We start from the raw sequence: 57671 nt of genomic DNA, 5'->3' as shown, positions 1-57671 counted from the left end.
GCGAGGACGCGACCGACTCCGTGGTGACCAACGCGATCCAGGTGGACGCGGCGATCAACCCGGGCAACTCCGGCGGCCCGCTGTTCAACGCGAGCGGGCAGGTCATCGGCGTCAACTCGTCCATCGCGACGCTGTCGAGCGCCGCGAGCGGGCAGTCCGGCTCGATCGGCCTGGGCTTCGCCATCCCGGTGAACCTTGCCAAGAACATCAGCAGCCAGCTCATCGAGAACGGCTCGGCGCAGCACGCCTTCCTGGGCGTCACGATGTCGGACGGCACCGCGACCGCCGACGGCGTCACGCGCCGCGGGGCGCAGGTGCAGGACGTCACGTCCGGCTCGCCGGCCGCCGAGGCGGGCCTGCGGTCCGGCGACGTCATCGTGGCGATCGACGACGAGCCGGTGAACGGCGCCGAGTCGCTCACCGCGTTCGTCCGGGAGCGCACCGCCGGCCAGGAGTCCACGCTGACCGTGGTGCGCGGCGGCTCCGCGGAGCAGGTGACGGTCACCTTCGCCGTCCGCGAGGAGACCAGCAGCGGCTCCGGCCAGGGCAGCGGCGACCAGGGGAGCGGCCAGCAGGCGCCGCAGCCCGGCTCCGGCGAGGGCGGGTCGAGCGACGGCTCCGGCAGCTCCGGCTCGGACGACTCGCTGTGGGAGTGGCTCTTCGGCGGCAACGGCTGACGGCAGCGGCTGACGGCGGTGGCCTGACGGCGGCCTGACGCGAGCGGGTTCGGGCCCTCGATCCGGGTGGCGCCGCGCCGCCGCGTCGACGTCACCGGGTCGGCGATGTCCTCCAGCGACCTGCGCTCGGCGTCGATGCCGAGGAACCAGGCCACGAGGCCGCCGACCAGCATGATGCCGGCCCCGAGGAAGTACCCGAAGGTGAGCGGCCCCCGCGCGTCGCCCTCGCCGACGAGCGAGGCGTACAGCGCCGCCGCGACCGCGCCGGAGAGCTGGGCGATGCAGAAGAACAGCGCGATCGCCTGGCCGCGCAGCTCGAGGGGGAAGATCTCGCTCACCGTGAGGTAGGCGGACGAGGCCCCCGCGGAGGCGAAGAAGAAGCAGACGCACCACAGGACCGTCTGGGTGACCGCGGTGAGCAGCCCCATGCTGAACAGCACGGCGGCGACCGCCAGCACGACCGCGGCGAGGCTGTAGGTCAGCAGGATCATCCGCCGCCGCCCCCACGTGTCGAACAGGTGGCCGAGCGCCAGCGGGCCGATGAGGTTCCCCAGGGCGAACGGGATGAAGTACAGCGGCACGCTGCCGTGCGGGACGTCGAAGAAGTTGTGCAGCACGAGCGCGTAGGTGAAGAAGATCGCGTTGTAGAGGAACGACTGGGTGATCATCAGCGTCGCCCCGAGCACGGCGCGCTTCGGGTACTCGCGGAAGATGATCCTGGCGACGCGCAGGATCGGGATCGACTTCTCGGCGACGACCTCGATCGCCTTGCCGTCGTCGACGGGCGCGAGCTTCCCGCCCTGGGCCTCGATGGTCCGCTCGATCTCGTCGACGGTCGCCTCGGCTTGGGTCGCGTGGCCGTGGGTGAGCTGCCAGCGCGGGCTCTCGGGGATGTGCCGGCGGATGTAGATGATGATCAGGCCGAGCACCGGGCCGAGGAAGAACGCGATGCGCCAGCCCCAGAAGATCGGGACCAGGTCCGGGTTGAGCAGCACGAGGGCGCCGAGCGAGCCGATGAGGGCGCCGCCCCAGTACGTGCCGTTGACCGCGATGTCGACCCGGCCGCGGTAGCGGGCGGGGATGAGCTCGTCGATCGCGGAGTTGATGGCGCTGTACTCGCCGCCGATGCCCATGCCGGCGATGAACCGGAAGACCAGGAACGACTCGAGGTTCCAGGACAGCCCGGCCAGGCCGCTGCCGGCCAGGTAGATCACCAGGGTCAGGATGAACAGCCTGCGGCGCCCGAGCCGGTCGGTGAGGCGGCCGAAGACGAGGGCGCCGACCACCTGGCCGACCAGGTACACGGAGGCCAGCAGCCCGACCTGGGCCGGCGAGATGCCGAGGCCGCTGCCCTCCTCGGTGAGGATCGAGCCGACGTCGGCGACGAGCTGGACCTCCAGCCCGTCGAGGATCCACGAGACGCCCAGCCCGACGACGACCATCCAGTGGAACTTCGTCCACGGCAGCCGGTCCAGCCGGGCGGGGATGAGACTGCGGACGGGCTGCTGCCGCTCCTCGACCGCGGTGGGTGAGCCTTCCATCGACCCTCCAGGTGCTCGACATTGAGGCGTCGAGGCTGTCGGGGGACGGACCAGGGGCTCCCCGGGCAGCCCGACCGAGACGGACGGTAAGCACGGTGCCCACCACCGGCAACAGATGCCGCGGGACACGGCGGCCCTGCGCGGATGCGCGACCGCGGGACGCCCGGGACGCCCGGGTGCGGGCGCCCGGGCTCAGCCCTCGGCGCCGAGCGCGAACCGCATCGGCACGAGCTTGGCCTCGGACTCCGCGAGCTCGGCCGCCGGGTCGGAGGCGGCGACGATCCCGCAGCCCGCGAACAGCCGCACCCGCCGCGGGTCGGCCGGGTCGACCTCGGCCGAGCGCAGGGCGATGCCCCACTCGCCGTCGCCGTCGGCGCCGGTCCAGCCGACCGGCCCGGCGTAGCGGGCGCGGTCCATGCCCTCGAGGTCGCGGATGAGGTCGCGCGCCGCGGTGGTGGGCGTGCCGCACACGGCGGCCGACGGGTGCAGCGCCGCGGCCAGCGCGAGCGACGACGGGGCGCGCCCGTCGCCGTCGCGGTCGAGCACGCCGGTGACGTCGCTGGCCAGGTGCATGACGTTCGGCAGGTGCAGCACGAACGGCTGCTCGGGCACGTTCATCGACGTGCAGAACGGCTCCAGCGCGCGGGCCACGGAGACGACGGCGTGCTCGTGCTCCTCGAGGTCCTTGGACGAGCGGGCCAGGTGCGCCGCGCGCAGCAGCGCGTCGTCGTCGGACATGCCCGGCTCGCGCCGGATCGTGCCCGCCAGCACGCGCGAGGCGACCAGGCCCTTCTCGCTGCGCACCAGCAGCTCCGGGGTGGCGCCGACCATGCCGGCGACGGAGAACGTCCAGGTGGCCTCGTAGCCCGCGGCGAGGCGGCGCAGCAGCCAGCGCGGGTCCACCGGGCGCTCGGCGGTGGCCACGACGTCGCGCGCGAGCACCACCTTCTCCAGGCCGCCGTCCTGGATGCGGCCCACGGCGGCGGCGACCACCTGCTTCCACTCGCCGCCGGGCACGGCGCCGTCGTCGACCGTGACGGCGCCCGGCGCCGCCACGGGCGTGCGGGCGTCGTCGGCGAGCAGCGCGGCCACGCCGGTGCTGCTGGCGGCCGCGACGGAGATGTCGGGCGCGGCGGAGATCGTGGTCAGCCAGCACCGCCCGCCGCGGCGGCCGACCACCACGCGGGGCACGACCAGCACGCCTCCGGCGGCCGACGCGTCGTCGAACGCGAACGAGCCGAACGCCACGGGCCCGGTGCCGGGCAGGCGCACGGCGTCGCGCACGACGGCGCGCTCGAGCACCCCCTGCCACGCCGCCTCGGCGTCGGCGAAGCGTGCGGCGCCGGCGGTCTCCACGCGCAGCGCCTCGCCCCAGCCGACGATCCCGTCGCCCCGGCGCACCCAGGCCAGCGGCCGGTCGTCCGGCAGCAGGTCCACCAGGGCCGTGAGGTCGTCGGGCAGGGCGTCGATCGCCGTGGTCCGCACCACCAGCTGCGGCTCAGGGGCCGCGTCGGGGCGGCCGCCGAGGCCCGGGCGGCCGGCGATCGGGGTGGCGTCGTGGCCGGTGGGGCGCTCGGCCGAGGGGGTGGCGGACATCGCCGACCAGCGTACGCCGGGGCACGCCCACGACCCCGGCCGAGCGGGTGTCTCGTGCGTTACTCCCGCGCGGCTCCCGTGCGGCCCGGCCTGGCCCGGCGCGTGGGAGCATGAGCACCATGCCGCGCGCCACCCTGGAGAAGAACCCCGCCGAGGTCGCCTCGATGTTCGACGGGATCGCCCGCCGCTACGACCTCGTCAACGACCTCGTCTCGCTCGGGCAGGACCGCCGCTGGCGGCGCCTGGTCCGCGAGGCCGTCGGCGCGCGGCCCGGCGACAAGGTGCTCGACCTGGCCGCCGGCACCGGGACGTCGTCGGAGCCGTTCGCGGACGACGGTGCGCTCGTCGTGCCGTCCGACATCTCGCTCGGCATGCTGTCGGTGGGCAAGCAGCGCCGCCCCGACCTGCCGTTCGTGGCCGGCGACGCCACGGCCCTGCCCTTCGCCGACGGCGCGTTCGACGCGGTCACGATCAGCTTCGGCCTGCGCAACGTGGTGGACACCGACGCCGCCCTGCGGGAGATGCTGCGCGTGGTGCGCCCGGGCGGCCGGCTGGTGGTGTGCGAGTTCTCCACGCCCACCTGGGGGCCGTTCCGCACCGTGTACATGGAGTACCTCATGCGGGCGCTGCCCGTGGTCGCGGGCGCCGTGACGCGGGACAAGGGCTCGTACGAGTACCTCGCCGAGTCCATCCGCTCGTGGCCCGACCAGGCCGGGCTCGGCCGGCTCATGCGCCAGGCCGGCTGGGAGCGGGTGGCCTACCGCAACCTATCCGGCGGCATCGTCGCGCTGCACCGGGCCCACAAGCCCGCCGCCTGAGCCCTCCCAGACCTGTCAGCACGAGCGCACGCCATGGCCTGCGCTCGCACTGACAGGACCCGACGCCCCGCGACGTGTCAGTACCAGCGCAGGCTCGAGCATGCGCCGGTACTGACACGGGCCCGACGGCGGCGGGCGCGAGCGGCCGGTGTCGGCAACGGCACACCGCCGACACGCCGGGGGAGCGCCCGCCGCGCGGTCCTGATCGGCGAGGATCGGTGCCCGGGCGCCCACGGCGGGCGCCGCTCCCGGCGAGGAAGGCGCGCCTTGCTACACATCCGGGCGCCGTTGTGGCTAAGGTGACAGCGGAGTTGTGATCGGGTTCACAAGGACCACTCGATCCGGGTGTGGCGACGGCGCCGCGGCCGGGAGGGTGAGAGCGAGGTGAGCACGTGCGAGCAGACCGCCGCGACGACGCGGACGTGATCGTGGTGGGCGCCGGGCCCGCCGGGTCCTCCGCGGCGCACTGGTGCGCCTCCGCGGGGCTCGACGTGCTCCTGCTGGAGAAGGCCGCGTTCCCCCGCGACAAGGTGTGCGGCGACGGCCTCACGCCGCGCGCCGTGGCCGAGCTGGCCCGGCTGGGCCTCCACCTGGACCCCGAGGACGGGTGGATCCGGAACCACGGGCTGCGCGTCGTCGCCGGCGGGCGCTCCTGGGAGGTGCCGTGGCCGGACGTCACCGCCTACCCCGGCTACGGGCTGGCGCGCTCGCGCATGACGCTCGACCACCGGCTCGCCCAGCACGCGCAGGCCAGCGGCGCCAAGCTCCTCGAGCGCACGCGGGTCACCGGCCCGCTGCTCGACGAGCGCACCGGGCGCGTGGTGGGCGTGCGGGCGCAGGACGCCGACCGGCGCGAGGTGACCTACCGCGCCCCCGTCGTCGTCGCGGCCGACGGCGTCTCCTCGCGGTTCGCGACCGCCCTCGGCATCGCGCGGCGCGACGACCGCCCCATCGGCACGGCGGTGCGGACCTACTTCCGCACCGCGACGCCGTCGGGCACCACGGTGCGGCACGAGGACGCGTGGATGGAGTCGCACCTCGAGCTGTGGGACGGCGAGCCGGGCCGGTCGGCCCTCATGCCCGGCTACGGCTGGATCTTCGCCCTCGGCGACGGCACGGCCAACGTGGGTCTCGGCTCCGTGAGCTCCACCCCCGCGCGGCAGTCCGCGGCCGGGCACGACTACCGGTCGATGCTCGCGCGGTGGATCGCCAACGCCCCCGAGGAGTGGGGCTTCACGCCGGAGAACCAGGTGGGCCCCGTGCGCGGCGCGGCCCTGCCGATGGGCTTCAACCGGTCCCCGCTGTACCGCGACGGCGCGCTGCTCGTGGGGGACGCCGCCGGCATGGTCAGCCCGTTCAACGGAGAGGGCATCGCCTACGCGCTGCAGGCGGGGCGCGTCGCGGCCGACGCGATCGCGCAGGCCCGGGCGCGCACCACCGACGCCGGGCGGGAGCGCACGCTCGGCACCTACGCCGACCGCATGCGCGCGGAGCTGGGGGGCTACTACACGCTGGGCCGGGCGTTCGTCCGGGTCATCGAGCACCCGGCCGTCATCCGGCTCGGCATCCGCTACGGGCTGCCGACGCCGGTCGTGATGAAGCTGGCCGTCAAGCTGCTCAGCGACAGCTACGAGCCGCGCGGCGGGGACTGGTCCGACAGGGTGATCGCGGCGCTGACCCGGGTGGTGCCGGCGGCGTAGCCGGCGCCACCGGGCGGACCGCGGGGATCGAGCACGAGGGAGTGATCGAGAGATGAAGCGGCTGCGGGAGGGACGATGAGCGACCCCTTCGTCCCGGTGCTGGTGCTGATGGCCGTGGCCGCCGTGCTCGCGCTCGGCGGCGTGGCGACGTCCGCGGTGGTCGGGCCCAGGCGCTACAACCGGGCCAAGCTCGAGGCGTACGAGTGCGGCATCCAGCCGACGCCGCACGCCGTGGGCGGCGGCCGGCTGCCCATCAAGTACTACCTCGTGGCGATGACGTTCATCGTCTTCGACATCGAGGTGGTGTTCCTCTACCCGTGGGCGATCAGCTTCGCCTGGCTCGCGGGGTTCGGGCTGGTGGCGATGCTCGTCTTCCTGGCCCTCATCACCGTGCCGTTCCTCTACGAGTGGCGACGCGGCGGTTTCGACTGGGTGTAGCCCCGCGATCGGGGAGCGGTTCGGCAAGGGCGCCGGCACGGCCGGCGTCAGGGGTCCCCGGGCACGGGGACGGTTCCCGGAGGAGGGGACATGGGGCTGGAAGAGGCGGCGCCCTCGGGCTTCCTGCTGACGACGGTCGAGGACGTGGCGGGCTACCTGCGCAAGGCGTCGCTGTGGCCGGTGACGTTCGGGCTGGCGTGCTGCGCCATCGAGATGATGGCGGCCGGGGCGTCGCGGTTCGACCTGTCGCGGTTCGGCATGGAGGTGTTCCGCGCCTCGCCGCGGCAGGCCGACCTCATGATCGTGGCCGGGCGGGTGAGCCAGAAGATGGCCCCGGTCGTGCGGCAGGTCTACGACCAGATGACCGAGCCCAAGTGGGTGCTGTCGATGGGCGTGTGCGCCTCCAGCGGCGGCATGTTCAACAACTACGCGATCGTGCAGGGCGTCGACCACGTCGTGCCGGTGGACATCTACCTGCCGGGCTGCCCGCCGCGCCCGGAGATGCTCATCAACGCGATCCTCGCCCTCCACCAGCGGATCCAGGAGGCCCCGCTCGGCGTGAACCGGCGCGAGGCGGCCCGCGCGGCCGAGGCGGCCGCCCTGGAGGCGACGCCGACCTTCGAGCTGAAGGGCCTGCTGCGGTGAGCGGCGACCGGCCGGTGCCGCAGCCCGACGAGGTGCAGGGGCCGCGCCAGGGCGAGCTGGTCGGTGGGAGCGGCCCGGGGGCCGGCACGGGCTCCCTGCCGCAGCCCGAGCTGGTCGACGTGCGCCGCGGGCTGTTCGGCGCGCGCGGCAGCGGCGACACCTCCGGCTACGGCGGGCTGGTCCAGCCGGTCGCGATGCCGGGCGCCGCCGAGCGCCCGTACGGCGGGTGGTTCGACGAGGCGGTGGACGTGCTCGCCGAGGTGCTCGCGGACCGCGGCGTCGCGTTCGACGACGCCGTGGAGCGCGTCGTCGTCGACCCGCCCGGCGCGCGCGCCGAGCTGACCCTGTGGGTGGCACGGGCGCACCTGGTGACGGTGTGCCGCATCCTGCGCGACGACCCGGACCTGCGGTTCGAGCTGTCGCTCGGCGTCTCGGGCGTGCACTACCCGCACGACGCCGGCCGCGAGCTGCACGCCGTCTACCACCTCACCTCCGTGACGCACTCGCGCCGGCTGCGGCTCGAGGTGGCCTGCCCGGACGCCGACCCGCACGTGCCGTCGACGACGCCGGTGTACCCCGCCAACGACTGGCACGAGCGCGAGACGTTCGACTTCTTCGGGATCGTCTTCGACGGCCACCCGGGGCTGGCGCGCATCGAGATGCCGGACGACTGGCCCGGCCACCCGCAGCGCAAGGACTACCCGCTCGGCGGCATCCCCGTGGAGTACAAGGGCGCCACGGTGCCGCCGCCGGACACCAGGAGGCAGTACTCATGAGCGCACCAGCGGGGTACCGCGCCACGCCGCCGCCCGTCGACGACCTGGGCGGCGGGATGCCGGTGTTCGAGGCCTCGGGCGGCGACTGGGACGAGATCGCCCGCGAGGTGGTGGGCGAGGAGCGGATCGTCGTCAACATGGGCCCCCAGCACCCGTCGACCCACGGCGTGCTGCGGCTGATGCTCGAGATCGACGGCGAGACCGTCACGGAGGCCCGCTGCGGCGTCGGCTACCTGCACACGGGCATCGAGAAGAACATGGAGTACCGCACCTGGACGCAGGGCACCACGTTCTGCACCCGGATGGACTACCTGGCCCCGTTCTTCCAGGAGACTGCGTTCTGCCTGGCCACCGAGAAGCTGCTGGGCATCACCGACGACGTGCCGGAGCGGGCCTCCGTCGTCCGGGTGCTGATGATGGAGCTCAACCGGGTCGCCTCCCACCTGGTGTGCCTCGGCACCGGCGGCAACGAGATGGGCGCCACCACGGTGATGACCGTGGCGTTCACCGCGCGCGAGGAGATCCTGCGCGTGTTCGAGGCCGTCACCGGGCTGCGCATGAACCACGCGTACGTGCGGCCCGGCGGCGTCGCCCAGGACGTCCCGGCGGACCTCGAGGAGCAGGTGCGCCACGCGCTGCGGGAGGTGCGCAAGTACCTCGGCCAGCTCGGCGACCTGCTGCTGGCCAACCCCATCTTCCGGGCCCGGTTGACCGACGTGGGGACGCTCGACCTCGCCGGGTGCATGGCCCTCGGCATCACCGGCCCGGTGCTGCGCTCGGCCGGCCTGCCCTACGACGTGCGCAAGGCGTTCCCGTACTGCGGCTACGAGACCTACGACTTCGACGTGCCCACCGCGACGAACGCCGACAGCTACGACCGCGTGGTGCTGCGGGTGGAGGAGTGCTACCAGTCGCTGCGCATCGTCGAGCAGTGCCTGGAGCGGCTGGCGGGGACGGCCGGCGAGCCCGTGATGGTGGCCGACCGCAAGATCGCCTGGCCCGCGCAGCTGGCCGTCGGGGCCGACGGCCAGGGCAACTCGCTGGAGCACATCCGCACGATCATGGGCACCTCCATGGAGGCCCTCATCCACCACTTCAAGCTGGTGACGGAGGGCTTCCGGGTGCCGGTCGGCCAGGCGTGGCAGACGGTCGAGCACCCGCGCGGCGAGCTCGGCGTGCACGTGGTGTCCGACGGCGGCACCCGGCCGTACCGGGCGCACTTCCGCGACCCGTCGTTCAACAACCTCCAGGCCGTGTCGGTGATGTGCGAGGGCGGCCAGGTGGCCGACGTCGTCGTCGCCGTCGCGTCCCTGGACCCGGTGCTGGGAGGGGTGGACCGATGAGCCCTGGACCGACGAGCTCCCGACCGACGAGCTCCCGACCGACGAGCTCCCGACCGACGAGCGAGGAGCCACGGGCCGGCGGCCCGCAGACCGCCGAGACGGTGAGCACCGCCCCGCCGCCCGGCTACGACGCCGAGACGCTGCGGGCCCTGGAGGCCGACGCCGCGGCGATCCTCGCCCGCTACCCCGAGCCGCGCTCGGGGCTGCTGCCGCTGCTGCACCTCGTGCAGTCGGTGGACGGGTACGTCAGCCGCGACGGGATCCTGTTCTGCGCCCGGCTGCTCGGGCTGACCGCCGCCGAGGTGTCCGCGGTCGCCACCTTCTACACGCAGTACAAGCGCCACCCCAACGGCACCTACACCGTGGGGGTCTGCACCAACACCCTGTGCGCGGTGATGGGCGGCGACGCCATCTTCGACGAGCTCAGCGCGCACCTGCGGGTCGGGCACGACGAGACCACGCCCGACGGCGCGATCACCCTCGAGCGGGTCGAGTGCAACGCCGCCTGCGACTACGCGCCCGTGGTGATGGTCAACTGGGAGTTCTTCGACAACCAGACGCCCGCCTCCGCGGTGGCGCTCGCGGACCGGCTGCGCGCCGGCGAGCCGGTCGCGCCGACCCGCGGCGCCGCGAGCGTGTGCACGTTCCGGCAGATGAGCCGGGTCCTGGCGGGGTTCCCCGACGGCCGCGCCGACGAGGGCGTCGGCGCGGGCGGGCCGTCCCTCGCCGGGCTGCGGCTGGCCCGCGAGCACGGCTGGACCGCCCCGGCACCGGCCACGGAGCCGGAGGAGCCGCTGGAGCCGCAGGGCGCCGCGGACGCCGCCGCGCAGGGGGAGGGCGAGCCGGGCGCCGGCGAGCCCGGCTCGAGCGCCCAGCGCGAGCCGACCGGGCCGCAGGACACGGCCCGCGAGAAGGCCGAGGACCGCGAGGAGGACGCGCGATGACGCTCACGCCGGTGCTCACTGACACCTGGGACGCCGACCGGTCCTGGACGCTGGACGCCTACCGCGACCGCGGCGGCTACGAGGGCCTGCGGGCGGCGCTCGCCATGCCGCCCGGCGACGTCGTGCAGGCCGTCAAGGACTCCGGCCTGCGCGGCCGCGGCGGCGCCGGGTTCCCCACCGGCATGAAGTGGGGCTTCCTGCCGCCCGGCGACGGCGGGCCGCGCTACCTCGTCGTCAACGCCGACGAGTCCGAGCCCGGCACCTGCAAGGACATCCCGCTGCTGCTGGCCAGCCCGCACCACCTGGTCGAGGGCATCGTCATCACCAGCTACGCGATCGGCTGCCGGCACGCGTTCGTCTACGTCCGCGGGGAGGTGCTGCACGTCTACCGACGGGTGCTGAACGCCGTGCGCGAGGCGTACGAGGCCGGCTACCTCGGCACCGACGTGCTCGGCTCGGGGTTCGACCTGGACGTCACGGTGCACGCCGGGGCGGGGGCGTACATCTGCGGCGAGGAGACGGCGCTGCTGGACTCCCTCGAGGGGCTGCGCGGCCAGCCGCGGCTCAAGCCGCCGTTCCCCGCGGTCGCCGGCCTGTACGCCCGGCCCACCGTGGTCAACAACGTCGAGACGATCGCCTCGGTGCCCGGCGTCCTGAGCCGCGGGGTCGACTGGTTCCGCGCGATGGGCACCGAGCGGTCGCCCGGCCACGGGCTGTTCTCGCTGTCCGGGCACGTCACCCGGCCCGGGCAGTACGAGGCGCCGCTCGGCACCACCCTGCGCGAGCTGCTCGAGCTGGCCGGCGGGGTGCGCGCCGGGCACGAGCTGAAGTTCTGGACGCCCGGCGGGTCCTCGACCCCGATGTTCACGGCCGAGCACCTCGACGTGCCGCTCGACTACGAGTCGGTGGGGGCTGCGAAGTCCATGCTCGGCACGCGGGCGCTGCAGATCTTCGACGAGACCACGTGCGTGGTGCGCGCCGTGAGCCGGTGGACCGACTTCTACGCGCACGAGTCGTGCGGCAAGTGCACCCCGTGCCGCGAGGGCACCTACTGGATGAAGCAGGTGCTGCACCGCATCGAGGCCGGCGAGGGGCAGGACGGCGACGTCGACCTGCTGCTCGACCTGTGCGGCACCATCCTCGGGCGCGCGTTCTGCGCGCTGGGCGACGGCGCCACCTCGCCGGTGACCAGCTCGATCCAGCTGTTCCGCGACGAGTACGACGCGCACGTCAGCGGCGGCGGCTGTCCCTTCGACCCGGCCGCGGCGGCGCTGTTCCCGTACCCGCCGCGCCGGCAGCCGCTCCTGGCGGGAGGTGTGCGATGACCGCGACCGCCGACAAGGCCGGCAGGGCCGCCGACGGGGGCGCCGCCGGCGCCCCCGTGGAGACCGTGACGTTCACGCTCGACGAGCTCGAGGTGACGGTGCCCAAGGGCACCCTCGTCATCCGCGCCGCCGAGCAGGTGGGCATCGCGATCCCGCGGTTCTGCGACCACCCGCTGCTCGCGCCGGCCGGCGCCTGCCGCCAGTGCCTCGTGGAGGTGGCGACGCCCGACCGCGAGGGCAACCTGCGCACGATGCCCAAGCCGCAGGCCTCGTGCACGCTCGAGGCGACGCCGGGCATGGTGGTGAAGACCCAGCGCACCTCCGAGGTGGCCGCCACGGCGCAGCGGGGCGTCATGGAGCTGCTGCTCATGAACCACCCGCTCGACTGCCCGGTGTGCGACAAGGGCGGCGAGTGCCCGCTGCAGAACCAGGCCATGACGCACGGGCGGGCGACGTCCCGGTTCCGCGACGTCAAGCGCACGTTCCCCAAGCCGATCGCGGTCTCGACGGAGATCCTGCTCGACCGCGAGCGGTGCGTGCTGTGCCAGCGGTGCACCCGGTTCAGCGAGGAGGTCGCCGGCGACGCGTTCATCGCGCTGCAGGAGCGCGGGGCCGACCAGCAGGTCGGCCGGTTCGACGAGGCGGTCCTCGACTTCGACGTCCCCGCCGGGACCGCGCGGCCGGACGCCACGGGGGCGCCGTTCTCCTCGTACTTCTCGGGCAACACCATCCAGATCTGCCCGGTGGGCGCCCTCACGGGAGCGGCCTACCGGTTCCGCGCCCGGCCGTTCGACCTGGTGTCCTCGCCCGCGATCGCCGAGCACGACTCCTGCGGGTCGGCGATCCGCGTCGACCACCGCCGCGGCGTGGTGCTGCGCCGCCTCGCGGGCGAGGACCCTGTGGTCAACGAGGAGTGGATCACCGACAAGGACCGGTTCGCGTTCACCTGGCAGGCCGCGCCCGACCGGATCACCACCCCGCTGGTGCGCGAGGACGGCGCCCTGCGGCCCGCCTCCTGGGTGGAGGCGCTGGAGCTCGCCGCCGAGGGGCTGGCGCGGGCCCGGGCGGCCGGCGGCGTCGGCGTGCTGCCCGGCGGCCGCCTCACCGTCGAGGACGCGTTCGCCTGGTCGCGGTTCGCCCGGGCCGTGCTCGGCACCGACGACGTCGACCAGCGGGCGCGCGTGCACGGCGCGGAGGAGGCGGCGTTCCTCGCGCACGCCGTGGCCGGCACGGGCGTGGGCGTGACGTTCGGTGACGTCGAGCGGGCGCCGGCCGTGCTGCTCGCCGGGCTGGAGGCCGAGGAGGAGGCCGGGGTCACGTTCCTGCGGCTGCGCCGGGGCGTGCGGGCCCACGGCACGCGGGTGTTCGGCCTGGCGCCGTTCGCCTCCCGGGGCCTGCGGCGCCTCGACGGCACGCTGCTGCCGGCCGCGCCGGGCACCGAGGGGGAGTGGCTCCGCGCGATCGCGCGGCAGACCGCCGGCGAGCACCTGTCCGCCCGCGTCGACCCCGCCCCCGTCGCCGCGGTCGCCGAGGCGCTCGCGCAGCCGGGCGCCGTCGTGCTCGTCGGCGAGCGCCTCGCCGGCGCGCCGGGCGCGTACAGCGCGGCGCTGCGCGTCGCCGCCGCCACCGGGGCGCGCCTCGCGTGGGTCCCGCGCCGGGCGGGGGAGCGCGGCGGCGTCGAGGCGGGGCTGCTGCCGGGGCTGCTGCCCGGCGGGCGCCCGCTGACCGACCCGGCCGCCCGGGCCGAGGTGGCCGCGGCGTGGGGCGTGGCGCCCGACGCCCTGCCGGCCGCGCCGGGCCGGGACCTGGCCGGCATCCTCGACGACCTGTCGGTGGGCCAGCTCGCCGGCGCGCTCGTCGGCGGGCTGCAGCTCGCCGACCTGCCCGACCCGCACCACGCCAGGACGGCCCTGACGGCGGCGGGGTTCGTCGTCTCCCTCGAGGTCCGCGCCTCGGAGGTCACGGCGCTCGCCGACGTCGTGCTGCCCGTGGCGCCGCCGGCGGAGCGGGCCGGGTCGTACTGGAACTGGGAGGGGCGGGTACGCCCGTTCGGCCAGGCGCTGGAGTCCGCCGCGCTGCCGGACCACCGCGTGCTGCACGCCCTGGCCGAGCACCTCGGGGCGGACCTCGACGCCGCCACCGCGCTCGACGCGCACCGGGCCGCCGGCGCGCTGCCCGCCTGGGGCGGCGCGCGGACGCCCGCGCCCGCCGTCGTCCCGCCGGTCCCGGCGGCGGTCGACCCCGGCACGGCCGTGCTCGCCGCGTGGCACCTGCTGCTCGACGACGGCGCGCTGCAGGCCGGCGAGCAGTTCCTCGCCGGCACGGCCAAGCGGCCGGTGGCCCGGATGAGCGCCACGACGGCCGCGGCGGTCGACGTGTTCGACGGCGACCTCGTCACGGTCTCCACCGACCGCGGCGCCCTGACCCTGCCGGTGCAGGTGACGCCGATGGTCGACCACGTCGTCTGGCTGCCGCTGGCCTCGGCCGGCTGCCGGGTGCACGACGCGCTCGGCGCGGCGCCCGGCGACGTCGTGCGGATCGCGCCGGCGGAGGCGGCCGCGCCGCCCGGCGCGGCGGGCGCGGGACGAGGAGGCGGGCGATGATCCCCGGGGTCGCGGCGGACTTCAGCCAGGACACGATCTGGGTCTCGGTCGTCAAGGCCGTGCTGATCGTCGTGTTCCTGCTGCTGTCGGTGCTCGTGGCGATCTGGTTCGAGCGCAAGGTCGTGGCGCGCATGCAGGTGCGCCCGGGCCCCAACGTGCACGGGCCGTTCGGCCTGCTCCAGTCGCTGGCGGACGCGATGAAGCTGCTGCTCAAGGAGGACGTCAACGTCACCGCGGCCGACCGGGTGGTCTACCTGCTCGCGCCGATGGTCTCGGTGTTCTGCGCCCTGCTGGTGTTCGCGGTGGTCCCGTTCGGGCCCGAGGTGACGGTCCCCTTCATCGACCTCACGACGCCGGCGCAGCTCACCGACTTCCCGGTGGCGGTCCTGTACGTGCTGGCCTGCGCCTCGGTGGGCGTCTACGGGATCGTGCTCGGCGGCTGGTCGTCCGGCTCCACCTACCCGCTGCTGGGGGCGGTGCGGTCCACGGCCCAGGTGATCAGCTACGAGCTGGCGATGGGCCTGTCGCTGGTGAGCGTGTTCGTGATGGCGGGGTCGATGTCGACCTCCAGCATCGTGGAGTCCCAGACGCGGCTGTGGTGGTTCCTGCCGCTGCTGCCGGCGTTCGCCGTCTACGTGGTCTCGATGATCGGCGAGACCAACCGCCTGCCGTTCGACCTGCCGGAGGCCGAGGGCGAGCTGGTCTCCGGCTACATGACCGAGTACTCCTCGATGAAGTTCGCGTGGTTCTTCCTCGCCGAGTACATCAACATGCTCAACGTCTCGGCGATCTGCACCACGCTGTTCCTCGGCGGGTGGCGGGCCCCGTGGCCGCTCAGCGCGGTGGGCGACGGCGTGCTCAACACCGGCTGGTGGCCCGTGCTGTGGTTCCTCGCCAAGCTCTGGGCGCTGATGTTCGTGTTCGTGTGGGTGCGCGGCACGCTGCTGCGCCTGCGCTACGACCAGTTCATGGTGTTCGGCTGGAAGGTGCTCATCCCGGTCGCGCTCGCCTGGGTCGTGGTGCTGTCGGTGGTGCAGTGGCTGCGCGGGGCGGACGTCGTCGGTGCCGGCACCGGTGGCGGGGAGCTGCTCCTGACCGCGGTGGCCGTGGCGTTCCTCGCGCTCGTGGTGGCGGTCCTGCGCCCCGGGCGGGCCCGACGACGGCCCGACGCCGCCCTCGGTGTCGGGCGCACCGAGCACGCGCCGCCGACGCCCGACCCGTTCGTGGCCCGCTCCCGGGTCCTCGACCCGTTCGCCGGCGGGTACCCCGTGCCGCCGCTGCCCGGCCAGCACCTGCCGCCGTCCCCGCGCGCCGCGCGCCGCGGCGGCGCGCCGGACGTCGTCGACCCCGGCGACGCCGGCCCGCGCCCCGACGAGCCCGTCCAGGAGGAGTACCGATGAGCGACTACCAGCCCCTGCGGCCTCGCAAGGGCCTGATCGGCCGGGCGCTCGCCCCGGTGGCGGGCTTCGGCGTGACGCTCGGGTCGATGTTCCGCCCGACGGTCACGGAGCAGTACCCCTTCGAGAAGGTGCCGCCGAAGCAGCGCTACCACGGGCGTCACCAGCTCAACCGGTACGCCGACGGCCTGGAGAAGTGCATCGGCTGCGAGCTGTGCGCGTGGGCCTGCCCCGCGGACGCCATCTACGTCGAGGGCGCCGACAACGCCGACCTCGCCGCGACGGACGGCGCGGGGGCGCAGATGAGCCCCGGCGAGCGGTACGGGCGCGTCTACCAGATCAACTACCTGCGCTGCATCTTCTGCGGGCTGTGCATCGAGGCCTGCCCCACGCGGGCGCTGACCATGACCAACGACTACGAGCTGGCCGGCCCGACGCGCGCCGAGATGATCTACGAGAAGCAGGACCTGCTGGCCCCGCTCGCCGAGGGCATGCTCGCCGCGCCGCACCCCATGGTCGAGGGCACCACGGACACCGAGTACTACCGCGGCGAGGTCACGGCGCCCACCGCCGCGCAGCTCGCCTGGGTGCGCGAGCACCGGCCCGACGACCCGACGCTCCCGGCCGCGGCCCGCGTCGTGGAGGGCGAGGCGCCCCCGCCGGCCCCGACCCGCCACCGGCTGCGCGGGTCGGCCACGCAGTCGGCCGCGGCGAAGGCGGCGAGCACCGCGTCCGCGCGGTCCTCGGCGGGCAGGGCGTCCGACGAGGCGTCCGGCGAGGCGTCCGACAAGGCGTCCGACAAGGCGTCCGGCGAGGCGTCCGACGAGCCCACGGCGGAGCACGCCGTCCGGCCGAAGGGGGTGCGCGCATGACCACGTCGGGCGGCGAGGCCACCCTGTTCGCCGTCGTCGCCCCGCTCATGGTGCTGGCGAGCCTGGGGCTGCTCGTGGCGCGCCGTGCGGTGCACGCCGCGATCTGCGTGGTGTTCGTGATGATCGCGCTGGCGGTGCTCTACGTGGCCAGCGAGGCGCCGTTCCTCGGCGTCGTGCAGGTGGTCGTCTACACCGGCGCCGTGATGATGCTGTTCCTCTTCGTGCTCATGCTCGTGGGCGTCGACGCCGCCGACTCGCTCACCGAGACCATCCGGGGGCAGCGCTGGGTCGGCGTCCTGCTCGGGCTCGGCCTGCTGGCCGTGCTCGGCGGCGTGGTGGGGCGGGTGGTGCTCCCGCCCGCGGGGACCGGCGCCACGGGGGCGGCCGGCGGGACGGACCTCGGCGGCGCGGCGACCAACCCCGAGGGCCTGGCCCGCGTGCTGTTCGGCGACTACGTGCTGGCCATGGAGGTCGTGGGCGTGCTGCTGGTCACCGCGGCCCTGGCCGGCCTCGTGCTGACCCACCGGCGGCGGCTCGGCCCGCGCCGCACCCAGCGGTTCGTCGCCGAGCAGCGCGTGGCGCAGCTCGCCGAGGGCCGCCCGCTCACCCCGCTGCCCGCCCCCGGCGTCTACGCGCAGAACACCGCGATGGACACCCCGGCGCTCGGCCCGGACGGGCGGCCGCTCGAGCACTCGGTGCCGCGCGTGCTGCGCATCCGCGGCCAGCAGCGCTCCGTGGCGGCGGTCCGCGCGACGGAGCAGGTGATCACGGCCCGCGGCGCGGCCGGGGCGCTGGAGCGCGACGGCGGCCCGCCCGGCGACGGCCCGCCCGGCGACGGCCGGGGTGACGGCGACGGGCACGACGACGGGGTGGGTGACGCCGCCCGCGACGCCGCGCGCGGCGCCGGTGCCCGTGACGACCGGGAGGTGCGGGGCTGATGGCCGTGACCAACTACCTCTGGCTCGCCACGGCGCTCTTCGCGGTCGGCGCCACCACGGTGCTGCTGCGCCGCAACGCGATCGTCGTGTTCATGGGCGTCGAGCTCATGCTCAACGCGACCAACCTGGCGTTCGTCACCTTCGCCCGGCTGCACGGCGACCTCACGGGGCAGGTCCTGGCGTTCTTCGTCATGGTCGTGGCGGCCGCCGAGGTCGTGGTGGGCCTGGCGATCATCGTGACGATCTTCCGCACCCGCCGGTCGGCCTCGGTCGACGACGTCAACCTGCTCAACGGCTGAGGGGGTCCGATGCAGACGCTGGGTCTCGTGCCCTGGCTGGTGGGGCTGCCCGCGCTGGGCGCGCTGGTGCTCGTGGCGGGCGGGCGCCGCCTGGACCGCTGGGGCCACTGGCTGGGCGTGGCCGCGAGCGCCGCCGCGTTCGTGGTCGGCCTGGTGGTGCTCGTCGACATGCTGCGCCTGCCCGCGCAGGAGCGGGCGGGCACCGCCTCGCTCGGCACGTGGCTCGACGTCGGCACGCTGCAGGTGGACGCCGGCCTGCGCGCCGACCCGCTGTCGATGACGTTCGTGCTGCTGGTGACGTTCGTCGGCTCGCTCATCCACGTGTACTCCGTGGCGTACATGGCCCACGACGCCGACCGGCGCCGGTTCTTCGGCTACCTCAACCTCTTCGTCGCGGCGATGCTGCTGCTGGTGCTGGCGGACTCCTACCTGCTGCTGTTCGTCGGCTGGGAGGGCGTGGGCCTGGCCTCCTTCCTGCTCATCGGGTTCTGGGACCGCCGCCGCGCGAACGCGGTGGCCGGCAAGAAGGCGTTCGTGATGAACCGGGTGGGCGACATGGGCCTGGTGGTGGCGATGATGCTGCTGCTGGCCCAGCTGGGGTCGCTGTCCTACGCCGAGGTGCTGCCGCGGGCCGAGGAGCTGGGCACGGGCGTGGCCACCGCCGTCGGGCTGATGCTGCTGCTCGCGGCCTGCGGCAAGTCCGCGCAGGTGCCGCTGCAGGCCTGGCTCGGCGACGCGATGGCGGGCCCGACGCCGGTCTCGGCGCTGATCCACGCGGCCACGATGGTGACCGCCGGGGTGTACCTGCTGGTGCGCAGCGGCCCGATCCTCGAGGCGGCGCCCACGGCGCAGCTGGTCGTGGCGGTCGTGGGCGTGGTGACCCTGCTGTTCGGGGCGGTGGTCGGCTGCGCCAAGGACGACATCAAGAAGGCGCTCGCGGCCTCGACCATGTCGCAGATCGGCTACATGATGCTCGCCGCCGGGCTGGGCCCGGCCGGCTACGCGTTCGCGATCTTCCACCTGGTCACGCACGGCTTCTTCAAGGCGGGGCTGTTCCTCGGCGCCGGGTCGGTGATGCACGCGATGGACGACGAGGTGGACATGCGCCGCTTCGGCGGCCTCGCGCGGCTGCTGCCGGTGACCGCCGTGACGATGGCGCTCGGCTGGCTGGCGATCATCGGCGTGCCGCCGTTCTCCGGCTTCTGGTCGAAGGACCTCGTCGTCGAGGCGGCGTTCACCGGGGAGGGCTGGCGCCCGTGGGTCCTCGGCGGCGCGGCGCTGCTGGGCGCGGGCATCACCGCGTTCTACATGTCCCGGCTGATGTTCATGACCTTCGGCGGGCGGCGGCGGTGGGCCGACGACGGCCCGGCGGCGCGGCACCCGCACGAGGCGCCGGCGCTGATGCGCTGGCCCATGGTGGTGCTGGCCCTGGGGTCCGTGGCCCTCGGCGGCCTGCTCGCGCTGGGCGGGGCCTTCACCACGTGGCTCGAGCCGGTCGTCGGGGAGGCCGAGCACCACGAGCCGGTGCTGCCCGTGTGGCTGCTGATCGCGCTGACGCTCGTGCTCGTGGCGGCCGGCGTGGCGCTGGCGTTCCGCACCTACGCGGCCGCGCCGGTGCCCACCGTGCCGCCGACGTCGAACGCGCTGGTGCGGGCCGCCCGCCGGGACCTGTACCAGGACGCGGTCAACGAGACCGCCGTGATGGTGCCCGGGCAGGTGCTCACCCGCACGCTCGTCTACGCCGACCGCGCGGGCGTCGACAGCGGCTTCCTCGCGATCGCGTCGGCGGTGCGGCGCTCCGGCGACGCGCTGCGCCGGCTCCAGAACGGGTACGTCCGGTCCTACGCGGCCACGACGCTCGGCGGCCTGCTCGGGCTCGCCGTCGTCGTCTGGGCGCTGGCGAGCTGAAGGGGGAGGGACGATGACGACCCTGCCGTGGTTGACGGCGCTGATCGTCTGGCCGCTGGTCGCGGCGGCGGCGACGGCGCTCACGGGGCGCGGCCGCGGCCGGCCCGCCGGGACGACGCCCGCGGGCGCGGGAACCTTCGGCACCGGATTCGTGGGCACCGGGGCGTTCGGCGCCCGCGCCGCCCGCCTCGTCGCGCTCGGCGGGTCGCTCGTCGAGGTGGCCCTGGTGGTCGGCGCGTTCCTCGCGTTCGACACCGCCCGCGCGGCCGAGCACCAGCTGGCCGAGACCCGCCCGTGGATCCCCGCGATCGGCGCCAGCTACGCCGTCGGGGTGGACGGCGTGGGGCTGCTGCTCGTGGCGCTGTCCGTGGGCCTGGTGCCGCTGGTGATCCTCGCGGCGTGGCGCGAGCAGGGCGGCGACCCGGTGCGGCTGCGCCGCTACCTCGCCACGGTGCTCGTGCTCGAGGCGTTCACGGTGGCGGTGTTCGCCGCGCGCGACGTGCTGCTGTTCTACGTGCTGTTCGAGGCCATGCTCGTGCCGGCGTTCTTCCTGGTCGGGGGGTTCGGGCAGGGCGCGCAGCGCCGCTACGCCGCCACGAAGTTCCTGCTGTACTCCCTGGCCGGCGGGCTGATCATGCTCGTCGCGGTGATCGCGCTGTACCTGCAGGTGCCCCTGGACCCGGCCACCGGCGCCCGGCCCGAGGACGCGTTCCTCACCGCCAACCTCACCGGCCTGCCGCTGGGCACCGTGGCCGAGCGGCTGATGTTCGCCGCGTTCTTCCTCGCGTTCGCGGTCAAGGCTCCGCTCGTGCCCGTGCACTCCTGGCTGCCCGACGTCGCGCAGAACGCCACGCCCGGCACGTCCACGCTGCTGATCTGCGTGCTCGACAAGGTGGGCACCTTCGGGATGCTCACCCTGTGCCTGCCGCTGTTCCCGGAGGCCTCGCGGTGGGCTGCGCCCGCGGTCGTCGTGCTGGCCGTGGTCTCGATCCTCTACGGGGCGATCCTGGCGATCGGGCAGAGCGACCTGCTGCGCCTGGTCGGCTACACCTCGGTGAGCCACTTCGGGTTCATCGTGCTGGGGATCTTCACCTTCACCTCGCTGGGCGTGGCCGGCTCGAGCCTCATGATGCTCAACCACGGGATCTCCACCGGGGCCCTGTTCCTGGTCGCCGGCTTCGCGATCGCCCGGCACCCGGCCGCCAGCCAGCGGATCGCCGACTACGGCGGGCTGCGCCGCGTCGCCCCGCTGCTCGGCGGCACGTTCCTCGTGGCCGGCCTGTCCGCCGCGGCGCTGCCGGGCCTGGCCACGTTCGTCTCCGAGATCATGGTGTTCCTCGGGGCGTTCGCCCGCGCCCACGTCGCCGCCCTCGTGGCGGTGCCCGCCGTCGTGCTCGCCGCCGTCTACGTGCTGCTGACCTACCAGCGGATGTTCACCGGCGACGTCGCGCCCGACGTCGCCGCCGCGCGCGACCTCGGCGCCCGGGAGCGCACCGTGGCCGGCGTGCTCGTCGCCGCCCTGCTCGTGCTCGGCCTGGCGCCCGGCCTCGTCACCGGCTACGTCGCCGAGCCCGGGGTGCGCTCGGTCGAGCTCGTGGGCGCCACCGACGTCGAGCCCGTGCACCCGCCGGCCGCCGCCGACGCCGCACCCGGCGCCGCAGAGGGGAGCCTGCCGTGACCGACTTCGTGCCCACCGCCATCGACTGGGGTGCCGTCTCGCCGGTGCTCGTGGTGCTCGCCGCGGGCGTGCTCGGCGTGCTGCTCGAGGCGTTCGTGCCGGCCCGCGGGCGCCGCGCCGCCCAGACGGTGCTGACCCTCGGCGCGCTCGCCGGGGCGCTCGTGGCCGTCGCGCTGCTGTGGGACCGCGTGCAGGACGAGGGCGGGATCGCGGTCGCCGGCGGCACCTACCAGCTCACGCCGTTCGGCCTCGGCGTGCAGGGCGTCGTCGCGCTGTGCGCGCTCCTCGGCGTGCTCGTGGTGGCCGACCGCAGCGCCGGGCAGGACGCCTTCGCGCCCACCGCCGCGTCGGTGCCCGGCAGCACCTACGAGGAGCAGGCCCGCCGCGCCGGCCTCGAGCAGACCGAGGTCTACCCCCTGCTGCTGTTCGCCACCGGCGGCATGCTGCTGTTCCCGGCCACCGACGACCTCGTCGTGCTGTTCATCGCGCTGGAGGTGCTCAGCCTGCCGCTGTACGTGCTGTGCGCCACGGCGCGGCGCCGCCGGCTGCTCAGCCAGGAGGCGGCGTTCAAGTACTTCCTGCTCGGGTCGTTCGCCTCGGCGCTGCTGATCTTCGGCGTCGCGCTGCTGTACGGGTTCGCCGGTTCCGTGCGCCTGCCGGTGATCGCGGCCGCGCTGGCGGGGGAGGGCGACTCGCCGCTCGCCGGCACGCCGCTGCTCGCCGTCGCCGGCCTGGTCCTCGTCTCGGCCGGCCTGCTGTTCAAGGTGGGCGCCGCGCCGTTCCACACCTGGACGCCCGACGTGTACACCGGCGCGCCGACGCCGGTCACCGGGTTCATGGCCGCCTGCACCAAGGCGGCGGCCGTGGGCGCGCTGGTGCGCGTGCTCTTCGGGCTCGCCGAGGGCATGGACCCCGCCACGCGGCACGACGTCGAGGTGCTGCTGTGGGCCGTGGCCGTGCTCACGATGGTCGTGGGCACCGTCGTCGGCGCCGTGCAGACGGACGTCAAGCGCCTGCTCGCGTACTCCTCGATCGCGCACGCGGGGTTCATCCTCGTCGGCCTGGTGGGGCTGTCGGAGCGGGGCAGCGCGAGCGCCGTGTTCTACCTGCTCGTCTACGGCGTGGCCACGGTCGGCGCGTTCGCCGTCGTCACGCTCGTGCGCGAGCGGCTGCAGACGCCGGGGGCCCGGGCCGGCGGGGACGGCGGCCGGGCCGGGGACGACGACGGCGTCGTGCTGGGCGAGGCGACGCACCTGGCGCAGTGGGCCGGCCTGGGCCGCACGGCGCCGTGGCTGGCGGCGGCGTTCGCGCTGTTCCTGCTCTCCATGGCCGGCATCCCGCTCACCGGCGGGTTCGTCGCGAAGCTCGGCGCCTTCGCGGCCGCCGTCGACGCCGGCGCCTGGCCGCTCGCGCTGCTCGGCGTCGTCGCCTCGGCCGTCGCCGTCTTCTTCTACCTGCGGGTGATCGTGCTCATGGTGTTCACCCCGCCGGCGGGTGCCGCCTCGGGTGCTGCTGCGGCGGCGTCCGCCGGGGGGACCGGCGCCCCGGCCGAGGGTGCGCCGGCCGCGGGCGTCCCGGCGGACCCCGCCGCGGCCCCGGCGGGCACGCCCGGCGCCGGTGTGGCGACCGCCACGCGGCCGGCCGCGCGGACGGTCGTGACGGTGGCCTCGGGCCGCGGGACGGCCGCGTTCGTCGTCGCCGTGTGCGCGGCCGCGGTGCTGCTGCTGGGCGTGCTGCCCTCCTCGGTTCTCGATCTGGCCTCCGAGGCGGCTAAGTTCGTGCCGTGAGCCTGCCCGACCAGTCCCCCGCCGTGCCGACCGTCGCGAGCGCGGCGACGGCCATCCCGCTGTCCGACCCCGCCCTCGCGGAGCGGCTCGTGGAGCGGATGCACGTCGTGGAGGAGGCGCTGGCCGAGGCCGTCGAGAACGCCGACCGGCTCGCCGACGACGCCTCGCGCCACCTCGTCGCCGCCGGGGGCAAGCGGCTGCGCCCGTTCCTCACCCTGCTCACGGGCGAGCTCGGCGACGGCACGCGGCCCGAGCTCCTCGACGCCGCCGTCGTAGTGGAGCTGACCCACCTGGCCTCGCTGTACCACGACGACGTCATGGACTCCGCGCCGCTGCGCCGCGGCGCCCCGAGCGTGCACACGCTGTGGGGCAACACCGTGGCGATCCTCGTGGGCGACCTGCTCTTCGCGCGCGCGTCCGCGCGCGTGGCGGCGCTGGGGCCCGACGCCGTGGTGCGCCAGTCGGCCACGTTCGAGCGGCTGTGCCTGGGCCAGCTCCACGAGACCACCGGCCCGGGCGCGGACGAGGACCCCGTCGAGCACTACCTGCAGGTGCTCGCCGACAAGACCGCGTCGCTGCTGGCGACGTCCGCCCGCTTCGGCGCGATCTACGGCGGCTGCGACGCCGAGGTCGTCGAGGTGGTCGGGGCCTACGGCGAGAAGCTCGGCGTCGCGTTCCAGCTCGCCGACGACGTGCTCGACCTGGCGTCCTCGGGCGCGGAGTCGGGCAAGACGCCCGGCACGGACCTGCGCGAGAAGGTGCCCACCATGCCGGTGCTGCTGCTGCGGCAGCGGGTGGCCCGCGGGCTGGCGCAGCCGGGCGACGCCGAGCTGCTGGCGCTGCTGGACGGCGACCTGACCTCGGACGCGGCCCTCGCCGACGCCGTCGACCGGCTGCGCGCGCACGACGTGCTGGCCGAGACGCGCGTGCTCGCCGCCCGGTGGGCGCGCGAGGCCGCCGCCGAGCTCGACCCGCTGCCGGAGGGGCCCGTCAAGGAGGCGCTCAGCCGCTTCGCCACGGCCCTGGCCGACCGCGCCGCCTGACCGGCACGGCCTCGCGGGCGGGTGCCCGGGACCGGGCGGCGGGACGGGGAGAACTCCCCGTCTCGTGACCGGCACGTGCCGCCGCTGGCTATGCTGACCGCCCGAGGCCCCCGGCAGGGGACGGGAGGCCCGCGGACACAGGGGCAGGGGTACGAGGCGTGGGCCTGAGGCGGTGGGTGCGAGCGCGCCGGTCCGTGGCGTCGGCCACGGCCGTCGGCGTGCTGGCGGCGTCGGTGGTGACGCTGGCCGTGCTGTCCGACGGCGAGGCGACCGCCGACGTGGCGCTGAACGACTCCGGCGTGTGGGTGACCAAGACGTCGGCCGGCCTGCTGGGCCGGTTCAACTCCGAGGCGCAGGCCCTCGACGGCACGCTCCTGGCCGGCAGCTCCACCTTCGACGTCCAGCAGGACGCCCAGCGCGTGCTCCTGACCGACTCCGGCGCCTCGTCCGCCTCCCCGGTGGACCCCGCCCACCTCGAGCTCGGCGGCACGCTGCGCGCCCCCGCGGACGCACGCGTCGCGGCCGGCGCCGCCACCGTCGCCGTGCTCGACGTCGAGGGGCGGCGGCTGTGGGTGCTGCCGTTCGCCGGCGTCACGGCGTTCGACCCAGAGAAGGCCGACCCGGTCCTGACGCTCGAGGGCCGCGGGACGCTGACCGTGGCCCGGGACGGCACCGTGCTCGTCGCGGACCCCGCCGCGGGCGTGCTGCACCGCGTGCCGACCTCGGCCAACGGCGCGCCCACCGAGCCCGAGCGCGGTGACCTCGACGTGGCCCCGGGCGCGGAGGTGGAGGTCACGGCGGTCGGGGACGACGCGGTGGTGCTGGACCGCTCGGCGGGCCGGCTGGTGCTGCCGGGCGGCGACGCGGTCGATCTCGCCGACCCGGGGGAGGCGCGGCTGCAGCAGCCGTCCGCGGCGTCCGACGTCGTCCTGGTGGCGACCACCTCGGGGTTGGTGAGCCAGCCGCTGGGCGGTGGCGACGCGCAGGTGCGCCGCGCGTCCGGCCTGCCGGGCGCGCCGGTCCAGCTGGGTGGGTGCTCCTACGGCGCGTGGGCCCAGTCGGGCCAGGTGGTCCGCGACTGTGCGGGCACCGACCACGACGTGGACCGGACGCTCGAGGGCCTGGGCGCCGACTCGCGGCTGGAGTATCGCGTCAACCGCGACGTCATCGTGCTCAACGACCTGTCGGCCGGGACCGTCTGGCTGGCGGCGGAGGACTACCAGAAGGTCGACGACTGGGACCAGCAGATCCCCGAGGACGCCGAGGGCGAGGAGACCGAGTCGGAGGAGACCACCCCCGAGCAGGTCGACCAGGTCGTCGCCGACCGCAGCCGGCCGAACCGCCCGCCGCAGCCGGAGGACGACGACCTCGGCGTGCGCGCCGGACGCACCACCGTGCTGCCGGTGCTCGCCAACGACGTCGACCCCGACGGGGACGTGATGACCGCGTCGGTCAGCGCGGGCGCCGAGGGGCTCGACGTGCGCCCGGTGCGCGGCGGGGCCGCCCTGCAGGCCGACGTGCCGCCCGACACGACGGGCACGCACGCGCTGCGGTACGCCGTCTCCGACGGCCGGGGCGGGGTCGCGGAGGCCGACGTCGTGGTGCGGGTGGTGCCCGAGACCGAGAACGCCCCGCCGGAGCAGTCCGGTGAGCCGGTGCTCAGGATCGCCAAGGGCGGCACCGCGTCGATCGACGTGCTGCCCTACTTCCGGGACCCTGACGGCGACGACCTCCTCCTGGCCAGCGCCGCCGCCACGACCCCGGGCGACGAGGTGCGGGCGCGGCCCGACGGCACCGTGGAGCTGCGCGACGCCGGCACCTCGGCCGGACGCAAGATCCTCACCCTGTCGGTCGCCGACGACCGCGGGGCGGTGGTCGAGGGGCGGCTGCTCGTCGACGTCGTGGCAACCCAGGAGCCGCCCGTCCCGGTGAACGACCACGTCGTCGTCCTCGCCGGGCAGGCCACCACGGTGGAGCCGCTGGCGAACGACAGCGACCCGAACGGGGACCCGCTGCGGCTGGCCAGCGTCGCCGAGCAGGCGCCGGCAGAGATCACCCCCAACCACACCGCCGGCACGTTCCGGTTCGTCAGCGACCAGCCCGGCAGCTACGACCTCACCTACCAGGTCAGCGACGGCCCGAGCGCGAGCGTGGGCCTGGTGCGCGTCGACGTGCTGGCGCCGCCCGACGGGGCGGGCGCGCCGGTCGCGGTGGCCGACCAGGTGCTCGTGCCCGCCGGCGGCAGCGCCCTCGTCGACGTGCTGGCCAACGACACCGACCCGGCCGGCGGCGTCCTGGTCGTGCAGTCGGTCGACGTGCCCGCCGACGCCGGCGTCAGCGTGGCCGTGCTGGCCCACCAGGTGCTGCGGGTGACGGAGGTCCGCCGGCTGGAGCAGCCGGTGACGGTGACCTACACCGTCTCGAACGGGACGGCGACGGCCACGGGCCAGCTGCGCGTCGTCCCGATCCCGGCGCCCGACCGGCTGCGGCCGCCGGACGCCGCGCCCGACGAGGTCACCGTGCACGCCGGCGACGTCGTCACCGTCCCCGTGCTGGAGAACGACTCCCACCCCGACGGCCTCGAGCTCTCCGTGGCACCGGAGCTCGTGGAGTCGCCGGACCCGGCCCTGGGGCAGGCGTTCGTCGCCGAGGACACGGTGCGCTTCAAGGCCGGCACGGCCGCCGGCACCGCGTACGCGGTCTACGAGGTGGCCGACGCCAACGGCCAGAAGGACTCGGCGCAGGTCACGATCCACGTGGTGGACGGTGCGGACAACTCGCCCCCGCAGCTGCCGGACGTCGAGGCGCGCGTGCTGTCCGGCGGCGTCGTGCGGATCGTGCTGCCGCTGGAGGGCACCGACCCGGACGGCGACTCGGTGATGCTCGAGGGGATCGCGGGCGCGCCCGCCAAGGGCACCGCGGCCGTGGTCGAGGGGTACGTCGACTACACGGCCGCGCCGGAGGCGGTCGGCGCCGACTCCTTCACCTACCGCGTCACCGACGCCCGCGGCGCGTCCGCCGTCGGCACGGTCCGGCTGGGCGTCGCCCGACCGCCGGCGGCCAACAAGCCGCCCGTGGCGGTCGACGACGCGACGCACGTGCGCCCCGGCCGCACCGTGACGGTGGACGCGCTGGCAAACGACTCCGACCCGGACGGCGACCCCGTCGGTCTGGTGCCCGGCGCCGTCGAGGGCGGCGCGGCGCTCGACGCCGAGGTGCACGAGGGGCTGGTGCGGCTCACCACGCCCGGCCAGGAGGGCCTGCACACCTTCTACTACGGTGTCGAGGACTCCTACGCCGCCCGCGCCACGGGCGCCGTCACCGTCGACGTCGACCCCCAGGCGCCGCTGCGCCGCCCCGTGGCCCGCGACGACGTCGTGCCGCCGGCGGCGGTGACCGGTGACCGCGCGACGGTCGACGTGCTCGCCAACGACGCCGACCCCGACGGCAACGCCGCCGACCTCACCGTGAGCGTCGACGCGGCGGCCCGGGCGGCGGGCGTCGAGGTGACCGCCTCCCGGTCGCTCGAGGTGCCGCTGACCGGGCACCCGCAGGTGCTCACGTACACCGTCACCGACGTGGACGGGCAGACGGCGAGCGCGTTCGTGCGCGTGCCGCGCGACGGGCAGGGCCCGCGGCTGCGCGAGCCGCTGCCGCCCCTCGAGGTGGTCACGGGCGAGCCGCTCACGCTCGAGCTCGCGGACCTCGTCGTCGTGGCCGAGGGGCGCACGCCCCGGCTCACCGCCGAGGACGCCGTCACGGCGGTGTCGGGCACCCGCCAGGTGCAGGACGTCGGCACGGTCGTGTTCACCTCCGAGGCGGGGTACGTGGGGCCTGCCTCGGTCACGTTCGAGGTGGCCGACGGCGACCCGGGCGTCACCGGCACCCGCACCGCGATGCTGTCGGTGCCGATCACCGTGGTGGCGCCGGAGAACCTGCCGCCGGCCTTCTCCGGGTCCCCGGCGCTCGAGGTCGCGAGCGGCGAGGAGGCGGGCATCGACGTCGCGCGCTTCGTCACCGACCCCGACGGAGACCCGGTCACGGTGACGGTCACCGGGGACGCCGACGGGCTCACCGCCGGCGTCCAGGGCACCCGCGTCACGGTGCAGGCCGACCCGTCCCTGCCTCGCGGCAGCGAGGTCTCCCTGCCGGTCGCGGTGTCCGACGGCGGCCACCCGCCGGTCGAGGGGCGCGTGGCCGTCACCGTCGTCGGCTCCACCCGTCCGCTGGTGCGGGCCACCGAGGACCGCGTGGAGGACGCCCACCAGGGCCGGGCCACCACGGTGCCGGTGCTCGCCAACGACTCCAACCCGTTCCCCGACGAACCGCTGACCCTCACCGGCGCCACCGTCGAGACGGGCCGCGGGACCGTGCGCACCGACGGCGACGACGTCGTCGTCACGCCCGCGGACGACTTCGTCGGCGTCCTCGTGGTCCGCTACGGCGTCCAGGACGCCACGGGCGACCCCGAGCGCGAGGTCGAGGGGCGCGTCCACGTCGTGGTGCTCGGCCGCCCCGAGGCGCCCCCGGCGCCCGAGGTCGCGGAGGTGCGCTCGGAGACGGTCGTGCTCACGTGGGACCCGCCGGTGGACAACGGCTCGCCCGTCACCGGCTACACCGTCCGCGGCGACGACGGCCGGACGCAGCAGTGCGCCGCCACGACCTGCACCGTCACGGGCCTCACCAACGACGTGACGTACCGCTTCACAGTGACCGCGACGAACGACGTCGGCGAGTCCGACCCCTCGCCCGCCTCGGCCGAGGCGCGGCCCGACGAGCGACCGGACCCGCCGGCTCCGCCGGCCCTCGAGTTCGGCGACCGGAGCCTGACGATCACGTGGACGAACCGGACCTACACCGACCGTTCGCCGATCGAGTGCGTCAACCTGGAGATCTCGCCCGCGCCGCGCGACGGGGCGCTGCAGAAGACCTGCCTGACCGGCGGCTCCACCACGTGGACCGGCCTCGAGAACGGCACGGCGTACCGGGTGCGCGCCCAGGCCGTCAACGCCGCCCCCGAGCCGTCCGACTGGGGCGACTACTCCGCGCAGGAGGTTCCTGCCGGGGTCCCGGGCACGCCGGGAAAGCCCGCGGTCCGGGCGACGAACTCGGCGCTGGGCGGCGAGGTCGCCGTGAGCTGGTCGCCGGTCGCCGACAACGGCGCCGCGGTGCGCTACGTCGTGGCCGCCTACCGGGGGAGCAGCCGGGTCGCCGAGCAGACGGTGTCCGGCACGAGCGCGGCCTTCCGCGGTCTCGACGTCACGTCGTCGTACGTCTTCACCGTCACGGCCCGGAACAAGGCCGGCGACTCGCCGGCGTCGCCGCGCTCCGACGCGCTCGTGCCCTCCGGCACGCCCGCGGTGCCCCAGGGGGTCCGCGCCGAGATCGTCAGCGGCGACTCGTCCGGCAAGGCCCGGGTCACCTGGACGCCGCTGGCAGGCGACGACTTCCGCGGCCCGGACGGCTACTACCAGGTGCGGCGGGAAGGCGGCGCGTGGACCACGGGCGGCACGCCGTACACCGTCACGGGGCTCAGCAACGGCACCGCCTACCGGTTCGAGGTGCGCGCGTGCAACGCCGCCGCCTGCTCGGGGCCGTCGTCGCCCTCGGGCGCCGTCACGCCGTACACCACCCCCGGCGCGCCGAGCGCCTACTACTCCCGCACGGGCCCCACCTCGGGGCAGGTGGTCGTCACCGCGGGAGACGACGGCGGCGAGAGCGTCGACCGGATCGAGCACCAGGTCAACGGGGGTGCCTGGACCCGGGTCGACGGCACCCGCGCGACCGTGGGCGTCGGCAGCGGCTGGGGCCAGGCCAACACCGTCACGGCGCGGGCCTGCAACGCCGCCGGCTGCGGTCCGGCGCAGTCGGCCTCGGGCACGACCGACCCGAACCCGGACTCGTTGTCGGTGCGCATCGCGCAGGGCACGAACGCCGGTGACCACCCGAACTGCCGCGTCGCCGAGGACTGCTGGTGGCTGCAGCTGCACCTCGACAACGCCCCGCCGAACCAGACGGTCGAGTACGCCTGCTGGACCACCGAGCCCTACTCCGGGCGCAGCCCGCGGCAGTACGAGCCGGCATGGTCGGGCTTCATCAGCGGCGCGCGCCAGGGCGGCACGATCACCACGGACGCGAACGGGCGCGTCAACGGCACCGAGCTGTACTGCGGCTTCCTCTCCGGCGGGTACGACGTCTGGGTCGTGGTGAAGAAGTTCGACGGCGACGGGCAGGACCAGGTCGTGGAGTCCAACCGCCTGCGGTGGTGAGCCGGGCCGCGATGCCCGATGATCCGGCCTGGCGGTGGGGACTCCTCCCCATCGCCCGGGCGCGGTCCGGCGCGGGGCTCCGGCTATCCTCGTGGCGGCGCCGCCGCGGCGGGCCACCGGCGGCCCGGGCAGGTGGGTCGTGGAGCGCGAGGGAACGCCCCGCAGGGGGGGCACAGGGGACGGATTCGTGAGCCTGAGGGGCATGCTCGGCGAGAAGCGGCGCGCCGTGGCGTCCACGACGGTCGTGGCGGTCGCGGCGACGCTCGTCGTCGCGGCGGTGACGTACGACGGCGAGGCGACGGCCGACGTGGCGCTGAACGACTCCGGGGTGTGGGTGACCAAGACGTCGGCCGGCCTGCTGGGCCGGTTCAACTCCGAGGCGCAGGCCCTCGACGGCACGCTCCTGGCCGGCAGCTCCACCTTCGACGTCCAGCAGGACGCCCAGCGCGTGCTGCTCACCGACCCCGGCACGTCCTCGGCCTCGCCGGTGGACCCCGCGCACCTCGAGCTCGGCGGCACCCTGCGCGCCCCGGCCGGCGCGCAGATCGCCTCGGGCGGCGCGACGACCGCCGTGCTCGACGCGAAGGCCGGGCAGCTGTGGGTGCTGCCGTTCACCTCGGCGACCAGCTTCGACCCCGAGGAGACCGACCCGGTCCTGGAGTTCGAGGGCCCCGGCGCCGTGGCCGTGAGCCAGGGCGGCACCGTCCTGGCGGCCATGCCGCAGGAGGGCCGGCTCGTCGAGGTGCCCACCACGGTCAACGGCGTGCCGGAGGAGGAGCACGAGCGGGAGCTCGACGTGGCCCCGGGCGCGGAGGTGGAGGTCACGGCGGTCGGGGACGACGCGGTGGTGCTGGACCGCTCGGCGGGCCGGCTGGTGCTGCCGGGCGGCGACGCGGTCGATCTCGCCGACCCGGGGGAGGCGCGGCTGCAGCAGCCGTCCGCGGCGTCCGACGTCGTCCTGGTGGCGACCACCTCGGGGTTGGTGAGCCAGCCGCTGGGCGGTGGCGACGCGCAGGTGCGCCGCGCGTCCGGCCTGCCGGGCGCGCCGGTCCAGCTGGGTGGGTGCTCCTACGGCGCGTGGGCCCAGTCGGGCCAGGTGGTCCGCGACTGTGCGGGCACCGACCACGACGTGGACCGGACGCTCGAGGGCCTGGGCGCCGACTCGCGGCTGGAGTATCGCGTCAACCGCGACGTCATCGTGCTCAACGACCTGTCGGCCGGGACCGTCTGGCTGGCGGCGGAGGACTACCAGAAGGTCGACGACTGGGACCAGCAGATCCCCGAGGACGCCGAGGGCGAAGAGACCGAGTCGGAGGAGACCACCCCCGAGCAGGTCGACCAGGTCGTCGCCGACCGCACGCAGCCCAACCGACCGCCGCGGCCGCAGGACGACACGATGGGCGCCCGGCCCGGCCGCACCACCGTGCTGCCGGTGCTCGCCAACGACGTCGACCCCGACGGGGACGTCATCACCGCCGAGGTGGTCCAGGGCCCGGGCCTCGAGGGCGTCGAGCTGCAGCGGATCATGGGCGGCGCCGCGCTGCAGGCCGTGGTCGCCGACGGCGTGGAGGGGACGACGACGTTCCGCTACGCCGTCTCCGACGGCCGCGGCGGCGTCGCGGAGGCCCAGGTGACCCTCACCGTCGCGCCGCCGGAGCAGAACGCCGCCCCGGAGCAGACCGGCGAGCCGGTGCTCAAGATCGCCAAGGGCGGCACGGCGTCGATCGACGTGCTGCCCTACTTCCTCGACCCCGACGGCGACGACCTGGTGCTCGCCAGCGCCGACGCGACCGCCGCGGGCGACGAGGTGCGCTTCCGGCCGGACGGCACCGTGGAGATGCAGGACGCGGGCACGTCGACGGGCCGCAAGATCGTCAGCCTCACCGTCTCGGACGGCCTGGGCCTCGTGGCCGAGGGGCGCCTGCTCGTCGACGTCGTGGCGGCGCAGGATCCGCCGGTCGCGGTCAACGACCACGTCACCGTGGTGGCCGGGCAGCCCGTGACGGTCGAGCCGCTGGACAACGACACCGACCCGAACGGCGACACGCTGCGGCTGGTCGGCGTCGCCGACGCCGCGCCGGCGGAGATCACGCCGAACCTCGACGCCGGCACGTTCACGTTCACCTCGGCCGAGCCGGGCTCGTACGACGTCACCTACCAGGTCAGCGACGGCCCGGCCGCGACCACCGGCCTGGTGCGCGTGGACGTCACGCCGCCGCCGTCGCAGGACCAGGGCGCGCCCGTGGTCGTGGCCGACCAGGCACTGCTGCCCACCGGTGGCTCGACGCTCGTGGACGTGCTGGCCAACGACACCGACCCCGCGGGCGGCGTGCTGGTCGTGCAGTCGGTCGACGCGCCCGCCGACGCCGGCGTGAGCGTGGCCGTGCTGGCCCACGACGTGCTGCGCGTGACCGAGGTGCGCCGCCTCGACGGCCCGGAGACGGTGCGCTACACCGTGTCCAACGGCACCCGCTCGGCCACCGGCGAGGTGCGGGTCGTGCCCGTGCCGGCGCCGGACCGGCTGCAGCCGCCGGACGCCGCGCCCGACGAGGTCACCGTGCACGCCGGCGACGTCGTGACGATCCCCGTGCTGCGCAACGACTCGCACCCGGACGGCCTCGAGCTGTCCCTGACGCCCGACCTGGTGGAGACGCCCGACCCGACGCTCGGCGAGGCGTTCGTCGCCGAGGACGTGGTGCGGTTCAAGGCCGGCGGCGAGGGCGGCACCGCCTACCTCGTCTACGAGGTCGCCGACCCCAACGGCCAGAAGGACTCCGCGCAGGTCACCGTGCACGTGCGCGAGGGGGAGGACAACAGCGCCCCGCGCCCGCCGGACGCCGAGCTGCGGCTGCTGGCCGGCTCCGCCGCCCGCGTGGACCTGTCGCTCGACGGCATCGACCCCGACGGCGACTCCGTGACCCTCACCGGCGTCGCGACGGCACCCGCCAAGGGCACCGCGCGCCTGGTCGACGGCTTCCTCGAGTACGAGGCGGGCGCCACGTCGTCCGGCACCGACACGTTCACGTACGCGGTGCAGGACGCCCGCGGCGCCACCGCCACCGGCGTCGTCCGCGTCGGCATCGCGCGCGCCGACGACGTCAACCGGCCGCCGGACCCGGTCGACGACGAGGTCACGGTCCGTCCGGGCCGCACTGTCGCGATCCCGGCGCTGCGCAACGACTCCGACCCCGACGGCGACCCGGTGAGCCTCGTGGCCGACGGGCTCGAGGGCGCGCAGGCGCTGCGCGGCGAGGTGGTCGAGGACCGCGTCGTCGTCACCACGCCCGCGCAGGACGCGGTCGACGCCTTCTACTACACGGTCCAGGACCCGCAGGGCGCGCGCTCCGGCGCCGCGATCACCGTCACGACGAGCAGCGAGGCGCCGCTGCTGCGGCCCGTGGCCCGCGACGACGTCGTCACGATGGAGGAGGCCTACGGCAGCCCCACGGTCGACGTGGACGTGCTCGCCAACGACGAGGACCCCGACGGCACGGCGGACGCCCTGACCGTGACGGTCGACGACGAGCGGGTCACCGTGGCCGACGACGGCGGCCTGGAGGTCCCGGTCACCGACCGGCGCCAGATCATCACCTACACGGTCACCGACACCGACGGTCTCGAGGCGCACGCGTTCGTGCACGTGCCCGCCGTGCCGGGCGGCAACCGCCCGCTGCCGGTCATCACGCCCGGCCCGCCGCTCGAGGTGGTCGCCGGCGAGCCGCTGACGCTCGACCTCGCCGAGGTCGTCACCGTGGCCCAGGGGCGCGAGGCGCGCATCACCGAGGAGCGCAGCGTCAAGGGCGTCGAGGGCACCGCCGAGGTCACCGGCCCGCAGCAGATCGTCTTCACCGCGCCGGAGGACTACGCCGGCCCGGCGTCGGTGACGTTCGAGGCCACCGACGGCTCGGGCCCCGACGACCCCGAGGGCAACGTCGCGCTGCTCACGCAGCAGATCACCGTGCTGCCGGTGAAGAACATGCCGCCGGAGTACGGCGGCGGCACGCTGCAGGTCGCCGCGGGCGAGGAGGCCACGCTCGACCTGGCGCGCGCGGCCAGCGACCCGGACGGTGACCAGCTGACCTTCGCCGTCGACGCCGCCGGCGGCGGCGTGACGGCCACGGTCGAGGGGTCCGTGCTGCGCGTGCAGGCGGAGCCCACCGTGCCCAAGGGCACGGCCGTGCCCGTGACGGTCAGCGTGCGCGACGGCGAGAACCCGCCCGTCACCGGCCGGGTGCAGGCCGAGGTCGTCGCCTCGACCCGGCCGCTCGCGCGCGCCAACCCCGACCAGGTGGACGACGCCCACCAGGGCGAGCCCACCACGGTGCCGGTGCTGGCGAACGACACCAACCCGTTCCCCGAGGAGCCGCTCGAGCTCGTCTCGGCCCTCGTCGAGACGGGGTCCGGGGACGCGCGCGTCGCCGGCGACGACGTCGTCGTGACGCCGGACGCCGACTTCGTGGGCGTCATGGTGGTGCGCTACCGCGTGCGGGACGTCACCGGCGACCCGGACCGCGAGGTCGAGGGCCGCGCGCAGGTGACCGTGCTCGGCCGGCCGGAGGCGCCGCGCGCGCCGCAGGTCGAGGAGGTGCGATCGCGCACGGTCGTGCTCACCTGGGACCCGCCGAACGACAACGGCTCGCCCATCACCGGGTACACCGTGCGCACGAACGACGGGCACGCCCAGGAGTGCGCCACCACGACGTGCACCATCACGGGCCTGACGAACAACGTGACCTACACGTTCACCGCGACGGCCACGAACGACGTCGGCGAGTCCGACCCGTCGCCCGCCTCGGCGGAGGCGCGGCCCGACGAGCGGCCCGACCCGCCCGCCGCGCCGACCCTGAAGTTCGGCGACAAGAGCCTCACCGTGACGTGGACGAACAAGACGTACACCGACCGCTCGCCGATCCAGTGCGTCAACCTGGAGATCTCGCCCGCGCCGAGCTCGGGCGCCATCCAGAAGACGTGCGTCGCCGGCGGGTCCCTCGTCTGGACCGGCCTGCAGAACGGCGTCGCGTACAAGGTGCGCGTCCAGGCGGTCAACGCCGCGCCGGAGCCGTCGGAGTGGGGCGACTACTCGGCCGAGGAGGTTCCCGCCGGCGTGCCGTTCACCCCGGCCGCGCCCACCGCGACCCGCGTCGACACCGCCGTGGGCGGGCAGGTCCGGGTCTCCTGGCCGGCGCCGAACGGCAACGGCGACGCCCCGAAGGCCTACCGGCTGGACGTCCTCGCCGGCGGTGCCGTGGCGCGCACGCTGGACGTGGCCGGCACCTCGCAGACGGTGCAGGACCTCGACCCGGCCACGACGTACACCTTCCGGGTGTCGGCGCAGAACAAGGCCGGCTGGTCGGAGGTGGGCCCGCAGTCGGCCGCCGTCGTGCCGTACGGCACGCCGCAGACCCCGGGCGGCATCGCGGCGTCGCTCATCGACGGCGACACGTCCGAGAAGGCGCGCGTCACGTGGAACGGCATCGCCGGGTCGGCGTTCTACGGCCCGGGCGGCCGCTACGAGGTGCGCGCCGACGGCGCCGGCGGCCGAGAGGCCTCCTCGCCGTACACCTACACCGGGCTGAGCAACGGCAACCCGCACTCCTTCCAGGTGCGTGCGTGCAACGCCTACGCCTGCTCCGGCTGGTCCGGCAGCTCCAACTCCGTCACGCCGTACACGACCCCGGGCTCGCCGGGCGTCGCCTGGAGCCGGAGCGGCACCAACGGCGGGTACTTCACCATCACCCGGCCCAACAGCGACGGCGGCAACGCCGTCACCCGGGTCGAGTGGCGGTACAGCGGCGCGGCGAGCGACAGCGGCAGCAGCAACGGCTTCCCGACCGACGTGCGCGTCCCCGACGGGTACGACCGCAGCTACACGCTGCAGGCGCGCGCCTGCAACGCGGCCGGCTGTGGCCCGTGGGGGGAGGCCGGTGGCACCACCGCGCCCGCTCCCGAGCCGAAGGCCTGGGTGACGCGCGGCTCCAGCGCCGTCGGGCTGAAGGGGTGCTCGAACAGCAGCTGCGCCTACTTCGTGGTGAACACCCAGGACTTCCCCGCGGGCAACCACCAGGTGGAGTGCTGGGGCAACAACCCGCCGGGTTGGCACAACATCGTGGAGTCCGGACGGAGCTACACCGTCAACCTCAGCGGGAACGACCGGGCTCAGCTCCTCTGCTACTACGGCTACCCCCAGGAGCTGGTGCGGGTGCGGATCGACGGCAAGGACTACGAGGCGCGCCCGTGGTGACGACCAGGCGCACGACGACGACCAGCACGACGACTCGCAGCATCACGACCACCGGCACGACGACAAGGAACCCGAATCGATGAGCACCATGACGCCCGAGCAGGCCGCCTGGTTCGCCCAGACCTTCGACAGGCTGGTCGGCAACGTCGGCCAGGCGGTCCTCGGCAAGGCGCACGTGGTGCGCCTGGCGCTGACCTGCATGCTGGCCGAGGGCCACATGCTCCTGGAGGACGCCCCGGGCACCGGCAAGACGATGCTGGCGCGGTCCCTGGCCGCGAGCGTGCACGGCACGAACAACCGCATCCAGTTCACGCCGGACCTGCTGCCCTCCGACGTCACGGGCGTGACGATCTACGACCAGCAGTCCGGCCGGTTCGACTTCCACCAGGGCCCGGTGTTCGCCTCGATCGTGCTGGCGGACGAGATCAACCGCGCCTCGCCGAAGACGCAGTCGGCGCTGCTCGAGGTCATGGAGGAGGGCCGGGTCACCGTCGACGGCGTGGCGCACGAGGTCGGCCGCCCGTTCATGGTCATCGCGACGCAGAACCCCATCGAGCAGGCCGGCACGTACCGGCTGCCCGAGGCGCAGCTCGACCGGTTCCTCATGAAGACCTCGGTCGGCTACCCGGACCACGCCTCGACGGTGGAGATCCTCTCGGGCGCCGCGGTGCGCGACCGCAGCGCCGGGCTCCAGCCGCTCGTCACCACCCAGGCCGTCGTCGAGATGTCCGAGCTCGCCGCGACCACGCACGTGGACCCCGCGGTGCTGGAGTACGTCTCGCGCCTCACCGAGGAGACCCGCGAGGCGCCCGAGGTGCGCGTCGGCGTGTCCGTCCGCGGCGCGCTCGCCCTGGTGCGCTGCGCCAAGGTGTGGGCCGCCGCGCACGGGCGCAACTACGTGCTGCCCGACGACGTCAAGGAGCTCGCCCAGCCGGTGTGGGCCCACCGCATCACGCTCGACCCCGAGGCCGAGTTCGCGGGCGCGACCGGGGCGCAGGTGCTGGACCGCATCCTCACCACCCTGGCGGCCCCGCAGGAGAAGGCCCACGCATGACGAAGGGCAGGACCGGGCGCGCGCTCGCCGCCGTCGGCGGCGCCGCCCGGGGCGGGTGGCGCGCCGCCGGGCGGGCCGCGCGCCCCGCGCTGGAGCGGGTCGACGCCGTGGCCGGTCGCGTCGCCGAGGTCGCGCGCCCGGTCGTGAGCCCGGTGACCGCGGCGGTGAGCCCCTACGGCTGGGCCGTCCTGGCCGCGGCCGTGGCCACCTGGGTGCTCGGCCTGGCGTTCTCCTGGCTGGAGCTGCTCGTCGTCGCCGTGCTGCTCACCGTGGCGCTGCTCGCCGCGGTGGGGTTCGTCCTCGGCCGGTTCCGCTACGCGGTCGCGCTCGACCTCGCCCAGCGCCGGGTGACCGTGGGTGACCGGGCCGTGGGCCGCCTGGACGTGCGCAACGAGTCCTCGCGCCCGCTGCTGCCGTCGGTCATGGAGGTGCCGGTCGGCACCGGCGCCGCCGCGTTCCCGGTGCCGCGCCTCGCGGCCGGCGCCACGTACGAGGAGATCTTCACCGTCCCGACCCGCCGCCGCTCCGTCATCACGGTGGGCCCGGTGCGCTCCGTGCGCGCGGACCCGCTGGGCCTGCTGCGGCGCGAGGTGCGGCTCACCGACCCCGAGGAACTGTTCGTCCACCCGGTCGTCAAGAGCCTCGCCGGCTCCTCGACCGGCTTCCTCAAGGACCTCGAGGGGCGGGTCACGCAGGACATCTCGAACTCCGACGTGTCGTTCCACGCCCTGCGCGACTACGTGCCCGGCGACGACCGCCGGCACATCCACTGGAAGACCACCGCCCGCACGGGCCAGCTCATGGTCCGCCAGTTCGAGGAGACCCGCCGGTCCCACCTCGCGGTGCTGCTCTCGACGCGCGCGGAGGACTACGCCGGCGACGACGAGTTCGAGCTCGCCGTCAGCGTCTGCGGGTCCCTCGGCCTGCAGGCGATCCGCGAGGACCGCGGCGTCACCGTGCTCGTCAACGACGGGCGCCTGCGCGGCGACGACCGCACCCGCCTGCTCGACGACCTCGCCCGGGTCGAGGCGGTGCCCTCGCGCACCCGGCTCGTCGACGTCGCCCGCGTCGCCGGCACGACCGTGGGCGACGCGTCCGTCGTCGCCTTCGTCGTCGGCAGCGGCGTCGGCGCCGGCGAGCTGCGGGCCGCCTCCGCGCGGCTGCCGCAGGAGGTGCACGTCATGGCGCTGCAGTGCGTGCCCGGCGCGCCCATGAGCCGCAACACCGTCGCGGAGCTCACGGTCCTGACCCTCGGCAGCCTCGGTGAGCTGCCCCTGGCCATGCGGAGGTTGAGCGACGCATGAGCCGCCGCCCCGGAACCCCGGCGCCCGCGCCGGAGCCCGAGTCGACGACGGGCTCGTCGACGGGCTCGACGACCGGCGCCACCAGCACCAGCACCCGCGCCTCGCGCCGGCTGCGCCCGTCGGACCGCACCGGCTCGACCACGCGGCGCGGCGCGACCACCCGCGCCCGCGGCGACGCGGTGCCCCGTGCCCTGACGTGGTCGGGCGCCGGTGACGGCCTCGCGCTGCTGCTCCTGCTGGGCACCGTCGTCGTCGGCTTCGGCCCCGTCTGGGGCACGGCGGGCTACCTGCGCCCCGCCGTCGGCGGCGCGCTGCTCGGCCTGCTCGTCGCCTGGATCGGTGCCTGGCGGCGGTGGCCCACCCTGACCGTGGCGGCCGCGACGGTCGCCGCGTACCTCCTGTGCGGCGGCGCGCTGGCGCTGCCGCACACCACGGTCGGCGGCGTGGTGCCCACCCTGGGCACGGTGCGCGAGCTCGCGCTCGGTGCCGTGCACGGGTGGAAGGAGTTCGTCACCACGGTGCCGCCGCTGCACTCCTTCCCGGACCTCGCGGTGGTGCCGTTCTGCGTGCTCTACCTCGTCGCCGTGGTGGCCGGCACCGTCGCCTGGCGCGCCCGGCTGGCCGCGCTCGCGCTCGCGCCCGTGGCCGCCGGCCTGGTCGCCACCGTCCTGCTCGGCACGGTCGAGCCCGCCCTGCCGGTCGTGCAGGGGCTGGTGGCGGGCGTCGTCGGCCTGCTGTGGGGCGCGCTGCGCGTGGTCGAGGCCCGCGTCGGCCGCCACTCCGTGGCCACCGACTCCAGCCGCGAGGCGAGCCGCCGCCTGCGCTGGTACCGGCTGCGCACCGGCGCCACGATCCTCGGCGTCGGCGCCGTCGCGGCGGCGTTCGTCGCGCCCCTGCTGCTGCCCGCCGCGCCGCGCACCGTGGTGCGCGACGTCATCACCCCGCCGCTCGACCTGCACGAGTTCGTCAGCCCGCTGGTGGGCTTCCGCAAGCTCGCCAAGGAGCAGCGCGAGGCCGAGGTCCTGCGCGTCGAGGGGCTGCCGGCGGGCGCCCGGCTGCGCCTGGCCACGCTCGACACCTACGACGGCGTCGTCTACGACGCCTCGAGCGACCAGCCCGGCTCGGGCGTCTACACCCGCGCGGGCGAGGAGATCGCCACCGCGGACACGACGCCGAGCCGCGAGCTCGAGATCGAGGTGCTCGACCTCGGCGGCGTGTGGGTGCCGGGCGCGGGCAGCGTCACGGGCATCACCTGGACCGGTGCGCGCGCCGACCAGCTCGCCGACTCCACCTACTACAACGTCACGACGCGCACCGCGCTGGCCACGGCCGGCCTGCAGCCGGGCGACACCTACCGCCTGCGCGCCCAGATCACCGCGCCGCCCACCGAGGAGGACCTGCGGTCCGGCCGGATCGCGGCGGACACGCCGCTGCCGCCGCTGCCGGACGACGCCGTGCCGGGCTCCGTCGCGGCCAAGGCGGCGCAGTTCATGGGGGAGGAGACCGACCCCGTCGAGCGGCTGTTCGCGCTGCGCGACGGCCTGATCGCCTCCGGCATCTTCTCCAGCGGCCTGGAGGACCAGGCGCCGTCGCGGCCGGGCCACTCGGCCGACCGCGTCGACTCGCTGCTCGCCGAGGACGAGATGGTCGGCGACGACGAGCAGTTCGCCGTCGCCCTCGCCCTCATGGCGCAGCAGGCCGGCATCCCGGCGCGCGTGGTCATGGGCTTCTACGCCGACCCGGAGACCGACACCCGCCAGGACGGCGAGACCTACACGGTCACCGGGGCCGACGTGCACGCCTGGGTCGAGGTGCCCTTCGAGGGCCACGGCTGGGCGCCGGTCGACGCCATCCCGGACGAGGACAACAAGATCCAGCCCGAGCCCAAGAGCGAGCAGGTCCCCAAGCCGCCGGTGCTCGAGGACCCTGAGCCGCCGGAGGAGCCGGCGGACGCCGTGGCCGGCGACGTCCAGGACGAGGACGACGAGGAGCAGGACGCCGAGGGCTTCGACTGGGGCCTGGCCGCGCGCATCGCGGCGGCCGTGCTCGTCCCGCTGGCGATCCTGCTGGCGCCCGTCCTGCTCGTCCTGGCCCTCAAGGCGCGCCGGCGGCTGCTGCGCCGCTCGGCGCCGCGGCTGTCCGACCGCGTGGCGGGCGGCTGGCGCGAGGTGCTCGACGCGGCCACGGACCTGGGCGCGACGGTGCCCGAGGGCGCCACGCGGCGGGAGGCGGCGGGCGTGCTCGTCGCGACGCTCGAGGCGCCCGGGACGGTGCCGCTGGCCCACCGGGCCGACGCCACGGTGTTCGGCGCGGCCGAGCCCTCGCCGCAGGAGGTGGAGGCGTACTGGTCCGAGGTCGACGCGCTGCTCGGCGGCCTGCACGCCGGCCTCCCGCGCCGGCGTCGGTGGCGGGCGCGCCTGTCGCTGCGCTCGCTGCGCGGCACCCGCGGGTGGGCGGCCCTGCGCGACCTGGTGCGGCGCAGGCCGACCGGGGCTGTGGACCCCGGCGAGGCAAGACGGCGGAAGCCGGCCGGTCGGCCGGACGGCCGCACGGAGGGAGAGGCATGAGCACGACGGTGTGCGACGTCTGCGGGTCGCCGCAGGCCGCGCCCGGACCGTTCTGCACGGTCTGCGGCACGCCGCGCGGCGACGGCGCCGCGCGCGGGCCGGAGCACCCGGTCGGGACGACGACGGAGCCCGAGCTCGTCGCCGCCACCCGCCGGGGCGCGCCCCCGGCGCAGGAGGCGCACGCACCGCTCGCCGGCGTCGGCCGGCGGTTCACGGTGGCGGTCCTGGACTCCCTGGCGACGTCGGTGCCGTCGTGGCTGCTGCTCGTCGTCGGGCTGGCCGCGGCGGGCCGGGACGCGGCGGCGGCGTCGGCACCCGCGGGCGCGGGCGACCTGCTGGCCGCGCTGGCGGGCTGGTACCTCGGCGCCGGGCTGCTGTCCCTGGCGATCTGGCTCGCGCTGTGCGCCTGGGAGGGCCGCACGGGCGCCGCCGTCGGCGGCCGCCTGCTGGGCGTGCGCACGGTCGACCAGGGCACGCGCCGGCCGGTCGGGTTCGGCCGCGCGGTGCTGCGCTCGCTCGTGGTGGGGGCCGGCTCCCTGGTGCTCGGGGTCGGCGGGGTCCTGGTGCTGCTGAGCCCGCTGTTCGACGGCAGCGGCCGGCTCCAGGGCTGGCACGACAAGGCGGCCCGGTCCGTCGTCGTGCGCACGCAGCGCACGCCGCGCCGCGCCGCGCCGCGGGCGACGGCCGACCGGCCGTCCGCCGCGGCGCCCACCGACCCGTGGGCGTTCCCCACGGGCGCCGACGCGCCGGCCGCGGGCGGGATCGTCACGGGCGTGCCGGGCCGCGCGCCGGCGCCGGCCGCCGCTCCGGACGTCGCGCCGGCCGCGGCACCGGCTGCCGTGCCCGCTCCCGGCCCTGCCGCCGTGCCGTCGCCCGTCCCCGCGGCCGTCGCTGGCGAGACGACCATGGCACCCGAGCCGGAGGAGGACGGGTGGGACGCGACCCGGCTGTCCGCCCCGAGGTCCGGGACCGGCGCCGGGACGCGCCTCACCGCGGCGCCCGTCGTGCCCGTGCCGCTCGAGCTGCCCACGGGCGTGGTGCACGTGGTCGCCGGCCCCACGCTCGTCGGGCGCGACCCGCAGGCCGCCTCGGGCGGCTGGGCGCTGCTGGCGCTCGACGACCCGCGCCGCTCGGTGTCCAAGACCCACGCGGAGCTCGGCGTCGACCACGGGGGGCTGTGGGTCACCGACCGCGGGTCGACCAACGGCACGGTGGTGTCGGTGCCGGGGGCGCCGCCGCGCGTCGTCGAGCCGGGCGCCCGGGTGCGGGTGCCCGCGGGCGCGTCGATCCACCTGGGGGAGTACCGCGTGACCGCGCGGGCGGCGACGGACGCGGCACGGGTGGGGGACGCGTGAGCGGGGCCGAGGGCGTCGTCCTGGCGTGGGGCGCGGCGACGCACCGCGGGGCGCGCCGCCCGCTCAACGAGGACCGCTACCTGGCGACGTCCTCCCTCTTCCTGGTCGCCGACGGCATGGGCGGGCACGAGGCCGGCGAGGTCGCCAGCGCGACGGCGGTGGACCTCCTCGAAGGCCTCGGCCTGCTCGGCGCGGTGCGCCGCGGCGACGTCGCGCAGGTGCTCGCGGTGGCGAACGAGCGCGTGCGGGCGATCGCCACGCAGCCGGGCCGCGGGGCGGGCACGACGGTCTCGGGCGTGGTGCTCACCGAGCGCGACGGCGTGCCGCAGTGGCTCGTGGTCAACCTCGGCGACTCGCGCACCTACCTGATGTCGCGCGGCCGGCTCGAGCAGGTCAGCGTGGACCACTCCGAGGTCCAGGAGATGGTCGACGCGGGGATGATCACGCGCAGCGAGGCGATGACCCACCCGCGCCGGCACGTGGTGACCCGCGCGCTGGGGTCGCCCGAGGCGCCGCGGCCCGACCTCTGGTACGTGCCGGTGGAGTCCCACGACCGGGTGCTGGTCTGCTCCGACGGGCTCACCAGCGAGCTCGCCGACGAGCGCGTCGCGCTCGTGCTGCGCGAGACGCCCGACCCGCAGGACGCCGCCGACCGCCTGGTGGCGGAGGCGCTGGCCGCGGGGGGCCGGGATAACATCACGGTCGTCGTCGTGGACGCCGTCGCGCTGTCCCAGGGGCCCGGGGGCGGGCCGCCCGGCGACGACGAGGCCGACGAGGACACGCGTCCTCGCGCGGCCGGGGTCGGGGCCGGCCGGTGAGGCCCGGCGGTCCGGACGGGCGGCACGACGAGGGAGGGGACCGAGACATGGGCGTGCGCTACGCCATCGGGTCGGGGCGTGCCGTCGTGCGGGGGGACGTCGTCGTCGTGCTGCCGCAGCCGCCGGAGCCCGGCGTGCTCGACCGCCTGTGGGAGGCGCTCGACCCGGCACCCGGGGCGGAGCCGGGCGTGATGGACGCGCTGCAGGTCCTCACCGACGGCGTGGGCGGGCTGCACCGCGTGCCGCCGTTCGCCGTCGCCGCGGTCCGCGACGGCGTCGCGCACGTGCTGGTGCGCGGCGACTGCCGCGTGGAGCTCGAGTCCGGCGACGGCGGCGCCGTCACCGTCGACGGCGCCGGCGTGGCCACGTGGTCGGAGCGCACCGTGCGCGACGTGGTCGGGTTGTCCGTCCGGGCCGACGGCGGCAGCGGGCTGCTGCCCGTCCAGGGCACGTGGCCGCTGGCCGGCGGCGTCGTCGCCGCGGGCGCCGTGGGCGTGCGCCTCGCGCTCGCCGCGCGGCCGGACGAGGCCGGCGCCCCGGCCGTCGGCGCCGTGCCGACGACGCCCGCAGCGCCGGTCGAGCCCGCGGTGCCCGTCGAGCCGGTCGAGCCGGTCGAGCTGCTCCAGCTGCTCCGGGCGACCGCCGCGGCGGGCGACGCCGACGCGTCGCCGGACACGCTGCTGCCCGACCACAGCACGGTCGGCGTCGTCGCAGCCCCGGCCGCCCCGGACGACGGCATCGCCACCGCGGCCGTCGCGGCGGCCGTCGAGGCGCCGGTCCCGGCGGCCGCGGAGCCGGTCCCGGCCGAGCCCGTCCCGACCGGGCCCGTCCAGGTCGAGCCCGACGAGGAGACCTACGGCCACCTGTGGGGGCAGACCGTGATGCGCGGCGTCGAGGCGGCGGCCGTCCGCCCCGACGAGGAGGACGAGGACGCGAGCGGCGACGCCCCGGCCGCGGCAGCGGCGGACGTCGCGCCGTCGACGCCGTCGTTCGCGCCGCCGCCGTCGGACCGCGAGCCGGACCTCGACCCGGCCGCCGTCCGCGACCCGGTCATCCCGGCCCCGGGCGCCGCGCCCGCCGCGGCGCCCGGGGCCTGCCTGCCGGAGCCGCCGCCCGGCATCCTCGCCGGCGTGCCGAAGGTCTGGGACGCCTCGCCGGTGCCCCCGCCCGCGCCCGCCGTCGCCCCCGGGCCAGCCCCCACCCCGGCTCCCGTGCCGGCGGCTCCCGCCGCGCCCCCGGTGGCGCCGGCCCCCCAGGCTCCTGTCGGTGACCTCGACCACGACGGCAACACCGTGCTGTCCTCGGCCGTCGCGGACCTGCGCGCCGCCGCCGGGCTCGGCGCCGCGCCCGCCCGTGGGTCTGCCCCCGGCGCCCCGGCCGACCGGCCCGCCGGGCCGCAGATCCTGGCGCGCACCTGCCCGCAGGGGCACCCGAACCCGCCGTCGTGGGAACGGTGCCGCACCTGCCAGGCCGAGCTCACCGGGGACGCGGCGCTCGCGCCGCGCCCGCTGCTGGGCCGGATGCGCACCTCGGCCGGCGAGGTCGTCGACCTCGACCGCACGGTCGTCGTCGGCCGCCGGCCGCGCGCACCGCGCACCTCGGGCGGCGACGGCGCCCGGCTGGTCACGGTCGACAGCCCCAGCCAGGACATCTCCCGCTCCCACGTGGAGGTGCGCCTCGAGGGCTGGCACGTGCTGGTCAGCGACATGGCCACCACCAACGGCACCACCCTGCTGCGGCCGGGCCAGCCGCCGCGGCGCCTGCACCCGAGCGAGGGCGTGCTCGTCGCCGACGGCGACGTGGTGGACCTCGGCGACGGCGTCACCCTGGGCTTCGAGGAGATCTGGTGAGCAGCAAGCGGCCCACGTCCGCCCCGCCGCGCATCGACGGCTTCGAGTACGTCTCGCTGATCGGGTCCGGCGGGTTCTCCGACGTCTTCCTCTACGAGCAGCAGCGCCCTCGCCGCCGCGTGGCCGTCAAGGTGCTGCTCAGCGAGCGCACCGCCTCGCAGCGCGCCGCGTTCGACGCCGAGGCCGACCTCATGGCGACGCTGTCGACGCACCCGTCGATCGTCACCATGTACGAGGCCGACATCGCCGAGGACGGGCGCCCGTACCTGGCGATGGAGTACTGCTCGCGGCCCAACCTCGGGTCCCGCTACCGCACCGAGCGGTTCGCCGTCGCCGAGGCGCTGCGCGTCGCCGTGCAGATCGCCGGGGCCGTCGAGACGGCGCACCGCGCCGGGATCCTGCACCGCGACATCAAGCCGGCCAACATCCTCGTCACCGAGTACGGCCACCCGGTGCTCACCGACTTCGGCATCTCCTCCACGCTCGACGACGCCCGCGCGGCGGAGGGCATGTCGATCCCGTGGTCGCCGCCCGAGTCCTTCGGCGACCCGCCGGTCTCCGGCGTCGCGACGGACGTGTGGGCGCTCGCCGCGACCCTCTACACGCTGCTCGCCGGCCGGTCCCCGTTCGAGGTGCCCGGCGGCCCCAACGGCAGCGCGGACCTCGTGGCGCGCATCGAGCGCGCGCCGCTGCAGCCCACCGGCCGGGACGACGTGCCGGCGTCGCTCGAGCGCGTGCTCGCCACGGCGATGGCCAAGCGGCCGGAGTCCCGCTACCCGTCGGTGCTCGCGCTCGCCCGCGCCCTGCAGCACGTGCAGACCGAGCTGCGGCTCGCCGTCACGCCGATCGACCTGCTCGACGACTCGGGGCACGTGGCCGAGGAGGAGCCGGACGACGCCCCGGGCACCCGGCTGCGCAGCGTCACCTCCATCGACCCGTCGGCGGCCGGGGCCGCAGGCGCCGCCACCGGCGCGGGCGCGCCGCGCCCGGCGGCCGGCCCGCCGTGGCCGCAGGCGACCGAGGCGACCGACGCGACGGCGCTGCGCGAGGCGCGTGCCGTCGGCGGGGACGGCGTGCCGGACGGCACGGTGCGGCGCGGCGCGACGGCCGACGCCCCGGACCCGGCCGCCGCGGAGCCCGGCTCCGCGCGCCGCGGCCTGGGCATCCTCGTCGGCGCCGCCGTCGCGGTGGTGGCGGTCGCCGGCGTGCTGTGGGGCGCGCTCGGCGGCGGCACCGAGGAGCCGCCCGCCGACGCCGTCGCCCAGGAGCCGACGCCGACCGGCCCGCCGCGCGACAACCTCGGCTCGCTCGTGCCCGCGGTGCGCGACCTGAAGGTGGCCGTCGAGGGCGACCGGGCGACGTTCACCTGGCAGCCGCCCGCCGACGCCCAGGACGGCGACCGGTACGCGTGGCGCCAGCTGAGCATCACCGAGGAGACCCTCTACGAGCCCACGGACGCCACGTCCGTCACCGTGCCGCTGTCGGCGGACGGGCAGACCTGCGTCGAGGTCGTGGTGGTCCGCTCCGGCAAGCAGTCCGCGACCCCCCAGGATGCGTGCGCCTCATGACCCAGCCGACCGTCCAGCCGACCGTCCAGCCCACCCTCCAGCCCACCGCCCAGCCCACCGTCCAGCCGGCCGTCCAGCCGCCGGTCCAGCCCGTCCCCGGTGCCGCCGGGCCGTCCACCGCCGCGCCGGGCGGCCGCCTCGCCGTCGAGTTCTGCGGCGAGTGGTTCTACCCCGACCCGGACGGCGCGCCGTTCGAGGTCGGCCGCGACGGCGACCTGGCGATCGACGACAACCCGTACCTGCACCGCCGGTTCCTGCAGCTGCGGCACGAGGGCGGCATCTGGTGGCTCGTCAACGTGGGCTCGCTGCTGTCGGCCACCGTCTGCGACGCCGGCGGCGGCGTCCAGTCGTGGGTGTCGCCCGGCAACCGGCTGCCGATGGTCTTCCCCGCCACCCAGGTGGTGTTCACCGCCGGCCCGACGACGTACGAGATCTCCGTGGTGCTCGAGGGCGCCCCGTACCACCAGGTGCAGGCGGTGGACGAGGAGGACGGCGGCGCGACGACGATCGGGATGATCCCGTTCACCCGCAGCCAGCGCCAGCTCATCGTCGCGCTCGCCGAGCCGCTGCTGCGCCGCGACGGCACGAGCCTGGCCCAGATCCCGTCGTCCGCGTCCGCCGCCGCCCGCCTCGGGTGGACGACCACCCGGTTCAACCGCAAGCTCGACAACGTCTGCGAGAAGCTCGACCGCATCGGCGTCCAGGGGCTGCGGGGCGGTCCCGGCGCCCTGGCCACCAACCGGCGGGCGCGGCTCGTCGAGTACGCGGTCGCCTCGCGGCTGGTCACCGCGACGGACCTCCCGCTGCTCGACGAGCCCACGGAGGGCGACGAGTGAGCACGGGTCCCGCGCCCGGGCGGGTGCTCGTCGCGTGGCCCGTGGCCGCGGCGGCGGTCGCGCTCGTCGTCATGGTCGCGCTCGAGGTGCTGCTGCACGGCGCCGGGACGGGGAGCTTCGCCGACCCGTACCGCGCGCTCGGGCGCGCGCTGACCGCGGGCGGCACCTGGGCGGCCGTCGGGCTCGCCGCCGTCGGCGGCCTCGTCGTCGGGACGGTCCACGCGGCCGTCCTGCGGCGCCGCGGCCGCGGCTGAGCACCAGACCACGAGCACCACCAGCACCACCACCATCACCAGCACCACCACGTCAACCAGCACGGCACGAGGCAGGGGAAGCACGGATGCACGTCAAGGCCACGCTGCGCCGCGTCGACGGCACCGCGGAGGACGTCGTCATCACCGCGGACGCGGGCGCGACGATCGGGGAGATCGCCGCGACGATCGCGCGCGTCGACCCGCACGCGAGCCACGGCGACCCGGACGCGCCGCGCACGCTCGAGGCGCGGCTGCCCGGCCAGGAGCAGCCGGTGCGGCTTCCGCAGGACGCCGCGCTCGGCGAGGCGTGGATCGGCTCTGGCGCGGAGATCGCGGTCGTCGACCTCTCGCTGCCGGGCTTCGACTACCCGCGCTCGCAGGACGTGCGCGCCGTGGTGCGGGTCGAGGGCGGCGAGACCCACCAGCTCACCGAGGGCAGCTGGACGCTGGGCCGCGCCCCGGAGTGCGACGTCGTCCTCGCCGACCCGCTGGTGTCGAAGCGGCACCTGCGGCTCGACGTGGGCGAGACGGTCGACGTCGTCGACCTCGGGTCGGCCAACGGCACGCTCGTCGACGGCGCCCCGGTGGCGCGGCTGCGCGTCGACGGCGCGCAGCGCGTGGTCGTCGGTGACACCGCCCTGGTGGTCGAGCGGCGCCGGGACGCCGCCCGCATCACCGGCGTCGCGCCCAAGGCGGGACCGGTGCCGTTCACGCGCTCCCCGCGCGTCGAGGCGCGCTACACCGGCGAGACGTTCGAGGCGCCCGACGCCCCGGAGGAGATCGAGCCCCGGGAGTTCCCCTTCCTCGCGCTGGTCGCGCCGGTCCTGCTCGGCCTGACGATGTTCTTCGTCCTGCACCGGCCCACCGCGCTGCTGTTCGTGCTCATGACCCCGCTCATGCTGCTGGGCAACCACCTCACGCAGGGCCGGCAGAACCGCAAGCGGCTCGAGCGGCAGGTGCAGCGGTTCGACGAGCGGCTGGAGTCGCTGCGCACCGCGCTCGCGCAGGAGAAGGAGCAGGAGCGCTCCGTGCGGCTGCGCGAGGCGCCGGCCACGCAGCACGTGTTCGTCGAGGCCATGCGGCACGGGCCGCTGCTGTGGACGCGCCGCCCCGAGCACTGGAGCTTCCTCAACGTCCGGTTCGGCCTCGGCACCATGCCCTCGCGCAACACCATCAAGACGGGCGACCGCGGCCGGCTGCTCAAGGAGCACCAGGAGCAGCTCGACGCCGTCGTCGCGCAGTTCGACACCGTCGACGGCGTGCCGGTCGTCGAGAACCTCTACGACGCCGGTGCCCTGGGCTTCGCCGGCCCGCCCCCGCGCGTGGCCGGCTCGCTCAACGCGATCCTGCTGCAGCTCACCGGGCTGCACGCGCCGAGCGAGCTCGTCGTGACCGCCATGGTCAGCCCGGTGTGGACGCGGGCGCTGGAGTGGCTCACCTGGGTGCCGCACACCTCCAGCCCGCAGAGCCCGGTCGACGGCCTGCACCTCGCCGACTCCGCCACGGGCGCCTCGCGCCTCGTGGCGCAGCTCGAGGAGCTGGTCGCCACCCGGCTGAAGGCGCACCGCCCGCGGCGGCGCGGCGCGGTCGACGAGGACGACGCCGCGATCGAGCGCGGCGCCGACGTCGGCGCGTCCGCCCACGAGGCCGGCACGCGGTCGCCGGTCCCCGCCGTCGTCGTGGTGGTCAGCGACGACATCGACGTCGACCGCGCCCGCCTCGTGCAGCTCGCCGAGCAGGGTCCCGACGCCGGCGTGTACCTGCTGTGGGTCGCCACCGAGGCCGCGCGGCTGCCGGCCGCGTGCCGCACGTTCGTCGACCTCGGCGCCGCGCAGCCGCGCGTCGGCCTCGTGCGCCTCGGCCGATGGGTCGACGACGTGCAGCTCGAGGAGCTCGACGCCGCGGCAGCGCTCGACTACGGCCGCCGCCTGGCCCCGGTGTTCGACGCCGGCGCCGTCGTGGAGGACGCCAGCGACCTGCCGCGCTCGGTGTCGCTGCCGGCGCTGCTGGGCCACGACCTGTTCGAGTCGGCCGAGGCGGTGCTCGACCGGTGGCGGCAGAACCGGTCCGTCTACGACCGGTCGGGGCGCTCCCTCGAGCGGCGGCGCGCCGGGTCGCTGCGCGCCGTCGTCGGCTCCGCGGGCGTGGACGCCCAGCATCTCGACCTGCGGTCCCAGGGCCCGCACGCCCTGGTGGGCGGCACCACCGGCGCCGGCAAGTCCGAGTTCCTGCAGGCCTGGGTGCTGGCCATGGCCGCCGAGTACAGCCCCGACCGCGTGACGTTCCTGTTCGTCGACTACAAGGGCGGCTCGGCGTTCGCCGACTGCATCCACCTGCCGCACAGCGTCGGCCTGGTCACCGACCTGTCGCCGCACCTGGTGCTGCGCGCCCTGACGTCCCTGCGTGCCGAGCTGCACCACCGCGAGCGGCTGCTCCACCGCAAGAAGGCCAAGGACCTGCTCGAGCTGGAGAAGCGCGGCGACCCGGAGACGCCGCCCGCGCTGGTCATCGTCATCGACGAGTTCGCCGCGCTCGTGAGCGACGTGCCCGAGTTCGTCGACGGCGTCGTGGACGTCGCCCAGCGCGGCCGCTCGCTCGGCATCCACCTGATCATGGCCACCCAGCGGCCCGCCGGCGTCATCAAGGACAACCTGCGCGCCAACACCAACCTGCGCGTGGCGCTGCGGATGGCCGACGCCTCCGACTCCAGCGACGTCGTCGAGGTGCCCGACGCCGCCTACGTCGACCCCAGCATCCCCGGCCGCGGCCTGGTGAAGACCGGCCCGGGCCGGGTGCAGGCGTTCCAGTCGGGCTACGCCGGCGGGTGGAGCACCCGGGCCCCGGAGCGGGCCAAGGTCGAGGTGGCCGGGCTGCGCTTCGGGCGCGAGGAGCCGTGGGAGGAGCCGGTCGACGACGCGGCGTCCCCGGCGCCGGAGGACTTGGGCCCCAACGACCAGCAGCGGCTCGTGGCGCGCGTGCGCGAGGCGTTCGACGCCGGCGGGCTGCCGACGCCGCGCCGCCCGTGGCTCGACTCGCTCGCGGACCTCTACGACCTGACCCGGCTGCGCCAGCGCACCGACGCCGAGCTGCTCGTGGGCGTGGCGGACCTGCCGCAGGAGCAGGCGCAGCGGCCGGTGTACTTCCAGCCCGACCTCGACGGCAACCTGGGCATCTACGGCACGGGTGGCTCGGGCAAGTCGACGGCGCTGCGCACCGTCGCCACCGCCGCCGGCATCACCCCGCGCGGCGGCCCGGTCCACGTCTACGGGCTCGACTTCGCCTCCGGCGCGCTGCGCATGCTCGAGTCGCTGCCGCACGTGGGCGCCGTCGTGCGCGGCGACGACGGCGAGCGGATCGTCAGCCTGCTGCGCATGCTGCGCGACGAGCTCGAGCGCCGCGGCGAGGCGTTCGCCGCGGTGTCGGCCGCGAGCGTCACCGAGTACCGGCAGATCACCGGCCGCCACGACGTGCCGCGCATCCTGCTCGTGGTGGACGGGTTCGCCGCCTTCCGCGACGACTGGGAGGTCGGCACCGGGCGCTCGGAGTGGTTCGACGTCTTCCGCGACGTCATGACCGAGGGTCGCGGCCTGGGCATGCACGTCGTGTTCACCGCCGACCGCGCGGGCGCCGTGCCCACCTACGTGCGCTCGCTGGTGCAGCGCAACGTGCTGCTGCGCATGACCGACGACGGCTACCTGTCCTTCAACGCGCCGCGCGACGTCGTGACCGCGACGTCGCCCGCCGGCCGCGCCGTCGTCGACGGGCTCGAGGTGCAGGTCGCCGTGGTCGGCGGCGCCCGGTCCGTGGCCGACCAGGCCGCCGCCACCGAGCGGCTGGCGGCCTCCATGCGTCGCGCCGGCGTGACGCCGGCGCCGCCGGTGCGGGTGCTGCCGCAGTCGTACCCCGCGACCGAGCTGCCCGACGCCGTCGACGGCCGCCCCGTGCTCGGCCTGGACAACGTCGACCTGGCGCCGCTGCCCTTCGACCCGACCGGCGCGATGGTGGTCTCCGGCCCGCCCGGGGCGGGGCGCAGCAACGCCCTGGTCGCGATCGCGCGGGCGGTGCAGCGGGCGAACCCCCGGGCGCGCTGCTACCTGTTCGCCCAGACCCGTTCGGCGATCGCCGGCGAGCTGGCGTGGGAGGACGTCGCCACCGGCCCGGACAAGGTGGCCGAGATGGCCAAGGACCTGCTCGCCGCCGTGAGCGACGAGGACGTCGAGCCCGGGATCGTCGTGGTGGTCGAGGGCGTCAACGAGTACCTGCAGACGCCGGCCGACAAGCCGATCCAGGAGCTCACCAAGGCGATCCGCAAGAGCGACCACCTGCTCGTCGCGGAGGCCGAGACCGCGGCCTGGTCCTCGACGTGGCCGCTGCTGGCCGAGGTGAAGAACGCCCGGCGCGGCCTGCTGCTGCAGCCGGAGAACCTCGACGGCGACACGATCCTCAAGACGTCGCTGCCGCGCGCGGCCAAGGGGGAGTACCCCGTGGGCCGCGGCGCGTACGTCGCCCGCGGCAAGCACGTGCGCGTGCAGCTGCCGCTGGTGATCGACGGCTGAGGGCCCGGCGGGGCCGTGCCGGGCCGGATGGGGACCGCTCCCCATCGACGGTCCTGGACGGCTCCGTTAGTTTGACCGCAGCAACGGCTGGCGACAGCAGCTCATGACAGCAGGGGACGGGGATGGCCGGGTACGACCTGAGCATCGACATGGACACGCTCTCGCAGCTCGCGGGCGACCTCACGGCGATCGTGAGCGAGCTCGAGAACGCCGACGACAACGCCGGTGACGCCGCCGAGGCGACGGGTCACGACGACCTGCGCGACCGGGTCCAGGACTTCGCCGACAAGTGGAAGATCAAGCGCGAGGAGATGCTCGGCGACGTCAAGACGCTCAGCGACATCCTCAACCAGATCGTCGACACCTTCACCGAGGTCGACACCGAGCTGGGCAGGGCGCTGGAGGACTCGGTCGAGAAGGCCGGGAAGTAGGCGGGGGGAGCCATGGGAGACACGCCGTACCAGGAGCTGCAGGGGGCGCCGGGCCTCGTGGAGAGCAAGGCCCGCCGGTACATCGAGATCGCGGACGCCATCCAGCGCTCGACCGCCGCGCTGAAGAAGATCTCCGACGAGATCGACACCAGGTCGCTCGCGATGGACGAGACGCGCGAGAAGGCGGAGAAGGTCCGCGAGAGCATCGAGAAGGCGCAGGACCGCTACCGGGAGACCGGCTCGGCCCTGCAGGCCTACGCCTCGTCGCTGCGCTCGGCCAAGGAGGACGCCCACGCCGCGATCCTCGAGATCGGCAGGGCCGAGTCCGAGCTCGCGTCGGCCCGCACCGCGCAGCACCACGCGGAGCAGCACGAGTCGGGCCTGCCCACGTCGGCCACCCCCCAGGAGGCGGCGGAGGCCCGGACCGCGAGCAACCGCGCGGGGGACCGGGTGTCCGACGCCGAGGGCGACCTCGCCTACTGGCAGGGCCGGTGGCGCGACGCCGCGGACGCCAAGGACTCGGCCGCCCGTTCCGCGGTCGGGCGCATCGAGGAGGTCGTCACCGGCAAGAACACCCACGGGCTGCAGGACGGCACGTGGGACAAGATCGGCAAGGTGTGGGACTCGTTCTACGAGCTCGCCAAGGTCGTGTGCGACGTGGCCGGGATCCTCGCGATCTTCTTCTCGTGGGTCCCGTTCGTCGGCCAGGTCCTGCTCGTCCTCGCGGCGGTCGGCGCGATCCTCGCCGTCGTGGACGCGGCGATGAAGTGGAGCAAGGGCGAGGGGTCGTTCTGGGGCGTCCTGGGCGCCGCCGGCCTGGCCGCCCTGTCGCTCTTCGGCGGCAAGGCCATCAGCTCGATCGCCCAGTACACCAAGGCGCGCATGATCGTCCAGACGTCCGCGCGGATGTCGGGCTCGTCGGCCCGGGCGATGTTCGGCCGCAGCGCGATCTCGAGCGCGCGCAACGTGTTCGCGCAGTCGACCGGCCAGCGGGTCACGGAGGTGCTCCGGTCGCCGTTCGTCCGGTCCAGCACGGACAAGGCGGTCGCGGGCATGTTCGCCAGCGGCAGCTACGGCCACGCCTTCAGGACGCTGTTCCCGAACCCGTTCACGGGGGCCGGCATGCGCGCGCTGTTCACGAACGACGACGTCAGCGACATGCTCCGGGTCATGAGCACCAACGGGGTGCGCGTGGACGACGTCACCGCGGTGACGTCCTCGGTCGCGGTGGGCCTCGCCTACGTCAACAACGCCTACAGCCAGGGCAAGAACCTCGTCGACTTCGCGACCCAGGCGACCGCGGGCGACGCCGGCCAGGCCGCCAAGCCGGGCGTCGACATCGCGACGTCACCGTTCGGCGGACCCTACGGCAAGATCGTCGGGTACGGGGCGCAGCTGATCCCCAACTCGACCGACGACGCGGTGGCCGCCCCGTGACGGCGCGCCTCGTGGGGTTCGACCTCGCCCTCCCGGAGGACTGGGTCGTGCTGCCGCACGTCGTGCCGGACGTCGACCGCTGGGCGCGCGAGACCGCGCGGTCGCTCGTCAGCCGCAGCGGGCGGGCGCCCGCCGAGGCGGACGAGACCCCACACCCCGGGCGGGAGGCGCTCGGGCGGGAGGCGCTCGTCGACCCCGCCGAGGCGCTCGCCGACGGCATCGCCGGGGTGGCGCGGACGGTCGCGGACGCCGGGGTGACGGGGATGGAGACGGCGTTCCTGGTGCGCCGTCCGGACCTGGGCCGGCTCGACGCGATGCTCACGCTGGTGGCGCAGCAGGACCTGTCCGCCGAGGCCTTCGGCGCGGACCTCGAGCGCGTCGTCGCGGACGGCGGGGAGAACCAGCTCGTGGCCACCGAGGTCCGCGGCGACGTCCCCGCCGGCGCGGTGCGCGGGCTGCACCTCATGATCGGCCACTCGGTGCCCGACCTGGGGGAGGGCGTGGCCCACCTCGAGGAGCGCGTCGCGCTCGGCGTGTTCCCGCCCGACAGCACGGACATGGTCGAGGTCACGGCGATCGCGAACGGCGTCGGCGCCTTCGACGACCTCCCGCAGGCGGTGCTCGACCTGCTGACCGGCCTCACGATCGAGACGGAGGTGGCCGCGTGACGCGCGCGGTGGGTGCTGCCGGGGGTCGGCTCCGGTTCGTCCTGCCCGGGACGTGGGCCAACGTCCCCCTGGGCGACGCGGAGGTGACCGCGCGCTTCGTCAAGCAGCTCGTCCTGCGCCAGGTCGGCCGCGCCGACCGCCTCGCGCGCGCACGGCGCGAGGCGGCCACCGAGCTGACCCGCAACGCCGCCGACGCGGCCGCGCTGGGCGCGCACACGTACCTCATGTCGCTCGAGCTCCTGCCCGGCGTGCCGTTCCCCGCCGCGATCCTCGTCTTCGACGAGGACTGGCCCGCCGCGGCGCGCGCGGGGCTCGAGCGGGGCGACGTGGCGGAGGCGCTCCGCGAGGCGTACCCGGCGGGGGAGGTGGCGCCGCAGCGCCACGGGCCCGTGGCGCGCGTCGCGGAGATGACGCGCGCGACGACGGACTCCGGCGAGGAGCTCGTCACGATGCGGCTCGAGTACCACGTCCCGTACCCCGACCGCTCGCGGCTGCTGATGGCCCGCGTCAACGTGCCGAACATCCCCTCGGCGGAACCGTTCGCCACGCTCTTCGACGAGATCGTCGACTCGGTCACCTTCGTGGACGCCCCCCAGGACGACGTCGGGACGGCGGCGGGGACGGCGGCGGGGACGGCGGCGGCCGGCGCTGGTAGCGTCCGGTGACCGTGGAGCCCCTGCCCCGGTCCGAGACCGCACCCGGCGTCCGTCCGCGCAGCCCCGTCCAGCTGGCCCTGCGCCCGTTCGCGTACCTGCTCCTGGCGGTCTTCTGGACCGCGATGGGGTTGCTGTTCTTCGCGCTCGGCCCGGGCTTCCTCCTCTACGCCCTGGTCGACGGGGGCCTGACGCTCGGCGAGCAGTGGCGGAGCCTCGTCTCCCAGCCCTCGGAGATGGCCGCCTTCGTCCTGGCGGTCCCGCTGCTCTCCCTGCTGTGGGGCTCGGCCGTCCTGTGGATGCTGCCGTGCGCCTCGTGGCCCCTGGCGGGCCTCGCGTGGGTGCACCTCGCCCGGTCCCTGCGCCCCCGGTTCGCGGGCGACGCGCTGTCGTACACGACCTGGGGAGCGCGCGGGGAGACCTTCGGCATCACCGCGACCAACGTGGCGCTGTCGCTCCAGCCGGTCCACCGGTCACGGGCCACCGACCTGCTCATGCGGTTCTACCGGATGGGCTGGACGCCCCGGTGGAGCGAGATCGGCTCGGCGATCCCCGCGGGGCTGGGCTGGCTGATGTACGTCGTCGTGGTCGCGGCCGACGCCCCGCCGGTGCTGCGCGTCGCCCTCGCCGTCGTCGGTGCCGGGCTCGTCGCGCTGACCGTGGTGAGGCTGCGCAGGCAGTGGCGGGTGCGGTACGACCCGTCGTTCGCGCCGCCGGGCGCGGGGCGGCGGGGCCGCCCGGAGCGCAGGGTGGCCGACCTGTCCGCCGTCGAGCGCCGTGCGCGCCTCGAGGAGCTGCGGCGGGCGCGCGAGCGCCGCGTCGGCGAGCGCTGACGCAGCGCTGACGCCGCGCTGACGCCGCGCGGCCCGTGCCCCGGGCACCCATGGGGAGTCCTCCCCATCGCACCGTGACGGGCGCCTCGTCTACTGTGCTGGCAGGCGGTACGGCCGAGGGGGCCGGCCCAACGAGGGAGGAATCCTGACATGGCGAACATGAACGTGACCTACGAGGAGCTCAACTCCACCGCTGACCAGCTCACGCAGGGGCAGGCCCAGCTCGAGGACACGCTCAACATGCTGCAGACCCAGGTGAACAACCTGGTGGCCTCCGGCTTTCAGACCGACGCCGCTTCGGGCGCGTTCCAGCAGTCGTACGACGACTTCACCAACGGCGCCAAGCAGACCATCGCCGGTCTCGAGGGCATGTCGCAGTTCCTCAAGCAGGCCGCCACGACGCTGCAGGACGTCGACTCGCAGCTGGCGCAGGGCATCCGCGGCTGACGCCGCACGCAGGAGCGGGGGGGGGGGGGGGGGGGGGGGGGGGCCCCCCCCCCCCCCGGGGGGGGGCGCCCCCCCCCCCCCCCGGCGGGGGGGGGGGGCCGGCGGCCCCCCCCCCCCCCCCCCCCCCCCCCCCCCCCCCCCCCCCCCCCAGCCCCCCCCCCCCCCCCGCGCCTGGGCCGGGCGTCCGCGTGCCCGGAACGGC

At 75.7% G+C, this 57671-nt stretch carries 37 protein-coding genes and 1 pseudogene (1 of these 38 running past the window's edge); 36 read left to right on the top strand and 2 right to left on the bottom strand.

Translation table 11 applies throughout. The features are described from left to right. Positions 1-677, top strand: partial view of a trypsin-like peptidase domain-containing protein gene (locus U5M74_RS12785; protein ID WP_410909351.1) — the final stretch only. The gene continues 1114 nt to the left of window position 1, outside the view; the window shows 677 of its 1791 coding nt (coding positions 1115-1791); its start codon lies off the left edge, out of view; the stop codon is at positions 675-677. Between the two features lie 116 nt (positions 678-793). On the opposite strand, the pseudogene U5M74_RS12780 reads toward U5M74_RS12785, so the two are convergent. Further along, positions 794-2119 (bottom strand): annotated as a pseudogene (locus U5M74_RS12780) (MFS transporter); the annotation flags it as partial. A gap of 291 nt (positions 2120-2410) precedes the next feature. Then, positions 2411-3814 (bottom strand): isochorismate synthase MenF, encoded by a 1404-nt coding sequence (locus U5M74_RS12775; protein ID WP_410909323.1) that lies wholly within the window; start codon positions 3812-3814, stop codon positions 2411-2413. Positions 3815-3933: 119 nt separating this feature from the next. Here U5M74_RS12775 and U5M74_RS12770 point away from each other — a divergent pair, with 119 nt between their 5' ends. The 35 genes from U5M74_RS12770 (at position 3934) to U5M74_RS12600 (ending at position 57469) form a co-directional block, all read left to right on the top strand. Next, a complete protein-coding gene (locus U5M74_RS12770; RefSeq protein ID WP_410909350.1) occupies positions 3934-4632 on the top strand; it encodes a demethylmenaquinone methyltransferase in 699 nt (232 codons plus the stop codon). Between the two features lie 392 nt (positions 4633-5024). Further along, on the top strand, positions 5025-6332 hold the full coding sequence (locus tag U5M74_RS12765; RefSeq protein ID WP_410909322.1) for a geranylgeranyl reductase family protein: 1308 nt from the start codon (positions 5025-5027) through the stop codon (positions 6330-6332). Positions 6333-6407: 75 nt separating this feature from the next. Beyond that, complete coding sequence (locus U5M74_RS12760; protein ID WP_410909321.1) at positions 6408-6770, top strand: NADH-quinone oxidoreductase subunit A; 363 nt, start codon at positions 6408-6410, stop codon at positions 6768-6770. 90 nt (positions 6771-6860) lie between these two features. Then, on the top strand, positions 6861-7415 hold the full coding sequence (locus tag U5M74_RS12755) for a NuoB/complex I 20 kDa subunit family protein (RefSeq protein ID WP_410909320.1): 555 nt from the start codon (positions 6861-6863) through the stop codon (positions 7413-7415). A gap of 56 nt (positions 7416-7471) precedes the next feature. Further along, on the top strand, positions 7472-8191 hold the full coding sequence (locus U5M74_RS12750; protein ID WP_410909349.1) for an NADH-quinone oxidoreductase subunit C: 720 nt from the start codon (positions 7472-7474) through the stop codon (positions 8189-8191). After that, positions 8188-9534, top strand: a complete 1347-nt coding sequence (locus U5M74_RS12745; RefSeq protein ID WP_410909319.1) for an NADH-quinone oxidoreductase subunit D — start codon at positions 8188-8190, stop codon at positions 9532-9534. The genes U5M74_RS12750 and U5M74_RS12745 overlap by 4 nt, the downstream gene beginning before the upstream one ends. 101 nt (positions 9535-9635) lie before the next feature. Beyond that, positions 9636-10478: an NADH-quinone oxidoreductase subunit NuoE gene (gene nuoE / locus U5M74_RS12740; RefSeq protein ID WP_410909318.1), complete on the top strand. Its 843-nt coding sequence runs from the start codon at positions 9636-9638 to the stop codon at positions 10476-10478. Continuing rightward, the gene (gene nuoF, locus U5M74_RS12735; RefSeq protein ID WP_410909317.1) at positions 10475-11803 is read left to right on the top strand and encodes an NADH-quinone oxidoreductase subunit NuoF; all 1329 of its coding nucleotides are present in this window, start codon (positions 10475-10477) and stop codon (positions 11801-11803) included. The genes nuoE and nuoF overlap by 4 nt, the downstream gene beginning before the upstream one ends. Beyond that, the gene (locus U5M74_RS12730; protein WP_410909316.1) at positions 11800-14406 is read left to right on the top strand and encodes an NADH-quinone oxidoreductase subunit G; all 2607 of its coding nucleotides are present in this window, start codon (positions 11800-11802) and stop codon (positions 14404-14406) included. The genes nuoF and U5M74_RS12730 overlap by 4 nt, the downstream gene beginning before the upstream one ends. After that, positions 14403-15806 carry an NADH-quinone oxidoreductase subunit NuoH gene (gene nuoH, locus U5M74_RS12725; RefSeq protein WP_410909315.1) on the top strand — a complete coding sequence of 468 codons (1404 nt, stop codon included), beginning with the start codon at positions 14403-14405 and terminating at the stop codon, positions 15804-15806. The genes U5M74_RS12730 and nuoH overlap by 4 nt, the downstream gene beginning before the upstream one ends. After that, positions 15803-16675 carry an NADH-quinone oxidoreductase subunit NuoI gene (gene nuoI, locus U5M74_RS12720; RefSeq protein ID WP_410909314.1) on the top strand — a complete coding sequence of 291 codons (873 nt, stop codon included), beginning with the start codon at positions 15803-15805 and terminating at the stop codon, positions 16673-16675. Before nuoH ends, nuoI begins: the two co-directional genes overlap by 4 nt. Next, a complete protein-coding gene (locus tag U5M74_RS12715; protein ID WP_410909313.1) occupies positions 16672-17613 on the top strand; it encodes an NADH-quinone oxidoreductase subunit J in 942 nt (313 codons plus the stop codon). The genes nuoI and U5M74_RS12715 overlap by 4 nt, the downstream gene beginning before the upstream one ends. Then, positions 17613-17912 (top strand): NADH-quinone oxidoreductase subunit NuoK, encoded by a 300-nt coding sequence (nuoK, locus tag U5M74_RS12710; protein ID WP_410909312.1) that lies wholly within the window; start codon positions 17613-17615, stop codon positions 17910-17912. The genes U5M74_RS12715 and nuoK overlap by 1 nt, the downstream gene beginning before the upstream one ends. Before the next feature lie 9 nt (positions 17913-17921). After that, complete coding sequence (gene nuoL / locus U5M74_RS12705) at positions 17922-19820, top strand: NADH-quinone oxidoreductase subunit L (protein WP_410909311.1); 1899 nt, start codon at positions 17922-17924, stop codon at positions 19818-19820. A gap of 13 nt (positions 19821-19833) precedes the next feature. After that, a complete protein-coding gene (locus tag U5M74_RS12700) occupies positions 19834-21498 on the top strand; it encodes an NADH-quinone oxidoreductase subunit M (RefSeq protein WP_410909310.1) in 1665 nt (554 codons plus the stop codon). Continuing rightward, positions 21495-23285, top strand: a complete 1791-nt coding sequence (nuoN, locus tag U5M74_RS12695) for an NADH-quinone oxidoreductase subunit NuoN (protein ID WP_410909309.1) — start codon at positions 21495-21497, stop codon at positions 23283-23285. The genes U5M74_RS12700 and nuoN overlap by 4 nt, the downstream gene beginning before the upstream one ends. Before the next feature lie 98 nt (positions 23286-23383). Continuing rightward, complete coding sequence (locus U5M74_RS12690) at positions 23384-24328, top strand: polyprenyl synthetase family protein (protein WP_410909348.1); 945 nt, start codon at positions 23384-23386, stop codon at positions 24326-24328. Between the two features lie 194 nt (positions 24329-24522). Then, complete coding sequence (locus U5M74_RS12685) at positions 24523-30597, top strand: Ig-like domain-containing protein (RefSeq protein ID WP_410909308.1); 6075 nt, start codon at positions 24523-24525, stop codon at positions 30595-30597. Positions 30598-30784: 187 nt separating this feature from the next. Next, positions 30785-36838: an Ig-like domain-containing protein gene (locus tag U5M74_RS12680; protein ID WP_410909307.1), complete on the top strand. Its 6054-nt coding sequence runs from the start codon at positions 30785-30787 to the stop codon at positions 36836-36838. A 79-nt stretch (positions 36839-36917) separates the two neighbouring features. Beyond that, complete coding sequence (locus tag U5M74_RS12675; protein ID WP_410909306.1) at positions 36918-37892, top strand: AAA family ATPase; 975 nt, start codon at positions 36918-36920, stop codon at positions 37890-37892. Beyond that, positions 37889-39196, top strand: a complete 1308-nt coding sequence (locus tag U5M74_RS12670) for a DUF58 domain-containing protein (RefSeq protein WP_410909305.1) — start codon at positions 37889-37891, stop codon at positions 39194-39196. The genes U5M74_RS12675 and U5M74_RS12670 overlap by 4 nt, the downstream gene beginning before the upstream one ends. Further along, complete coding sequence (locus U5M74_RS12665) at positions 39193-41763, top strand: transglutaminase-like domain-containing protein (protein ID WP_410909304.1); 2571 nt, start codon at positions 39193-39195, stop codon at positions 41761-41763. Before U5M74_RS12670 ends, U5M74_RS12665 begins: the two co-directional genes overlap by 4 nt. Continuing rightward, positions 41760-43118 carry an RDD family protein gene (locus U5M74_RS12660; RefSeq protein WP_410909303.1) on the top strand — a complete coding sequence of 453 codons (1359 nt, stop codon included), beginning with the start codon at positions 41760-41762 and terminating at the stop codon, positions 43116-43118. Before U5M74_RS12665 ends, U5M74_RS12660 begins: the two co-directional genes overlap by 4 nt. Then, entirely contained in the window at positions 43115-43936 is an 822-nt protein-coding gene (locus U5M74_RS12655; protein ID WP_410909302.1) for a PP2C family protein-serine/threonine phosphatase, read from the top strand. The genes U5M74_RS12660 and U5M74_RS12655 overlap by 4 nt, the downstream gene beginning before the upstream one ends. 47 nt (positions 43937-43983) lie before the next feature. Further along, the gene (locus tag U5M74_RS12650; RefSeq protein ID WP_410909301.1) at positions 43984-45786 is read left to right on the top strand and encodes an FHA domain-containing protein; all 1803 of its coding nucleotides are present in this window, start codon (positions 43984-43986) and stop codon (positions 45784-45786) included. Continuing rightward, positions 45783-47354, top strand: a complete 1572-nt coding sequence (locus tag U5M74_RS12645) for a serine/threonine-protein kinase (protein ID WP_410909300.1) — start codon at positions 45783-45785, stop codon at positions 47352-47354. Before U5M74_RS12650 ends, U5M74_RS12645 begins: the two co-directional genes overlap by 4 nt. Then, the gene (locus tag U5M74_RS12640) at positions 47351-48190 is read left to right on the top strand and encodes a PT domain-containing protein (protein WP_410909299.1); all 840 of its coding nucleotides are present in this window, start codon (positions 47351-47353) and stop codon (positions 48188-48190) included. The genes U5M74_RS12645 and U5M74_RS12640 overlap by 4 nt, the downstream gene beginning before the upstream one ends. Then, positions 48187-48444 (top strand): hypothetical protein, encoded by a 258-nt coding sequence (locus tag U5M74_RS12635; RefSeq protein WP_410909298.1) that lies wholly within the window; start codon positions 48187-48189, stop codon positions 48442-48444. Before U5M74_RS12640 ends, U5M74_RS12635 begins: the two co-directional genes overlap by 4 nt. An 86-nt stretch (positions 48445-48530) precedes the next feature. After that, positions 48531-53000: an FtsK/SpoIIIE domain-containing protein gene (locus U5M74_RS12630; protein WP_410909297.1), complete on the top strand. Its 4470-nt coding sequence runs from the start codon at positions 48531-48533 to the stop codon at positions 52998-53000. Between the two features lie 122 nt (positions 53001-53122). After that, on the top strand, positions 53123-53431 hold the full coding sequence (locus tag U5M74_RS12625; protein WP_069983509.1) for a hypothetical protein: 309 nt from the start codon (positions 53123-53125) through the stop codon (positions 53429-53431). 12 nt (positions 53432-53443) lie between these two features. Then, on the top strand, positions 53444-54868 hold the full coding sequence (locus tag U5M74_RS12620) for a hypothetical protein (RefSeq protein WP_410909296.1): 1425 nt from the start codon (positions 53444-53446) through the stop codon (positions 54866-54868). Further along, complete coding sequence (locus U5M74_RS12615; protein ID WP_410909295.1) at positions 54865-55536, top strand: hypothetical protein; 672 nt, start codon at positions 54865-54867, stop codon at positions 55534-55536. The genes U5M74_RS12620 and U5M74_RS12615 overlap by 4 nt, the downstream gene beginning before the upstream one ends. Next, the gene (locus U5M74_RS12610) at positions 55533-56201 is read left to right on the top strand and encodes a hypothetical protein (protein WP_410909294.1); all 669 of its coding nucleotides are present in this window, start codon (positions 55533-55535) and stop codon (positions 56199-56201) included. The genes U5M74_RS12615 and U5M74_RS12610 overlap by 4 nt, the downstream gene beginning before the upstream one ends. Further along, the gene (locus tag U5M74_RS12605) at positions 56198-57022 is read left to right on the top strand and encodes a hypothetical protein (protein ID WP_410909293.1); all 825 of its coding nucleotides are present in this window, start codon (positions 56198-56200) and stop codon (positions 57020-57022) included. Before U5M74_RS12610 ends, U5M74_RS12605 begins: the two co-directional genes overlap by 4 nt. 150 nt (positions 57023-57172) lie before the next feature. After that, positions 57173-57469 carry a WXG100 family type VII secretion target gene (locus U5M74_RS12600; protein WP_069983514.1) on the top strand — a complete coding sequence of 99 codons (297 nt, stop codon included), beginning with the start codon at positions 57173-57175 and terminating at the stop codon, positions 57467-57469. The last annotated feature ends 202 nt before the right edge of the window (positions 57470-57671 follow it).

This window comes from Puerhibacterium sp. TATVAM-FAB25, assembly GCF_046535855.1.
Taxonomy (GTDB): domain Bacteria; phylum Actinomycetota; class Actinomycetes; order Actinomycetales; family Cellulomonadaceae; genus Puerhibacterium; species Puerhibacterium variabilis_A.
This window is presented reverse-complemented; position numbering and strand designations above follow the sequence as displayed.

What these genes read in the sequence shown, in the direction of transcription:
- U5M74_RS12775 (WP_410909323.1), bottom strand. Translation starts at nt 3,814, where the DNA reads ATGTCCGCCACCCCCTCGGCCGAGCGCCCCACCGGCCACGACGCCACC.
- U5M74_RS12770 (WP_410909350.1), top strand. Translation starts at nt 3,934, where the DNA reads ATGCCGCGCGCCACCCTGGAGAAGAACCCCGCCGAGGTCGCCTCGATG.
- U5M74_RS12760 (WP_410909321.1), top strand. Translation starts at nt 6,408, where the DNA reads ATGAGCGACCCCTTCGTCCCGGTGCTGGTGCTGATGGCCGTGGCCGCC.
- U5M74_RS12755 (WP_410909320.1), top strand. Translation starts at nt 6,861, where the DNA reads ATGGGGCTGGAAGAGGCGGCGCCCTCGGGCTTCCTGCTGACGACGGTC.
- U5M74_RS12745 (WP_410909319.1), top strand. Translation starts at nt 8,188, where the DNA reads ATGAGCGCACCAGCGGGGTACCGCGCCACGCCGCCGCCCGTCGACGAC.
- nuoF (WP_410909317.1), top strand. Translation starts at nt 10,475, where the DNA reads ATGACGCTCACGCCGGTGCTCACTGACACCTGGGACGCCGACCGGTCC.
- U5M74_RS12730 (WP_410909316.1), top strand. Translation starts at nt 11,800, where the DNA reads ATGACCGCGACCGCCGACAAGGCCGGCAGGGCCGCCGACGGGGGCGCC.
- nuoH (WP_410909315.1), top strand. Translation starts at nt 14,403, where the DNA reads ATGATCCCCGGGGTCGCGGCGGACTTCAGCCAGGACACGATCTGGGTC.
- nuoI (WP_410909314.1), top strand. Translation starts at nt 15,803, where the DNA reads ATGAGCGACTACCAGCCCCTGCGGCCTCGCAAGGGCCTGATCGGCCGG.
- U5M74_RS12715 (WP_410909313.1), top strand. Translation starts at nt 16,672, where the DNA reads ATGACCACGTCGGGCGGCGAGGCCACCCTGTTCGCCGTCGTCGCCCCG.
- nuoK (WP_410909312.1), top strand. Translation starts at nt 17,613, where the DNA reads ATGGCCGTGACCAACTACCTCTGGCTCGCCACGGCGCTCTTCGCGGTC.
- nuoL (WP_410909311.1), top strand. Translation starts at nt 17,922, where the DNA reads ATGCAGACGCTGGGTCTCGTGCCCTGGCTGGTGGGGCTGCCCGCGCTG.
- U5M74_RS12700 (WP_410909310.1), top strand. Translation starts at nt 19,834, where the DNA reads ATGACGACCCTGCCGTGGTTGACGGCGCTGATCGTCTGGCCGCTGGTC.
- U5M74_RS12690 (WP_410909348.1), top strand. Translation starts at nt 23,384, where the DNA reads ATGCACGTCGTGGAGGAGGCGCTGGCCGAGGCCGTCGAGAACGCCGAC.
- U5M74_RS12675 (WP_410909306.1), top strand. Translation starts at nt 36,918, where the DNA reads ATGAGCACCATGACGCCCGAGCAGGCCGCCTGGTTCGCCCAGACCTTC.
- U5M74_RS12670 (WP_410909305.1), top strand. Translation starts at nt 37,889, where the DNA reads ATGACGAAGGGCAGGACCGGGCGCGCGCTCGCCGCCGTCGGCGGCGCC.
- U5M74_RS12665 (WP_410909304.1), top strand. Translation starts at nt 39,193, where the DNA reads ATGAGCCGCCGCCCCGGAACCCCGGCGCCCGCGCCGGAGCCCGAGTCG.
- U5M74_RS12660 (WP_410909303.1), top strand. Translation starts at nt 41,760, where the DNA reads ATGAGCACGACGGTGTGCGACGTCTGCGGGTCGCCGCAGGCCGCGCCC.
- U5M74_RS12650 (WP_410909301.1), top strand. Translation starts at nt 43,984, where the DNA reads ATGGGCGTGCGCTACGCCATCGGGTCGGGGCGTGCCGTCGTGCGGGGG.
- U5M74_RS12640 (WP_410909299.1), top strand. Translation starts at nt 47,351, where the DNA reads ATGACCCAGCCGACCGTCCAGCCGACCGTCCAGCCCACCCTCCAGCCC.
- U5M74_RS12630 (WP_410909297.1), top strand. Translation starts at nt 48,531, where the DNA reads ATGCACGTCAAGGCCACGCTGCGCCGCGTCGACGGCACCGCGGAGGAC.
- U5M74_RS12625 (WP_069983509.1), top strand. Translation starts at nt 53,123, where the DNA reads ATGGCCGGGTACGACCTGAGCATCGACATGGACACGCTCTCGCAGCTC.
- U5M74_RS12620 (WP_410909296.1), top strand. Translation starts at nt 53,444, where the DNA reads ATGGGAGACACGCCGTACCAGGAGCTGCAGGGGGCGCCGGGCCTCGTG.
- U5M74_RS12600 (WP_069983514.1), top strand. Translation starts at nt 57,173, where the DNA reads ATGGCGAACATGAACGTGACCTACGAGGAGCTCAACTCCACCGCTGAC.